The sequence below is a fragment of the Roseibium sp. QJM3NY_11 genome, from assembly GCF_056173175.1.
Genome location: NZ_CM149660.1, coordinates 2,939,712 through 2,997,382, shown reverse-complemented (window position 1 = coordinate 2,997,382; position 57,671 = coordinate 2,939,712). Strand labels below are relative to the sequence as shown.

The window sequence follows — 57,671 nt, the reverse complement described above, 5'->3', positions numbered from 1 at the left end:
CCCGGAAAACGGCAGGCCGACGAGATCGTCGTCAATGTAATGCGGCCACCATTCAAGAAGGAAATTGCAGACAATCGCGAAATACTGCGCGTCGGGAATCCACGGGATCGGCACGCCGTCCGTATCCAGATCCGGCGTGTTGAGCATGGTCCAGTTCTGGCTGCAGGCCGCCTTCATCAGATAGGCGACAATCGGATTGTCCGTCAGAAACTCCAGCAAATCCTGAACCGCGGGATCCAGCTCGCCGTCGAAGGACCGGACCGCCTCGGCCAACTCTTCGTGAAACTTGGTCCAGCTCTCGCTGCCGGGTTCCGGCAGCCAGCCGGTCCGGTAGCTGCTTGGATAGGCACGATGCTCGGATTTGCTGTAAGAAACTTGCAAGATATGTCCCCCTGTAGTGCTTGACATGCGCCGGCGGGCAGATGCCTCCAGCACTCAGTCAACACAACTCAAGAGAGCTTAAAAAAACGCCTCGCGCAACCAAAAGCTCGCTCCGGATTGCCTGCCCGGACTTTGGGCGAACATGTCCGGTATCGTGACCTGATCGCGGATAAAACCAGGTCTTAGAGGCCGGCAGCTCAGACCTTGGAGTGCCTGGTCCTCAGGCCACCTGCACGTCCATCACCCCTGGCACCGCCTTCAGCGCCCCGGCGATCTCGGGCGACAGCCGGAAGCGCCCGGGAAGCTTCACCTCCACCTCCCTGGCGCCACTTTCCAAGAGGACGATCACGGTCACGTCGCCCTCGCCGCGCATGTGAAGATGCTTGGCTAGGCTCTGGATCGGGCGTTCGTCGCGAACGAAGACGCGCATGCTTTTCTGCAGCCGGGCCGCAACCTTGTCGATCGGATCGACCTGTTCGATGATGAGCGAGGGTTCGTCGTCGCGCATGTCGGCGCCGACCAAGACGACCACGGAACGGCCTGTCTGCAGAACGTCACGAAACTGTTCGAGTTTTTCGCGGAACAGCAGCGCCTCATACTGGCCGGTGGCATCCGACAAGCGCGCAATGCCCATGCGCGTGCCGGACTTGGTCTTGCGTTCCTGCATCGATATCACCGTGCCGGCGAGGCGTCCCGCGGAAGCGCCCTTCTTGACCGCCTCGGCGAACTGGGTCCAGGGCTGGGCCCGCATCTTTTCAAGAATGGACGCGTATTCGTCGATCGGGTGCGCGGACAGGTAAAAACCGATCGCGGCATGTTCGCGCTGCAGCTTTTCCTCCGTGGTCCAGCCCTGGACCTCGTCCAGTTGCAGCGGCTCCTCGCTGTCGCTGCCGCCGAACAGTTCGTCCTGGCCGAGCGTGCGGTTCTCTTCGGTGCGCTGCGCCAGGCCCATGATCCGGTCGAGCCCCTCGAACGTCCGCGCCCGGCTCGGCTCCAGTTCGTCGAAGGCGCCGGCCGCCACCAGGTTTTCCAGCGTGCGCTTGTTGAGCGCCTTGGGCGAAATGCGGCGGGCGAAATCACCCAGGCTCCTGAAGGGCGTGTCCCCCCTCACCTCGACGATGTGCTCCACCGCCTGTTCGCCGACGCCCTTGATCGCGCCCATGGCATAGAGGATCTTGCCGTCGGCAACGTCGAAATAGACCTGGGACCGGTTGATCGACGGCGGCACGATCTCGATGCCCATGCGCCGGGCTTCCTGGCGAAAATCCCCCAGCTTGTCGGTGTTGCCGAGATCGAGGGTCATGGACGCCGCCATGAACTCCACCGGGTGGTTCGCCTTCAGCCAGGCCGTGTGATAGGAAACCAGCGCATAGGCGGCCGCGTGAGACTTGTTGAAGCCGTAGTTGGCGAATTTCGCCACAAGGTCGAAGATCGTTCCGGCCTGGGTCTTGTTGACGCCCTGTGCGATCGCACCATCGACGAAGCGGGCCCGCTGGACTTCCATTTCCGCGGCGATCTTCTTGCCCATCGCGCGGCGCAGCAGATCCGCTTCGCCAAGCGAATAGCCGGACAGCACCTGGGCGATCTGCATCACCTGCTCCTGGTAGACGATGATGCCGTTCGTCTCCATCAGGATCGGTTCCAGCAGCGGATGCAGGCAATCGGGTTCCTGTTCGCCGTGCTTGACCGCGTTATAGACCGGAATGTTCTCCATCGGTCCCGGACGGTAGAGCGCCACCAGCGCGATGATGTCCTCGAACCTGTCGGGTTTCATGCCGGCGACGGCCCGGCGCATGCCCTGGCTTTCCAGCTGGAACACGCCGAAGGTCTCGCCACGCGTCAGCATCCGGTAGGTCTTTTCGTCGTCGATGGGCAGGCCGGCGACATCGACCGTGACACCGCGCCGCTCGATCAGCTTGACAGCCGTGTCGATGACGGTGAGCGTCTTCAGGCCGAGAAAGTCGAACTTCACCAGCCCGGCTTCCTCGACCATCTTCATGTTGAACTGCGCCACCGGCATGTCGGACCGGGGATCGCGATAGAGCGGCACAAGCTGTTCCAGAGGCCGGTCGCCGATCACCACGCCGGCGGCATGGGTCGAGGCGTGCCGGTAAAGCCCCTCCAGTTTCTGCGCCATGCCGAGCAGGCGCTCGACGATCTCTTCTTCCTTGGCGGCTTCCCTCAGGCGCGGCTCGTCCGTGATCGCCTGTCCAAGCGTGACCGGATTGGCCGGATTGGCCGGCACCAGCTTGCACAGCCGGTCGACCTGTCCGTAGGGCATCTGCAGCACACGGCCGACATCGCGCAAGACGGCCCGGGCCTGCAGCGACCCGAAGGTGATGATCTGCGCCACCTGCTTGCGGCCGTATTTTTCCTGAACGTAGCGGATCACTTCCTCACGCCGGCTCTGGCAGAAATCGATGTCGAAATCCGGCATGGAGACGCGTTCGGGATTGAGAAAACGCTCGAACAGCAGGGAAAAGCGCATTGGATCGAGATCGGTGATGGTCAATGACCAGGCCACCAGCGAGCCCGCCCCGGAGCCGCGGCCCGGCCCGACTGGAATGTCCTGCTGCTTGGCCCACTTGATGAAGTCCGCAACGATCAGGAAGTAACCGGGAAATTGCATCCTCTCGATGATGCCGGTTTCGTAGTCGAGCCGGTCCCAGTAGTCCTTTTCCTCAAGCCCCGGCGCCAGGCCATGGGCATCGAGACGGGCCCTGAGCCCGTCCCGGGCCTGATTTTTCAGTTCTTCCGCCTCGACGCGGTTGGCCTCGCCCGGGTCCGCATCCGTGCCGGCAAAGCGCGGCAGGATCGGTGCCCGTTTCATCGGACGGAAGCTGCACCGCTTCGCGATTTCAACCGTCGAGGCCAGGGCTTCGGGCAGATCGGCGAACAGCGCGCACATTTCGGCGCGCGACTTGAAAAAATGTTCGGGCGTGAGGCGGCGCCGGTCGTCCTCGATCAGCACCCGTCCCTCGGAAATGCAGATCAGGGCGTCATGGGCCTCGTAGTCCTCCCTCTCGGGAAAGAAAGCCTCGTTGGTCGCCACGATCGGCAGGCCGAATTCATAGGCCAGGCCGAGAAAGTTGTCTTCACTCCTGCGTTCGGCTTCCATGCCGTGACGCTGGATCTCCACGTAACAGCGGCCGGAAAACCCTTCCGCCAGGATCTCGAGCCTGCGCCGCGCCAGATCCTGGCGCCCTGCGAGCAGGGCCGCGCCCACCGGCCCGGACACGCCGCCGGTCAACACGATCAGATCCTCGGATTTCGAAAGCAGATAGGCGGACGAAACATGGGGGCGAAGGCCCGTTTCCGTGTCGAGAAAAGCCCGCGAAGACAGTTCCATCAGGTTGCCGTAGCCGGTTTCCGTCATCGCGATCAGCACGACATCGGCCAAGGCCGGTTCACCCCGGCGGCCACTCTCCAGACCGTCATCGAACAGGACGGAAAGCTGACAGGCGGTGATCGGCTGGATGCCCGCGTCCCAGGCCTTGGCCGAAAACTCCTGCGCGCCGAAGAGATTGTTGGTGTCGGCGATCGCCAGGGCGGGCTGATTGTCCGCCTTGGCCAGACCGAGAAGCTTCTTGATCGGCAGGGCTCCCTCCAGAAGAGAGAGCGCTGAATGCACCCTGAGATGCACAAATCCGGGACCATTCGACTCGTCCGTCCGGCCCGCCCTGATGGCGGCATCTCGAGGTGTGTTCGTGGTAGGGACAGTCATGGGGGCACTCGCGGCAAATTCCAGAATCGCTGCCTAGTGAAGCCCGTCCTGAAATGCGTGTCGAGGTGACGGCGCAGTTGTACCCGATGTTCTTTGGCCGCACGCGGAGTTCTTTGGCAGCACGCGGACAATCACGTCAAAACAAACACGCCGGAACAGGCCGGTGAAAACCGCTTGCCGGTCGCAGATGCCGCCGCGACGGCAGCCCCACAAAAGGAACGCCCCGGCACCACCGGTTCAGCCCGCCAGTTCGAAACCGGTGCACCTCAGGTGCGGACCAGGCCCAGATCTGGCGCAGATCAGCTATCGGCGCAAGCACCCCCAAGGGCGCTCACGAAATCGCAGATCCCGCCCGCCGCACTCAGCGCAGAACGGCAGGATCGTCTTCACTAAACGGAGAACAGGGCCTCGCCCCAGACGGCGAGCGTGGCGCAGAAACAGACCAGAGACCCGAAAGCGGCAAAATCACGAGCGACATAGAACATTACACCCTCCAACCTTGGCTAAAAGCGTGAAGGCATCTTGTTCCATTTTTGTTCTCTTTGCAAGCCCTTTTTGTTCCCCTTGCCAAAGACAGATCAAATTTGGTGAAAACAGCGGGTTTTCACTTTGTTCGCACCCTGACCCGCCGGGGTTCCGCCTGTAGAAGACAGAGCCCCCTGGCTAAAGGTCCTTGACGAGGCCGTCTTCCAGCGTGATCGCCCGGTCCATGCGCGCGGCGAGTTCCATGTTGTGGGTGGCAAACAGCGTGGCCACACCGGACGCCCGCACCAGCGCGGAGAGTGCTTCGAAGACGTGGGACGCCGTCTTGGGATCGAGATTGCCGGTCGGCTCGTCCAGAAGCAGGATCCGCGGCGCATTGGCCACCGCCCGGGCAACGGCGACACGCTGCTGCTCGCCGCCCGAAAGTTCCGACGGCCTGTGGCTGCCACGCTCGCCCATGCGCAGATACTTGAGCAATTCATCCGCCCGTTCCGCCGCCACCTTTTTCGGCAGGCCACGGATCATCTGCGGCATCATCACATTTTCCTGCGCGGTGAACTCCGGCAGCAGATGATGAAACTGATAGACAAAACCGATATCGTTGCGCCGGATCGCGGTGCGTTCGTCGTCCGACAGCTCGGAACAATTGACCGGACCCAGAAACACGTCCCCTTCGTCGGGGCGTTCCAGCAGCCCGGCGATGTGCAACAGCGTGGACTTGCCGGTCCCCGACGGGGCAACAAGCGCCACCATCTGCCCGGCTTCGATCCTGAGGTTGGCCCCCTTGAGGATCTGAAGCTCGCGGTCACCTTCCTCGAAACCGCGCGTGATGCCGGCAAGTTCCAGGGCGGCAGGCGCCAGCCCGGGAGAGCGGCGCGGATCAACGGCCATGTTCATCTCCCGTCTCCCTATTCATATCTGAGCGCTTCGACCGGATCGAGACGGGCCGCCCGCCACGCCGGATAGAGCGTTGCCAGCAGCGACAGGGCAAGGGCCATCACCAGAACGGTCGTGGTTTCGCCGCTGTCGATATCCGCCGGCAGACGGGACAGGAAGTAAAGTTCAGGCGAGAACAGCTCGGTGGTCGTCATCCAGGACACAAAACTGCGGATGCTCTCGATATTGAGACACACGACCAGACCCAGAAGGAAACCGGCCAGCGTGCCGACACAGCCGATGCTGGCGCCGGTGATCAGGAAGATCCGCATGATCGACCCGCGGGTGGCGCCCATGGTGCGCAAGATGGCGATGTCCTTGCCCTTGTCCTTCACCAGCATGATCATGCCGGATATGATGTTGAGGGCCGCGACAAGAACGATCAGCGTCAGGATGATGAACATGACATTGCGTTCCACCTCCAGGGCGGAAAAGAAGGTCACGTTGCGCTGGCGCCAGTCGGTGACGAAGGCCGGACGGTCCACGGCCTCCTCGATCGTCGCCTTCATGATCCCGACATCGTCCGGATCGAGCACGTAGACCTCCACGCCGGTCGCCCGGATGTCCATGTTGAAATAGGCCTGGGCCTCTTCCAGGGGCATGAACAGGAAGGTGGCGTCGTATTCGCTCATCCCGATCTCGAAGATCGCCGAAACCGGGTAGGCCTTGAGCCGCGGCGTGACGCCCATCGGCGTCACGCTGCCGCGCGGCGAGATGATGGTGATATTGTCGCCCAGGGCAATGCCGAGCTGCTGGGCCATGCGCGATCCGACCGCGACCCCCTCGCCTTCATCGAAGCCGTCAAGCGAGCCCGACTGGATATTGGCCGCCACAAGCGGCACGCGGCGCAGATCGCTCTCGTAGACGCCGCGCACCAGCGCTCCGAAATTGCCGGCCGGGCCGGAGACCAGCGCCTGGCCCTCGACGAAGGGCATGGCGCTGATCACGTCGGGAACGCCCTGGAGCCGTTCGGCGATTGCGTCATAGTCCGTCAGCGGCTGGTCGATCGGCTGCACCAGCATGTGACCGTTGATGCCGAGGATCTTGCCGAGAAGTTCTGTCCGGAAGCCGTTCATGACCGCCATCACGATGATCAGCGTCGCCACGCCGAGCATGATGCCGGCAAAGGAAAATCCGGCGATCACGGAGATGAAGGTCTCGCGCCTGCGGGAACGCAGATAGCGCCCCGCGATCATCCACTCGAATGCCGAAAAGGGGCGTGTGGGGGCCGCCGGTGTGTGACCGTCGTCAACGTCCGCCGTGTCTGCCGCTGTCATTGTCCATCCATTTCAGCAAAGCCCGATCGCCCGCAGCTTGCCGCGACCGAATCCCCACTCCAGAGGATTGCCGCACTTGCCTAGTCCGTCAATGCCGCGGTCAGCTTGTTGAAGGTGGCATCCGGAGAAAGCATTTCCTTTTCCCCAGTTGCCCGGTCCTTGACCTCCAGAAGCCCGTCTTTCAACCCGCGCGGACCGACGACCACCTGAAACGGCAGACCGATCAGATCCATGGTGGCGAATTTCGCACCGGCCCTAGTATCGGTTTCGTCATAGAGCACCTCAATTCCGGCCGCTTCAAGTCTGGCGTAAATATCTTCCGACACCGCATCCGTCGCATCGTCGCCAGGCTTCAGATTGATCAGCCCGACATGGAACGGGGCAACCGACTTCGGCCAGATGATTCCGTTGTCGTCATGTTTGGCTTCGATCAGGGCACCAAGAAGGCGCGATACGCCAACCCCGTAGGACCCCATGTGGACCGGAACTTCGGTGCCTTCGGCCGTTGCGACCTTCGCTCCCATCGGCTCGGAATACTTGGTGCCGAAATAGAAGGTCTGTCCGACTTCGATCCCACGGGCGACAATCCGCTTGTCCTCGGGAACGGCCGCTTCGAACGCGGCCTTGTCGACGACATCCTCGGTCGCCGCGTAGTGGGACGTCCAGTCCTCGACGATCGGTGTCAGGTCCGCTTCGTAATCAACGTCCTCGCCCGGTGTCGCCTTGCTCAGATAATCGGAGTGGCAATAGACCTCGCTTTCGCCGGTCTCCGCAAGCACGATGAACTCGTGGCTCAGGTCACCGCCGATCGGGCCCGTTTCGGCCCGCATCGGGATCGCCGTCAGCCCCATGCGCTTGTAGGTGCGCAGATAGGCGACGAACATGCGGTTATACGATTCGACCGCCCGCTCTTTGTCCAGATCGAACGAATAGGCATCCTTCATCAGGAACTCGCGCCCGCGCATGATACCGAAACGCGGCCGCACCTCGTCGCGGAATTTCCACTGGATGTGGTACAGGTTGAGCGGCAGATCCTTGTAGGAACGCACATAGCCGCGGAAGATGTCGGTGATCATCTCCTCGTTGGTCGGCCCGAACAGCATGTCGCGCTCGTGGCGATCGGTGATGCGCAGCATTTCCTTGCCGTAGGCGTCATAGCGCCCGCTTTCGCGCCACAGGTCCGCCGACTGGATCGTCGGCATCAGCAGCTGGACGGCACCCGCACGCGCCTGCTCTTCCTCCACGATCCGCTCGATCTTGCGCAGAACCTTCAGGCCGAGCGGCAACCAGGAATAGATCCCGGCCGACTGCTGGCGAATCATGCCTGCCCGCAGCATCAGCCGGTGGGACACGATTTCCGCCTCCTTCGGCGTTTCTTTCAAAATGGGCAGAAAATATCGGGAAAGACGCATCAATGTTCTCGCAGCTTCTGGCATCGCCTGTTTTGTGCGCAGTCAAAGCGCATGCCGCGACCAAACACAAGTCCTTTGCGATCCGCCGTCCGGTTTTTGCGGATCCGCGTCATCAAGTCGCCCGGAAACGGCGGCTTCGGCGCCTCTGGACGCTTGGTCTTCCGCCTGCTGGAATACTCGGTTCTTAGTAAAAATTGACGCCGTTCAAATGGGCAAGCAAAAATATTGGGCTGTTCAAGACAAATAGGTGACAAGCCTCAAACAATCAGCTAATTTCCATTTCATAAGAAGAAGATGCCTTGGCAGAAATGCCAAGTCGCTCACAGACATCGCGGTCTGAGTCTTGGGAGGAAGGACTCTCAGGCGCACCTTCTGGGTCGCAGCCGCCCAGCCGTACGGTAAAACCTTGCGGTAAGGGTATAGAGTCGAATTTAGACGCGGAACTTGTCAAAGGCAGAGCCACGCTCTGCCTTTTTTCTTTGCCGACTTGCAAAAAACCAGTCCGGGCAGACCACGACATGCCTGCTCCCTGCAGACGGCGAGACCGGCTGCTACAACCGGTCCGTTCGGCATTCACCGGATACGGATCCGGAAATTCAGCTCCCGGGCGTGCCGTAGTTGCCTGAAGGCGGGTTCAGGAAGGGAATGTCATCCAGTCCGAAGCCGCTGTTGCGCAGGGCGACATAGCCGGCGAACACGATCGTCGTGGTGATCGTGGTCATCACGATCACTTTCAGGAACTGCGGTTTTTCCGGTGCGCTTGGCTCCGTCCCGGGCAGCACCTCGCCTGCCTCCTCCTGCGTCCGCCGCATGCCGAACGGCAGCATGGCGAACAGGATGATCCACCAGAGCATGAAATAGATCGCCAGGCCGAAGGTCACCGACATCTTACGCCTCTTCCAGTTCCGTCAGCGTGCCGAGAAAATCCTTCGGATGCAGAAACAGAACCGGTTTGCCGTGGGCGCCGATCCTGGGCTCGCCATCGCCCAGCACCCGGGCGCCTTCGGCCAGCAGCCTGTCACGGGCGGCAATGATGTCGTCGACCTCGTAACACACGTGGTGCACGCCGCCGGCCGGGTTCTTCGCCAGGAAACCGGCGATCGGTGAATTGTCGCCAAGAGGCTCCAGCAACTCGATCTTGGTGTTGGGCAGGGTAATGAACACGGTGCTGACCCCGTGATCCGGCTGCGCCTCCTTCGCGGAGACCTCGGCGCCGAGCGTGTCCCGGTAGACCGCGCTCGCCGCCTCGATGTCCGACACCGCGATGGCGACGTGATTAAGCCGTCCAATCATTCACAAACCCTCCGATAGGTACAATGACGGTCAGTATCCAGGAACCTTCTGGATCGACCGGGGGATGGTCGGTCGATCCCGCCGGATCATCCCCCGATCCAGGTGATTATAGTTGGGTCACAGTCACCTTGCAGAGCGTCTTTTTGCCCCAGACGTCCAGGATCTCGGCCCGGGCGGCCCTGCGGGCTGCCTCGCCTACCAGGTTCCTGTCCTTCCGACGGCCCTTCGGGATGCTTTTCACCGCGCCGGTCACCGCCTTGACGACAACATTCTCCATCGGTTCACCGTCATCGTCGGTGTCGGGAAGACCCAGCAGGATGACCTGGGGATCGGAGAGCAGATCCCCTGCCCGGTTGACCACAAGTGTCACCACGGCAGCGCCCGCGAAGGACAGCTTGCGCCGTTCCTTGACGCCGGTCACCTCCGGATCGTCGAGGATATCGCCGTCCTTCACCAGAATACCGTGCGGCGCCTGATCGATGATCGCGGCACGCCCTGCCGTCAGGCGGATGATGTCGCCGTTCTTGCCGCGCACGACTTCCGCAATCCCCTGTTCCTTCGCGAAAGCCGCATGAGCGGCCAGGTGCAGGGGTTCGCCGTGCACGGGCAGCAGCACCTTCGGCTTGACCAGCTTGTAAAGCTGGGCCAGTTCGCCGCGGCGCGGGTGGCCGGACACATGCACGAGGGCGTCCCGGTCGGTGATGATTTCAACGTCCTTGTCGGCCAGGTTGTTCAGAACCGCGGCGACTTCCTTTTCGTTTCCGGGAATGGTCCGGGACGAGAAGATCACCATGTCGCCCTTCGAGAGCGCGACGTTGCGGTGTTCGCCGGCGGCGATACGTGCCAGGGCAGCCCGGCTTTCGCCCTGCGACCCGGTACACAGAAGGACGGTCTTTTCCCGCGGCAGGTACCCGTAGGCATCCTCGTCGTGAAAGGGCGGCAGCCCTTCCAGATAACCGAGTTCACCGGAGACCTCGATCGCCCGGTGCATCGAACGTCCGACCACCACGACGTCCCGGCCGTTGGCTGCGGCCGCCGAGGCGATCGCCCGGATCCGTGCAACATTGGATGCGAAGGTGGTCACCGCGATCCGGTGTTTGGCTCCGGCCATCACCTTTTTCAGGTCCTCGGCAACATCCGCCTCGCTGGGGCTGACCCCTTCGCGCACCGCGTTCGTGCTGTCGCACACCAGCGCCATCACGCCTTCCCGGCCGAGCTCCGCCAGCCGGTCCGTGTCGATCGGCAGTCCGACGCCCGGAGTGGGATCGATTTTCCAGTCTCCGGTATGAAGGACCATGCCGGCAGGCGTGCGGATCGCCAGGGCGCAGGGTTCGGGGATGGAGTGGGCCATCGCGACGAACTCGACGTCGAACGGACCGATCTTGTGCCGCTCGCCCTGCTTGACAACAGTGACGGGAACCTTCTCCGCCCCGGGCTCGCTTTCGGTCTTCGCCGCCAGCAGCCCCGCCGTGAACGCGGTCGCATAGACCGGCACCTTGAGGAAGGGCCACAGATGCAGGATGCCGCCATAATGGTCTTCATGGGCATGGGTGATCACCATGCCCGCGATGTTGTCGACCTCGTCTTCCAGAAACTTGATGTCCGGCATGTACACGTCGATCCCGGGAAGATCCGGTCCCGCGAAGCTCACGCCGCAATCGACGATCAGCCAGGTCCGGTCTCCGTCCGGGCCGTAGCCGTACAGACCGAGATTCATCCCGATTTCGCCAACACCACCCAGTGGCAGAAACACAATGTCGTTTTCGTTCTTTTTGGCCGAAGCCATGTATTGCTCCTTTGACGGTCAGCGACCGCGCCCGCCCGGCGGTTCAGGAGCCGGGCAGGAACACGTCGCCTGCATAGAGGGTCCGCAAGCGGCCATCGTCCAGTTTCAGGACCAGATGACCACCCGCATCCAGATCGGCAAAAATGCCAGTAATTTCGTCCCGGGCCGTCTTGACGGTGATCTGCTTGCCCAGATGGGCCGCCCTGTCGAGCCAGGCCTTGCGAATAAACTCAAAACCACCGGGCTGCCGGCCCTTTGCCAGCAACTCCGCCATGCTGGCTGTCAGGCATTCGAACATCTGCTCCGATGTAACCTGAAAACCCAGGCTGCGCAGATCCGTTGCCTGATAGAGCGTCAGGTCCGGGTGGGAAACGCAATTCACACCAATTCCGATGACGACCGCCTGCCGGCCATCGGGTAACGTTTCAGCTTCCAGAAGGATGCCTGAGAGCTTTGCGTTCTCGACCAGGAGGTCGTTGGGCCATTTCAACCGTACCAGTTGCAGCGTGCCGGCCGCTTTGTCAACGGCCCGGGCCAATGCAACTGCCACCGTGAGCGGCAATTCGCCGATCCGGTCCGCCGGCAGGGGATCGATCAGCAGCAGGCTTGCGAACATGTTGCCGACCGGCGACGACCAGTCACGCCCCCGGCGCCCCCGGCCTTCGGTCTGGTGATCGGCCCGGATCCAGAGCCGGCCCGCGTCGCCCGAATGCGCCCGTGTCATGCACACGGAACTCGTCGACCCGACGCTGTCGTGCTTCTCATAGCGAAAGTCCGGCGCACCCGGCGCCGGACATTCCGTTCCGGACTGGCTCATGCCACGTGTCAGAACAGCGACTTTGCCGCGGACCCCGCCGCGCTGACCACCTGTCCCGGTGCCAGCCAGAAGAAGATCACGAACACGCTGGACAGGCCGAGCACGACCCTGAGTTCCATGGGCATTTTTTCAAAGCCTTCGACCGGTTCGTCGAAGAACATCACCTTGACGATACGCAGGTAGTAGTAGGCCCCGACCACCGACATCAGCACGCCGATCACCGCAAGCGGATAAAGACCCGCCTCGACAGCCGCGACGAACACGAACCACTTGCCGAAAAAGCCGACCAGCGGCGGAATGCCCGCCAGGGAAAACATCAGCAGTCCCAGCAGGATCGCCATCGGAAGATTGGTCTGCGAAAGCCCCGACAGATCGCCGATCTCCTCGACCATGCCATCCTTGCGCCGCATCGACAGGATGCAGGCGAAGACACCGAGGGTCATGCCGAGATAGGCCATCATGTAGAAGATCACGCCTTCGACACCGGTTTGCGTACCGGCGGCAAGCCCGACCAGCGCATAGCCCATATGGCCGATCGAGGAATAGGCCATCAGGCGCTTCAGGTTGCTCTGCCCGATCGCGGCAAAGGAGCCGAGCGCCATGGACGCGATGGAGATGAACACCACGATCTGCTGCCAGTCGCTGGTGACCGGCTGAAAGGCCTCGATGACGATCCGCACCAGCATGCCCATGGCAGCGACCTTGGGAGCCGCGGCCAGGAAGGCCGTGACCGGTGTCGGCGCGCCTTCATAGACATCCGGTGTCCACATGTGGAACGGCACCGCGGAAATCTTGAAGGCCAGACCGGCCAGGATGAAGGTCAGGCCGATCACGAGCCCGATGGAAGCGCCTTCATGAGTCAGTGCCTCTGCGATCCCGGCAAAGGAGACCTGGCCGGAAAAGCCGTAGACCAGAGACATGCCGTAGAGCAGCATCCCGGAGGACAGCGCGCCGAGCACGAAATATTTCAGTCCCGCCTCCGTCGACCGGACACTGTCCCGGTTGATCGCGGCGACCACATAGAGCGCCAGGCTCTGCAGTTCCAGGCCCAGATAGAGCGCGATCATGTCGTTCGCCGACAGCATCAGCATCATGCCGAGCGTCGCCAGCACGATCAGGATCGGATATTCGAAATGATCGAAGGACTGGCTCTTGGCATAGGCCCACGACATGGCGATGGCGAAGAAGGATCCCGCCAGCACCAGAAGCTTCATCAGATAGGCGAAATCATCCAGAATGAAGGATCCGCCGAAGGTTTCACCGAAGGCCGGTACGAACAGAAGCACCAGGAAGGTGCCGCCGAGCAGGCCCATCGCGCCGCCGAAGACGGCATAGCTGACGCCCTTGCCGCCGAAGGCGCCGACCATCAGCAGCACCATGGCGCCGAGCGCCAGAATGATCTCCGGCAGGACCGGCATGAGATCCGGCAGTTGGGTCACGTTTGACATGGCTCTGTCCCGTCCTCGAAACCTTAATGCGCCGCCGGCGCGGCGGCCGTTGCGTGCTGGGTGACCCCGGCCGCATCAAGCGCGGCTGTATAATGGGTGATGAGATTGTCGACCGCCCCCTGGGTCACGTCCAGGATCGCCATCGGGTAGAAGCCGAAGAAGATCGTCAGCACCACCATGGGGATCAGGATCGCCTTTTCGCGCAGATCAAGATCGAGCATCGACTTGAGGCTTTCCTTTTCCAGTGCGCCGAAGACGACGCGGCGGTAGAGGAAAAGCGCGTAGACGGCGGACAGGATCACACCGGAAGTGGCGAAGACCGCGACCCAGGTGTTGACCTGGAAGGCGCCCATCAGCGTCAGGATCTCACCGACAAAGCCGGACGTTCCCGGAAGGCCGACATTGGCCATCGTGAAAATCAGGAACGCGACCGCATACTTCGGCATCCGGTTGACCAGACCGCCATAGGCGGAGATCTCGCGGGTGTGCATCCGGTCGTAGATCACCCCGACACACAGGAACAGCGCACCCGAGACGATGCCGTGCGACAGCATCTGGAAGATGCCGCCCTGGACGCCCTGCTCCGTCATCGTGAAGATGCCCATGGTGACGTAGCCCATGTGCGCGACCGAGGAATAGGCGATCAGTTTCTTGATGTCCTCCTGCGCCAGCGCCACCAGCGAGGTGTAGATGATCGCCACGACGGAGAGCGTGAAGACCATCGGCGCGAACATGTCGGAGGCGATCGGGAACATCGGCAGGGAAAAGCGCAGGAAGCCGTAGCCGCCGAGCTTCAGCAAAATGCCCGCCAGAATGACCGACCCGGCGGTCGGCGCTTCCACGTGGGCATCCGGAAGCCATGTGTGCACTGGCCACATCGGCATCTTCACCGCGAAGCTGGCGAAGAAGGCCAGCCACAGCCAGGTCTGCATTTCCGCGGGGAAACTGCTGGTGGTGACAAGTTCCTCGATGTTCGCCGTGCCTGCCGACCAGTACATCGTCATCATCGCGATCAGCATCAGAACCGAGCCGAGCAGCGTGTAGAGGAAGAACTTGTAGGACGCGTAGACCCTGCGGGCTCCGCCCCACACACCGATGATCAGGAACATCGGAATGAGGCCGGCCTCGAAGAAAACATAGAAGACGACCAGATCCAGCGCACAGAAGACGCCGATCATCAGCGTTTCCAGGATCAGGAAGGCGATCATGTATTCCTTGACCCGTTTCTGAACGCTCTCCCAGGAGGCGAGGATGCAGAACGGCAGCAGGAAGGTCGTGAGGATAACGAACAGCACGGAAATGCCGTCCACACCCATGCGGTAGCTGATACCGCTGCCGAGCCAGTCGCGGTGCTCCACGAACTGGAAGCCCGGATTGTCGTAGTCGAAATTGCCCCAGATGAACAGCGACAGCAGAAAGGTCACTCCGGTGGTCACCAGGGCGACCATGCGGATGTTTTTCTTGCTGTCCTCGTCATTCCCCGGAACCAGGAGAATGAACAGCACGCCGAGCAGCGGCAAGAACGTCGTGAGTGACAGAATTGGCCAGTCAATCATTAGTGTGCACCCCCGCCGGTGCCCGCACCGGTGAACATCGACCAGGTGATGAGCGCCGCCACCCCGATAAGCATCGCAAACGCATAGTGATAAAGATATCCGGTCTGCAGCCTGACGACCCAGGTCGTGACGTTCTGGACACGCGCGGCAATCCCGTTCGGGCCGTAGCCGTCAATCAGGGTGCCGTCGCCCTTTTTCCAGAGCACGCGGCCGAGCCACATTGCAGGACGGACAAAGATGTAGTCGTAGAGCTCGTCGAAATACCATTTGTTGAGCAGGAACTGGTAGAGGCCTGAATGGCGCTCGGCCAGTTGCTTCGGCATTTCCGGCGAGCGGATGTAGAACTGGTAGGCGACCAGGAACCCGAGCACCATCATCACGAACGGCGACACCTTCACCCAGGCGGGCACGTCGTGCATCGCATGGAGAATATGGTTGGTTTCGCCCGTGAACAGCGCGCCCTGCCAGAACGCGTCATAGCCTTCACCGTAGAACGATCCGTAGAAGACCATGCCCGCCAGGGTCGCGCCAATGGCCAGGACGAACAGCGGCACGGTCATGACCAGCGGCGATTCATGAACATGTTTCATGACGTTGACCGGAGCCCGCGGCTTGCCGTGGAATGTCATGAAGGTCAGACGCCACGAATAGAAAGACGTCAGCGCCGCCGCGATCACCGTCAGCCAGAAGCCGTAAAGCGCCATCGGATTGGCGTGTTCGCCAAGCGAGCCGGCGAAGGCCGCCTCGATGATCGCATCCTTGGAGATGAAGCCTGCGAAGCCCAGATGGGTGAGCGGAATGCCGACGCCGGTCAGCGCGAGCGTCCCGATCATCATGGTCCAGTAGGTGACCGGAATGTGCTTCCTCAGGCCGCCCATCTTGCGCATGTCCTGTTCGTCGGAAACCGCATGGATCACGGAACCGGCGCACAGGAACAAAAGCGCCTTGAAGAAGGCGTGCGTGAACAGGTGGAAAATGCCGATCGAATAGGCCCCGACACCCAGGGCCACGAACATGTAGCCGAGCTGCGAGCAGGTCGAATAGGCGATCACCCGCTTGATGTCGTTCTGGACAAGACCGACCGTGGCGGCGAAGAACGCCGTGGTCGCGCCAAAGAACACGATCACCGTCAGCGCCGTGTGCGACAGCTCCATCAGCGGCGACAGGCGCGCCACCATGAAGACGCCCGCCGTCACCATGGTCGCGGCGTGAATGAGCGCCGACACAGGTGTGGGGCCTTCCATGGCATCGGGAAGCCAGGTGTGCAGCAGGAACTGCGCCGACTTGCCCATCGCGCCCATGAACAGCAACAGGCAGATGACGGTCATCGCCCCGTGCGGGTCCAGATGGTAGCCGAGGAAGGTCAGCACCTCGCCGTGTCCTTCGATGAAGCTCGGCGCGTCGTTGAAGATCGTCGTGAAATCGATGCTCTGGAAAACGAAGAAGATACCGAAGATCCCGAGCGCGAAGCCGAAGTCGCCGACCCGGTTGACGACGAAGGCCTTGATCGCCGCTGCGTTCGCGGACGGTTTCTTGTACCAGAAGCCGATCAGCAGGTAGGAAGCCAGTCCGACGCCCTCCCAGCCGAAAAACATCTGAAGCAGATTGTCGGCAGTCACCAGCGACAGCATCGCGAAGGTGAACAGCGACAGATAGGCGAAAAAGCGCGGCCGGTGCGGATCATGGTGCATGTAGCCGATGGAATAGACATGCACCAGCGCGGACACGGTGCTGACCACGACCAGCATGACGGCGGTCAGCGTGTCGACCCGGATCGACCAGGAAACCTTGAGATCGCCGGCCTCGATCCACCGGAACAGATCGACGATCTGCAGTTCCGATCCGCCGAGCCAGAAGCCGAAGAAGGTGATCCAGGACAGCAGCGCCGTCAGGATAAGCAGCCCACTGGTGATATACTCGGACGCCTTGGCCCCGATCGCGCGGCCGAAAAGGCCGGCAATCAGAAAGCCGATCAGCGGCAGGAACAGGATTGCGGAATACATCGGCCCCTACCCTTTCATCACGTTGACGTCTTCCACGGCGATTGAGCCGCGGTTCCGGTGGAAGACCACCAGGATCGCCAGACCGATCGCCGCTTCGGCGGCGGCCACGGTCAGAACGAGCATGGTGAAGATCTGCCCCATCATGTCGCCGAGGAACGACGAGAAGGCGACGAAATTGATGTTCACCGCGAGCAGCAGCAGCTCGACGGACATCAGGATGACAATCACGTTTTTCCTGTTCAGAAAGATCCCGAAGATCCCGATCGTGAACAGGATCGCCGCGACCGACAAATAGTGCGACAGACCGATTTCCATGGGCGCCTCGCCGTGCTCCCCTCGTTTACCCAAACCGGAGACCGCACGGAGGAGCGTGCCGGTCGCCGGGCTTTCCCAGATCAACCTGCTGTGGCGCCGAGGCGCATGACAGCAGAAGTAGATCAATTCAAAAGTGTTGGAGCGTCCTGCCTGTGTTCGACCGAACGCAGACTGCTCCGCCAACGCAACATGCGTGCGTCAGAGACCCTTGCCTGTTTCCACTTTCCGGATTTCAACCGAGGTTTCGCGATTGCGCGCAACCTGATCCGGAATGCTTTGACGTTTCACATTCGGCTTGTGGCGCAGCGTCAGGACGATTGCCCCGATCATGGCCACCAGCAGAACCAGGCCGGCGACCTGGAAGTAGTAGATGTACTTGGTGTAGAGCACCGACCCGAGAGCCTGAATGTTGTTCATCTCGGTAAGGGCCGGCGTCGGCTCCGAACCATGCCCCAGCAGTTCCGGTGCAATGATCCAGGCTCCCATGCCCATGAGCAGCTCGACCAGCAGGATCAGGCCGACCAGCGAGCCGATCGGCAGATACTGCAGGAAACCCTGGCGCAATTCGACGAAATCCACGTCCAGCATCATGACGACGAACAGGAACAGCACCGCTACGGCGCCGACATAGACGACCACCAGAAGCAGGGCCAGATATTCCGCGCCGAGCAGGATGAACAGGCCCGCGGAATTGACGAAGGCCAGAATCAGGAACAGGACCGATGACACCGGATTGCGGGAAGCGATCACCATGAAGGCGGACGCCAGGGTGACGCCGGCAAACAGGTAGAAAAAGAGGGCGTTCAGGATCATTTCGAGGACCTGCCTGTCGTGTGGCCTTTCGGCCGGAAGTGCGGGGCCCGGCCGGATTGCCGGGCGGAAGTCGCGGTGGTCGGTTAGCTCCTAGCGGTAAGGAGCATCGATTTCAATGTTGCGTGCGATTTCGCGTTCCCAGCGGTCCCCGTTCGCAAGCAGCTTATCCTTGTCGTAGTAGAGTTCTTCGCGGGTTTCCGTGGCGAACTCGAAATTCGGCCCCTCCACGATCGCGTCCACCGGGCAGGCTTCCTGACAGAAGCCGCAATAGATGCACTTGACCATGTCGATGTCGTAGCGCGTGGTCCGCCGGGTGCCGTCGTTGCGGCGCGGACCGGCCTCGATGGTGATGGCCTGCGCCGGACAGATGGCCTCGCACAATTTGCAGGCAATGCAGCGCTCTTCGCCGTTCGGATATCGGCGCAATGCATGTTCACCCCGAAAGCGCGGGCTCACCGGCCCCTTTTCGAACGGATAATTGACCGTTGGCTTCGGCTTGAAGAAGTAGCGCATCGCCAGAATGAAGGCGGACACGAACTCCTGCAGGAACAGCGATTTGACGGCTTGACTAAGTCCCATCGCTTTTTGCCTCTCTTTCCTCAACCGACCAGCTGGCTGGCGGCCCAATATCCAACGATCGGAAAGCCGATCACCGGAACTCCAAAAATCAGTGCGCTCAGGAGCGCCTTGTACCTGACCGCGGCGCCACCGTCGCCTCCGGCCTGTCTGTTTTTCATCTCCGCCGCCTGGACCATCCCCTTCAGGATCTTCCAGTCGAGCCAGCCCACGTAAAGGCCGATGGCGGCGCCGATGACGCCGGCCAGAGAGAAACTCACGCCGACCCCGGTGCCCAGCCCATGATCATCAGGACCGCGGCGACGATCACGACCATGGCCAGCGACAGCGGCAGGAACACTTTCCAGCCCAGGCGCATAAGCTGGTCATAACGGTAGCGCGGCACCATCGCCTTCACCATGGCGAACATGAAGAAGCCGAGGAAACACTTCAAAAGGAACCAGACGATGCCCGGAACCCAGGTGAACGGTGCGAAGTCGAATGGCGGCAGCCACCCGCCCATGAAGAAGATGCTCATCAGAGCGCACATCAGGCAGATGGCAACATATTCGCCCAGCATGAACATCATGTACGGGGTCGACCCGTATTCCACCATGAAGCCTGCGACAAGCTCCGATTCGGCTTCCGCCAGATCGAAGGGCGGCCGGTTGGTCTCCGCAAGGGCGGAAATGAAGAACACCACGAACATCGGGAACAGCGGCAGCCAGTACCAGTTCAGGAAGGACAGCCAAGGCACGCCGAGCAGGTTGGCCAGCCCGGTCTGCTGGGCATAGACGATCCCGGACAGGTTCAGGGTGCCAGCGCACAAGAGGACCGTGACGATCACGAAACCGATGGAAACCTCGTAGGACACCATCTGTGCCGCCGAGCGCAGCGCCGACAGGAACGGATATTTGGAGTTCGACGCCCAGCCACCGATGATGACCCCGTAGACCTCGAGCGAGGACACCGCGAAGACGAACAGGACGCCGACATTGATGTTGGCGATCACCCAGCCATCCGCCACCGGGATCACCGCCCAGGCGGTCAGCGCCAGCAGAACGGAGACCAGCGGCGCCAGCAGAAACAGGATTTTGTTGGACCCTGACGGGATCACCGGTTCCTTCAGAACGAACTTCAGAAGGTCGGCGAAACTCTGCAGCAGCCCCCAGGGGCCGACCACGTTCGGACCCCGGCGGATCTGGACGGCTGCCCAGATCTTGCGGTCGGCATAGAGAATGTAGGCGACAATCACCAGTAGCACGACCATCAGCAGAACGCTCTGGAACGCCATCCAGAGGAACGGCCAGCCGTAGGTCGTCATGAACTCAGCCATATCGGTCCCCTACCCCTTATTCAGCTGCTTCGGCCGCACGCGTCCTGGCGAGCGCCGAACACTCGGCCATCACCTTGGACGCGCGAGCGATAGGATTGGTGAGATAAAAGTCCCGGATCTGATTGGCAAACCCGGAACTGTCCATCTTGGCTTTGGCATTGGCCAACTTGCCGAGATCGGCGGCGTCGGCCGCTTCAACCGCGTCGATCGATGCCATGTGCGGCACGGCTTCGAAGAGGGCCGCGCGCAGCTGGCTGAGCGAATCGAATTCCAGCGTGTGACCGAGCACCGCGGAGAGCGCACGCAGGATCGCCCAGTCCTCGCGGGCCTCTCCCGGAGGAAAGGCAGCCCGGTCGGCCATCTGGACGCGTCCTTCGGTGTTCACGTAGATCGCCGATTTTTCCGTGTAGGCCGCGCCCGGCAGGATCACGTCCGCGCGGTGCGCGCCGCGGTCACCATGGGTGCCCTGGTAGATGACAAATGCGCCTTCGGGAGCCTCGACTTCGTCCACACCCAGAAGGAACAGGACGTTGAGCGCCCCCGGCGCCAGCATGGCCGCCGTGTCCTTGCCGCCGTCACCGGGCACAAAGCCGAGATCCAGCGCACCGACCTGGGCGGCTTCGGTATGCAGGATGTTGAAGCCGTTCCAGCCGTCCTTGACCACGCCGAGTGCCTTTGCGGCCGCCGCGATCGTGGCCAGAACCTCGGCCCCGTCAGGACGGTTGAGCGCGCCCTGCCCGACGATGAACATCGGACGCTCGGCCTTGGCCGGCGCATGGTCGGCAAACTCTTTCAGGCTGTCCGGTCCGGCACCGAGATAGGTGACCGGATACGTCAGGTCCGCATTCTCGCCGATCAGGCCGACGGTGAGATCGCCGCGGCTCCACCGCTTGCGGATGCGGGCGTTCAGCACCGGTGCTTCCAGGCGCGGGTTGGTGCCGATCAGCATGATCGCATCGGCTTCCTCGATCCCCTGGATCGTGGAATTGAAAAGATAGCTGGCGCGGCCGTTTTTCGGATGCAGAGGCGAGCCCGGGAACCGGCTGTCGATATTGGCGACACCGAGCTTGTCCATCAGGCCCTTCAGCGCGAACATGTCCTCGACACCGGCCATCTGGCCGGCAAGCGCGCCGATCCTGTCGGCGGACGCGGCCTTCACCTTGTCTGCGATGACCTGAAACGCCTCGGACCAGGAGACCGGCTGCAGCTTGCCGTCTTTCCGCGCATAAGGCCTGTCCAGCCGCTGGGTCTTCAGACCGTCCCAGATGTAGCGGGACTTGTCGGAGATCCACTCCTCGTTGACCGCTTCATTGAGCCGCGGCATCAAGCGCATGACTTCCTTGCCGCGCGTGTCGACACGGATCGCCGATCCGACCGCATCCATCACGTCGATACTTTCGGTCTTGGTCAGCTCCCACGGGCGGGCATGAAATTCGTACGGCTTGTGCGTCAGCGCACCGACCGGGCACAGGTCGGCGACATTGCCCTGCATTTCGGAGGAAAGTGCCGCTTCCAGATAGGTGGTGATTTCCGCGTCTTCGCCGCGGCCGATCAGGCCCATGTCCGCGACACCGCAGACTTCGGTGGTGAAGCGGACACAGCGCGTGCAGTGGATGCAGCGCGTCATGATCGTCTTGATGAGCGGGCCGATTTCCTTGTTCTCGACGGCGCGCTTGTTCTCGTTGAAGCGGGACCCGTCGACACCGTAGGCCATGGCCTGGTCCTGCAGGTCGCATTCACCGCCCTGATCGCAGATCGGGCAGTCCAGCGGATGGTTGATGAGCAGGAACTCCATCACCCCTTCGCGGGCCTTCTTGACCATCTCGGACCTGGTCTCGACCACCGGCGGTTCGCCGTTCGGTCCCGGACGCAGGTCCTTCACGCCCATGGCACAGGAGGCGGTCGGCTTGGGCGGTCCGCCCTTCACTTCCACCAGGCACATGCGGCAGTTGCCGGCGATCGACAGCCGGTCATGGTAACAGAAGCGCGGAACCTCGGCGCCCGCCTCTTCACAGGCCTGAAGCAGCGTATAGTCCGCCGGGACATCCACTTCGTTGCCGTCGATGATGAGCTTCGTCATCCGTTGCTCTCCAAATCCCGTTCCGCTCACTCGGCCGCCACCATGGTCGAAGACGTCTTCGACCTGGCGACATAGTCATCGATGCGCTGTTCGATGACCGGCCGGAAATTCTTGATCAAACCCTGGATCGGCCAGGCGGCCGCATCCCCGAGCGCACAGATCGTGTGTCCTTCGACCTGCTTGGTCACCTTGAACAGCATGTCGATTTCCTCGTAGGAGGATTCGCCCTTGACCATGCGTTCCATGACCCGCCACATCCAGCCGGTTCCTTCCCGGCACGGCGTGCACTGGCCGCAGCTCTCGTGTTTGTAGAAGTAGCTGAGCCGCGCGATGGCCTTGATGATGTCCGTGGACTTGTCCATCACGATCACCGCCGCCGTGCCAAGGCCGGAGCCCATGCCGCGCAGGGTGTCGAAATCCATCGGCGCGTCCTTGATCTGTTCCGCCGTCAGACACGGAACGGAGGATCCGCCCGGGATCACCGTCAGGAGATTGTCCCAGCCGCCACGGATACCGCCGCAATGCTTGTCGATCATCTCGGAGAACGGAACGCCCAGCTCTTCCTCGAAGGTTGCCGGCTGGTTGACGTGGCCGGAGACGCAGAACAGCTTGGTGCCGGTGTTGTTCGGACGGCCGAGCGCGGAAAACCAGGCGGCTCCCCGGCGCAGGATGGTCGGAGCAACCGCGATCGATTCCACGTTGTTCACCGTGGTCGGACAGCCGTAGAGGCCGACATTGGCCGGGAACGGCGGCTTCAGGCGCGGCTGGCCCTTCTTGCCTTCCAGGCTTTCCAGCAGGGCCGTTTCCTCGCCGCAGATATAGGCGCCGGCGCCCTGGTGAACGTAGATGTCGAAATCGTAGCCGTTCTTGTTGTTCTTGCCGATCAAACCGGCGTCATAGGCCTGGTCGATCGCCGCCTGCAGGCGTTCGCGCTCACGGATGAATTCGCCGCGCACGTAGATGTAGGCGGCGATCGCCCCCATGGCGAAACCGGCGACCAGGCAGCCTTCGACCAGCGTGTGCGGGTCGTGGCGCAGGATCTCACGGTCCTTGCAGGTGCCCGGCTCCGATTCGTCTGCATTGACGACCAGATAGGCCGGACGGCCGTCGGATTCCTTGGGCATGAACGACCATTTCAGACCGGTCGGAAAGCCCGCCCCGCCACGGCCGCGCAATCCCGAATCCTTCATTTCCTGAATGATCCAGTCGCGGCCCTTGTCGATCAGCCCCTTGGTGTCGTCCCACTGTCCGCGCGTCTTCGCCCCATCCAGGCCCCAGTCGTGCAGACCGTAGATATTGGTGAAGATCCGATCCTGATCTTTCAGCATCCCTTCCCCCTAGTCTTCGCTCTTGGAGGAGGCCACTTGTCCGGCTTCCACGCGTTTGGAAAAATCTGTGGTCTCACCCGAAGCGAGAACCTTGGCCTGCTCGATCCAGCCGTCCCGTTCGATCCGGCCCTTGAATTTCAGCCGGCCGTCGACCCAGGCAACCTCTTGCGGGCCCCAGCTCGCGATCTGGTCGAAGTGGTAGAACCCGAGCTCGTTGAGCGTGCCTTCCAGCTTCGGACCGACGCCTTTCAGCTTCTTGAGGTCGTCCGGCTTGCCGCCGCGGGCCTGGCTGAGTGTCTCCGGCGCCTGTTCCGCGACCTCCGGTGCCTTGTCGGCGGTCACCGGTGCCTTGCCCTTCGCCGCAGCCGCGCCACTGGTGTCCGCGGCGCGCGCGACCTCGACCTCGGCCCGTCCGTCCGGATCGGGGCGGGCCTTGTTTTCGCTTCTGGCCTTGGGTGTGGCGGCCTTCTTGCCGGGATCGTCGCCGGCCGCTTTCGCCTTGACCGTCGGCTTGGTGTCCGGATCGGCTTTTTTCGGCGCGGAGGCTGCCGGGTTTTCGACCGGCTGCTTTTCCGCCTTGGCGGCGAACGCGGCCCTCACCTTCGCGACCGCGTCTTCCGCCGGGGTCGGAACGCCGTCATAATCGTTGCCGCCCGCATTGATCGGAGCGCCTGCGAAGGCATGCGAGGCCTTTTCGGCGCCATCCACCACATGCGGAACGGGAAGTTCACCGCGCGACTTGTCGTCGATTTCCGTCAGCGAGGTCTGACCACCTTCGGCCATGCCGAACCGGCGGCCATTCTGCGGACCCGGGGTCACTTCCTTGCCGGCGGCGATGTCGTCGATCAGCGTGTTGAAGCTGTCCGGCGTCAGGTCCTCGTAGGTGTCCTTGAAGATCTGCACCATCGGCGCGTTGACGCAGGCGCCAAGGCACTCGACCTCTTCCCAGGAGAACATGCCGTCCTCGGAAATCTCGTGCATGTGCTTGGCGATGCGCGACTTGCAGATCTTGATCAGATCTTCCGACCCACGCAACTGGCACGGGGTCGTGCCGCAGACCTGGATATGGGCTTTGCTGCCGACCGGCTGCAGCTGGAACATGGTATAGAACGTCGCCACTTCCAGAACGCGGATATGAGGCATCTCCAGCAGGTCCGCGATGAAGCGGATCGCCGGCTCGCTCACCCAGCCGTCGTTCTGTTCCTGCGCACGCCACAAGAGCGGAATGACCGCGGAGGCCTGACGGCCCGCAGGATACCGGTTGATCAGCTTCTTCGCCCAGTCGAGATTCTCGCTGGTGAACGCGAAGCTGTCTGGTTGTTCCGCGGCAAGTCGACGAACTGCCATGGTGCTATCCCCGTTTTGTCACGATGACCGGAGCCGGACGGGCGGCTGCCAGGGTCGAAAAATGGTGGCGGGCCGCCCGCATCAGCGGTCGACCTCACCGAACACGATGTCCATGGACCCCAGCACGGCCGAAACGTCGGCGAGCATGTGGCCCTTGCACAGGAAGTCCATCGCCTGCAGGTGCGCGTAACCGGGCGCCTTGATCTTGCAGCGATACGGCTTGTTGGTGCCATCGGCAACAAGGTAGACGCCGAATTCGCCTTTCGGTGCCTCGACGGCGGCATAAACTTCGCCGGCCGGGACATGATAGCCTTCGGTATAGAGCTTGAAGTGATGGATCAGTGCTTCCATCGACCGTTTCATCTCACCCCGTTTGGGCGGAACGACCTTGCCGTCGGTGGTCGAGACCGGTCCCGTTTCCACGGTCAGCTTTTCTAGGCACTGTTTCATGATTCGGATCGACTGGCGCATTTCATCCATGCGAATCAGATAGCGATCGTAACAATCGCCGTTCTTGCCGATCGGAATGTCGAAGTCGAGTTCGCCGTAGCATTCGTAGGGCTGCGACTTGCGCAGGTCCCAGGCAGCGCCGGAGCCGCGCACCATCACGCCGGAGAAACCCCAGGCCCAGGCATCGTCCAGATCGACCACGCCGATATCGACGTTGCGCTGCTTGAAGATGCGGTTGTCGGTCAGAAGGCCTTCGATGTCGTCCAGCGTCTGCAGGAACGGATCGCAGAAATCCCAGATATCGTCGAGCAGGGCGCGCGGCAGGTCCTGGTGGACCCCGCCCGGCCGCACATAGGCGGCATGCATGCGTGCGCCGCAGGCGCGCTCATAGAACACCATCAGCTCTTCGCGCGGCTCGAAGCCCCACAGCGGCGGCGTCAGCGCGCCGACATCCATGGCCTGTGTGGTCACGTTGAGAAGATGCGACAGCACCCGGCCGATCTCGGAGAACAGCACGCGGATCAGCTGACCGCGCTTCGGCACCTCGATGCCGAGAAGCCGTTCGACGGACATCGCGAAGGCATGTTCCTGATTCATCGGCGCCACGTAGTCGAGACGGTCGAAATAGGGAATGGCCTGCAGATAGGTTTTCTGCTCGATCAGCTTTTCCGTGCCGCGATGAAGCAGCCCGATATGCGGATCCACGCGGGTCACGACTTCGCCGTCGAGCTCCAGCACCAGGCGCAGAACGCCGTGAGCCGCCGGGTGCTGCGGACCGAAGTTGATGTTGAAGTTCCTGACCTGAGCCTCAGCCATGTTGAGGTTCCTGCTGTTGAGTGAATAACGCGATGACTTCCGGACCTGTCAGTCTGCGGGTGTCATTGGCAAAGGCGTAGTTGTACGGCTGTTCATCGACGAAGATCTCCGATGTCATCGTGAACACGGACGGGTCGTCGAAGGCTTGGGCGGACACGCTGGCATGCGATCCGTCCGCCATGCGCCAGATCAGCGACGAACCGCATCTGGTGCAGAAAACCCGCTCTCCGTAATCGGAGGCCTTGTAGATGCCGATGGCGTCCTCGCCTTCCAGCACGATGGTGTCACTGGCGCCGCAGTCCACGGCCATGAATGCACCACCCGTCCAGCGCCGGCACATCGAGCAATGGCACACGCCCATCTCGATTTTCTCGGGCGCCGCGGTAAACCGGACCGCGCCGCAGAGACATCCGCCTGAAAGCCGTTCGCTCATGCCTGCCCCGCCGTCAGTTCGTCGTTGCTTTTTCGTCGCCCGGAAGGACGTAGTCGGTGCCCTCCCACGGCGACATGAAATCGAAAGTCCGCATTTCCTGATTGAGGCGTACCGGCTCATAGACGACGCGTTTCTTCTCGTCGTCATAACGCACTTCGACAAAACCCGTGACCGGAAAGTCCTTGCGCAGAGGATGGCCGTCGAACCCGTAGTCCGTCAGGATTCTGCGCAGGTCCGGATGGCCCGAAAACAGGATACCGTACATGTCGTAGGCTTCCCGCTCGAACCATTCCGCCCCCGGAAAGAGCGGCGTGAGCGAGGCCACCGGCGTGACTTCATCCGTGGCCACCTTGACGCGGATCCGCTCGTTCTGCACCGGCGAGAGAAAATGGTAGACGACGTCGAAACGCTTTTCGCGCTCCGGATAGTCCACGCCGCAGATATCGGTCAGATTGACGAACTTGCAGGAATTGTTGTCGCGCAGGAAGCGGACGACATCGAGGATGTCGGTCGCGTTCACGGTCAGCGTCAGCTCACCGAATTCGACCTTCCAGGACACAAGGGACTCGCTCAGGCCGAGCTCGATATGCTCGGCGAGTTCCTTCAACGTCTCGTCCATCGTGTTCGCCCTCACTCGAAGATCAGCGGATGACCGGTCGCATCCGGTTGATCATCCGGAAACTGATCCGGTCCACTTCATTGGAACACTGCCCGCCCGCCTGGGCGCTGGTTGCTCCGGAAGTCTGTCGTGCGGGCATCGCGCGCCCGCGTCCTTCAGGATTGCGCCGCCTTTCCGGCGGCAGAACCCTATCTTTCAATCGTACCCGTGCGCCGGATCTTCTTTTGAAGCATCAGCACGCCGTAGAGCAGCGCCTCGGCCGTCGGAGGACAGCCCGGGACGTAAATATCGACCGGAACGACCCGGTCGCAGCCGCGCACCACCGAATAGGAATAGTGGTAGTAGCCGCCGCCATTTGCGCAGGACCCCATGGAGATTACGTAGCGCGGCTCGGGCATCTGGTCGTAGACTTTGCGCAGCGCGGGCGCCATCTTGTTGGTCAGCGTTCCGGCGACGATCATGACGTTGGACTGCCGCGGAGACGCGCGCGGGGCGAACCCGAAGCGCTCGGCGTCGTAGCGCGGCATCGACATCTGCATCATCTCGACGGCGCAGCACGCCAGGCCGAATGTCATCCACATCAGCGAGCCCGTACGCGCCCACTGGATCAGGTTGTCCGTGGAGGTGACCAGAAACCCCTTGTCCGCCAGCTCGTTGTTCACATCCATGAAGAATGCGTCGTCTGCGCCGACAGGCTTGCCGGTGTTCGGGTCAATCACGCCTTGCGGCTGCGGAGCGACGAGCGTCCCGGTCGAGGTCAATCCCATTCCAGCGCTCCCTTCTTCCATTCATAGATAAAGCCGATGGTCAAAACGCCCAGAAAAATCATCATCGACCAGAAACCGTACCACCCCAGTTCGCCGAAGACCGTTGCCCAGGGAAACAGGAATGCCACTTCCAGATCGAAGATGATGAACAGGATGGATACCAGATAGAAGCGCACATCGAATTTCATGCGCGCGTCGTCGAAAGCGTTGAAACCGCACTCGTAGGCGGACAGCTTTTCCGGATCCGGATTCTTGTAGGCCAGAATGAAAGGCGAGATCAGCAACGCAAGGCCGATCACCAGCGCTATGCTGATGAACACGACGATCGGGACATATTCCCGCAAGAGTTCTTCCATGTCTTTCGCGTCCTTGCATATGGAGGCGGATCTGGAGACGATCCGGTGCCAGGCGGCGCACCCCGTTGGTTCATTTACACACAGGTCACGCGGGGCCTGCCAGCCAGATGAATCCAACATGCGAGCGCACGCTTAGCTTACGCCTTGGTGCAACGCAAGACCCCCGTGCGGTCAAACTCTTGCCATGTTTGAACCAATTTCAGACCGACCCCCGACAAATCCTAGGTTTCACCCCGTTTGCGGCAAAGCAAAAACTTTGCACAGGCTCAATGGAATTATGCCGCACCCGCGCCGGATTTCCACCCCCCGTACAGAATCGGAATTTACGAAGTGTGAAACCCAAAACAGAAGAAAAATGAAGCCTCTGCATCTGCGGGACCGTGGACCGCCCGCGCGAACTCCCGGACCCGCCAGGTGACCGGCCGAACGGACCGGCAGGCAACGCAAACCGGCGGCGCGTGACGTTTGTTGACGTCGCGCTTTAAAAAGTCCGCAGAAGTTTTTGAGAAACAAGGCAAACCGTGAGTGGCGCGAGTGACGGGACTCGAACCCGCGACCTCCGGCGTGACAGGCCGGCACTCTAACCAACTGAGCTACACCCGCACATTCACGGTAGCATGCGCCCTTCCCCCGACGGTACAATGTACCCTTGAAGGGAAGTGGCGCGAGTGACGGGACTCGAACCCGCGACCTCCGGCGTGACAGGCCGGCACTCTAACCAACTGAGCTACACCCGCTTGCGGAACGAACAAGTGTCCGTTCCGAAGTGGCGCTGATGTACGGCGGCTGGATGGCGAAGTCAAGCACTCTGCGCCCACTATTGTATCGTTTTTACGAAAGCTGCGGAAAACCCGACCTTCGGGTTTTTCCCTAAGCCGCCTGCGATGTGGATAACTATCGCAAACGCGGCCGGACAACCGCTCGCTCCCGCCGGTTGCCAGGCAAGCGCCCGAAACGCTGGACCTAAAAACGCCGGACCCGAAAACGAACCACGTGGATTCGATACCTGCCCCGATGACCGGCAATGTCAGAAGCCGTCCACCCGGCTGACGGCATGTGCCGGCAGAAGCAGGTTCACAGAGTGTGGAATGCGGAGGGAGAATGGTGGGCGATGAGAGACTCGAACTCCCGACATCTTCGGTGTAAACGAAGCGCTCTACCAACTGAGCTAATCGCCCTCATTGAGGTGAGACGCCTTTTAGGGGGTCCCCCGGCGCTTGGCAAGAGCAAAAACCGAAGACCGCTGAATATCACACGGCTGACCCGTCCTGTGGACATTTCGGCCGGCCGCAGGGCCTGCCGGCTTCCGCCGGGCGATACCGGTCAACGAAACCGGTAGGCGAATTGCAGCATGTCCGTGAGACCGCGCTGCGGATTGTCTGCGGCAAGACCGTTCCGGTTGAAGAACTGCACCAGGCGGGCGATACCCTGCTGGTCATCCGGCCCCCTGGGCGGTGGCTGGTCCATGAGCTTTGCGGCGATGATCCAGGACATCGTCCGCCGGAAACGCTTCTGGTTGGCGCTGAACTCGGGGTTGCTGGCCGCACGTTCGAACAGTCCGCCCCAGGCTTGATTGACGGCATCGTTGATGGCTTCGACCCGGATGAACCCCGCCTTGTTCGGACTGCGTGCCTTGTTGAGGAGGTGGTCGATGTTGTAACCGGCGAGATCGGAGGCCGTCGCCTTGATACCGTAGACCTGTTCGGCAAATCCGAGCCAGGCTTTCTGGTAGGAGGAATACCCTGCCCGCACCCAAACGCTGGCATTCTCGTCCGGATTTCCGGGTTTGCGCACGATCGCGACATTCTTCAGGCTGCGGCGTCCGGCCCGTTCGGGCGTGATCGTGTCGTCGTATCCGTCGAGAAACACCAGGCGGCCGAGCCTTTCGGGATGCTCGACCTGGACCTGGACAAGAGGATCGCGGACCCAGGCCTCAAATAGCGCCTTCTGGCGGCGGCTGATCATGGCTTGCAGCGACATGCCCGGTTCCCGTTCCGCGGCGCCAGGAGGGCGCCCTGACGCCCATCATAGCGGCGAAACCGCCGCCATGGCAGCCCCGGACGGGGAATTGACCGCCGAAAAATGAAAGACCCCGCATCCGGCACCGGATGCGGGGTCTTTCGAAGAAAATCGCCTATGAGCGCCTTAAGCGTTCACAGCGTCCTTCAGGCCTTTGCCGGCCTTGAACTTCGGCGTCTTAGAAGCCGGGATCTGGATCGTATCGCCAGTCCGCGGGTTGCGGCCTTCAGTGGCTGCACGCTCGGAAACCGTGAAGTTGCCGAATCCGATGATGCGGACTTCGTCGCCGCTCTTCAGCGTGTGCGTGACAACTTCAAAAGTTGCGTCAACTGCTTCGCCTGCCTGCGCCTTGGTGAGGCCGGTCTTTTCTGCAACAGCTGCGATCAGATCGTTCTTATTCATAGCAGATACCTTTCTAAGAAACGGCAGAGTGCCGACGATTCCTGTCAGCGCCGTTGCGCGAAATTCGGGTGATTTGACTCGAAACGCAAGGCTTTTTTTCGCAGAAAACAGCCATTTCGACCGGTTTTTCAAAAGAAAAGCCCCGGTTTTGCCGGGGCTTTCCTGTTTTTGCGATGCAGCAAGGCTTTTAGTGGGCCAGAACACCCGACGTGTCGTCTTCTTTTCCACTCGCTTTGGTTGCCGCTTCCGCGGCGGTTTCATCCCATTCGATCGGCTCGGGCAAACGGACAAGCGCGTTTTTCAGCACCTCCTCCATGCTCGAGACCGGGATGATCTCAAGCGAGTTCTTGACCGAATCCGGGATCTCCGCCAAGTCCTTGGCGTTGTCTTCCGGGATCATCACCAGCTTGATGCCGCCACGCAGCGCAGCCAGAAGTTTCTCCTTCAGACCGCCGATCGGCAGGATCCGGCCCCGCAGGGTGATCTCGCCGGTCATGGCCACGTCCCGGCGAACCGGAATGCTGGTCAGGGTCGAGATCACCGCCGTTGCCATGGCGATACCGGCGGACGGACCGTCCTTCGGCGTCGCCCCTTCCGGCACGTGAACGTGGATATCCTTCTTGTCGAAGGTCGGCGGTTCAATGCCGTAGTCGATCGCCCGGGAGCGGACATAGGAGGCCGCCGCCGAAATCGATTCCTTCATCACATCCTTCAGGTTGCCGGTCACGGTCATCTTGCCCTTGCCCGGCATCATCACGCCCTCGATGGTGAGCAGTTCACCACCGACTTCCGTCCAGGCAAGACCGGTGACGACACCGACCTGATCCTCGAGTTCCACCTCGCCGTAACGATAGCGCGGCACGCCGAGATATTCCTCGACAACCTCCATCGTGACCCTGACGCTTTTCTTGTCGTTCATCAGGATATCCTTGACCGCCTTACGGGCCAGGGTTGCCATTTCGCGTTCGAGGTTACGCACACCGGCTTCGCGGGTGTAGCGGCGAACCACGAACTGCAACGCGTCATCATCGATGGAGAACTCGCCTTCGCGAAGGCCATGATCCTTTTCCGCCTTCAGGATCAGGTGCCGGCGGCAGATTTCCACCTTCTCCTGCTCCGTGTAGCCGGCGATCCGGATGATCTCCATGCGGTCCATCAGCGGACCCGGAATGTTCAGCGTGTTCGCCGTGGTCACGAACATCACGTCCGAAAGATCGTACTCGACCTCCAGATAGTGATCCATGAACGACGAGTTCTGTTCCGGATCGAGCACTTCCAGAAGCGCCGAGGACGGGTCGCCGCGGAAGTCCATTCCCATCTTGTCGATTTCATCGAGCAGGAAGAGCGGGTTGGACTTCTTCGCCTTCTTCATCGACTGGATGACCTTGCCGGGCATCGAGCCGATGTAGGTGCGCCGGTGACCGCGGATTTCGGCTTCATCGCGCACGCCGCCGAGCGACATGCGGACAAATTCACGGCCGGTCGCCTTGGCGATCGACTTGCCGAGCGAGGTCTTGCCGACACCGGGAGGACCGACGAGGCACAGGATAGGTCCGCGCAGCTTGTTGGCCCGGCTCTGCACCGCGAGATATTCGACGATCCGCTCCTTGACCTTATCCAGACCGTAGTGATCCGTGTCGAGCACCTTTTCGGCAAAGCTGAGGTCGTGTTTGACCTTGGACTTCTTGCTCCACGGAATACCGATCAGCCAGTCCAGGTAGTTGCGCACGACGGTCGCTTCCGCGGACATCGGGCTCATCTGCTTGAGCTTCTTGATTTCCGCGGCGGCGCGCTCGCGCGCTTCCTTGGTCAGCTTGGTCTTCTTGATCTTCTCTTCGAGTTCGGCCACCTCGTCCCGGCCGTCCTCACTGTCGCCCAGTTCCTTCTGAATGGCCTTCATCTGCTCATTCAGATAGTACTCGCGCTGGGTCTTCTCCATCTGGCGCTTGACGCGGGACCGGATGCGTTTTTCCACCTGCAGGACGGAGATTTCGCTCTCCATCATGCCAAGCACACGCTCGAGCCGTTCCGCGACGGAGACGACGCCGAGAATCTCCTGCTTTTCCGGGATCTTGATCGCCAGATGCGAGGCGATGGTGTCGGCCAGCTTGGAATAATCGTCGATCTGGTTGACCGCGCCGAGCACTTCCGGTGAAACCTTCTTGTTCAGCTTCACGTAGTTCTCGAATTCGGAGACGACGGACCGCGCCAGCGCTTCGACCTCGATGTCCTCGCCCTCACGCTCCGGCAGCACGGTCGCGGAGGCCTCGAAATAATCGGTCCGGTCGGAATATTCGCCGATCTCGGCACGCGCACCGCCTTCAACCAGCACCTTGACCGTGTTGTCCGGCAGCTTCAGGAGCTGCAGCACGGTTGCCAGGGTGCCGACATTGTAGATCTGGTCCGGATTCGGGTCGTCATCCGCCGCATTCATCTGGGTCGCCAGAAGAATGTGCTTGTCCGTGGTCATGACTTCTTCGAGCGCCTTGATCGACTTCTCGCGGCCGACAAACAGCGGCACAATCATGTGCGGGAAGACAACAATGTCACGCAGGGGCAAGACTGGATAGACAGCCGTGCCGTCCTGAGACGTGCTGTCGTGATCTGTGGCGCGAGTTTCTGCGTCGCTCATTTTTTTTCCTTTCTCGGCGTGTTTCGGCCCCACTCGATAAAAAGGCAACCAAAACACTTGAATACGGCTCCTGGACTGACATGTCCCGGTGGCCTGACCGCAGCACCCCGATCGGGCGCACTGACGATCCGCGCAAGCCGTCCGTTGACCTATTAGGTGGACACCTGACCTGCCGGTGTCAAGGCAATCGGGTTACGACGCCAGGTCTTGTCTGTTGACGAACAGCGCCTCCGGTGGAAAACGTGTTTCGAACAGCGCGAACACCTCAAAAGCAAAATGCCGCTCCCGGAGAAGCGGCACTTGGTCTTTGTTCAGTTCAGGTCATCCCGCCCTGCGCATCAGGCACTTGTGGCGGACGTCTCTTCCCGATCCTCGTAGATATAGAGCGGCCGGGCTTCGCCTTTCACCACTTCGGGAGAAATTACGACTTCCTTCACGCCCTTCAGGCCGGGGAGTTCGTACATGGTGTCGAGCAGAATCGATTCCAGAATGGAACGCAGTCCGCGCGCGCCGGTCTTGCGCTCGATCGCCCTGCGGGCAATCGCCTTGAGGGCTTCCTCGTGGAAGGACAGTTCCACCTGCTCCATCTCGAACAGCCGCTGGTACTGCTTGACGAGCGCGTTTTTCGGCTCCGTCAGGATGGTCACCAGGGCATCCTCGTCGAGATCTTCCAGCGTCGCGATCACCGGCAACCGGCCGACGAACTCCGGAATGAGACCGAACTTCAGCAGGTCTTCCGGTTCCAGAACGGAAAACAGCTCACCGATCCGCCGGTCTTCCGGGGCGTGAACCTGCGCCTGGAACCCGATGGACGTCTGGGTGCCGCGATCGGAAATGATCTTGTCCAGTCCGGCGAACGCGCCGCCGCAGATGAACAGGATGTTGGTGGTGTCCACCTGCAGGAATTCCTGCTGCGGATGCTTGCGGCCGCCCTGCGGCGGAACGGAAGCCACCGTGCCTTCCATGATCTTCAGGAGCGCCTGCTGCACACCTTCACCGGACACGTCCCGGGTGATCGACGGATTGTCCGCCTTGCGGCTGATCTTGTCGACTTCATCGATGTAGACGATGCCGCGTTGGGCACGTTCGACATTGTAGTCGGCGGACTGCAGCAGCTTCAGGATGATGTTCTCGACATCTTCGCCCACGTAGCCGGCTTCGGTCAGCGTGGTCGCGTCGGCCATCGTGAAGGGAACGTCCAGGATGCGGGCAAGGGTCTGCGCCAGAAGCGTCTTGCCGCAACCGGTCGGTCCGACCAGCAGGATGTTCGACTTTGCCAGTTCCACATCGTTGCTCTTCGATGCGTGATTGAGGCGCTTGTAGTGATTGTGGACCGCGACGGAGAGCACCTTCTTGGCACTGCCCTGCCCGATCACGTAATCGTCCAGAACGTCGCGAATTTCCTGAGGGGTCGGAATTCCGTCCCGCGACTTCACCAGCGAGGACTTGTTCTCCTCACGGATGATATCCATGCACAGCTCGACACATTCATCGCAGATGAAAACAGTCGGGCCGGCGATCAGCTTGCGCACTTCATGCTGGCTCTTGCCGCAGAAGGAACAGTAGAGCGTATTCTTTGAATCGCTGCCGCTGGCCTTGGTCATGTATTCAACCTCGCGTTATGGGGAGTGTTTCCCCTTATCTGTCCGGTCGCGGCCAAACGATGGCGGAACCGGTTCTGAAGCGACTCCAGATATCGCTTCACAATATGATGTCATCATGCTTCGCCATTAAAAATCAATATAGGTTTAAGGCAAAGATGAAAACCCGGCATCTCCTGGGGAATTTCCGGTCTTAATCGTGAATTTTCACATCCATGCTTAAGACCGGGTAATTCCGGTCAGCTCTCGCTGTCACCGCCAAGCGTCAGCCGGTCGGTGATTACCTTGTCGACAATGCCGAATTCCTTCGCCCTGTCGGCAGTCATGAAATTGTCGCGTTCCAGCGCGGTTTCCACCTGGTCCAGGCTCTGGCCGGTATGCTTCACGTAGATGTCATTCAGCCGGCGCTTCATGGCCAGGATTTCCTGTGCATGCAGCATGATGTCGGCTGCCTGGCCACGGAAACCGCCGGACGGCTGGTGCACCATCACGCGTGCATTCGGCAGAATGAAACGCATGTCCTTTTCGCCCGCCGCCAGCAGCAGCGAGCCCATGGACGCCGCCTGGCCGATGCACAGCGTCGACACGGCGGGACGGATGAACTGCATCGTATCATAGATCGCAAGCCCGGATGTCACGAGTCCACCCGGGGAATTGATGTAGATGGCGATTTCCTTGCTCGGGTTCTCCGCTTCCAGGTAAAGAAGCTGGGCGCTGACAAGGGTGGCCATGTGATCTTCGACCGGACCGGTCAGGAAGATGATGCGCTCCTTCAGCAGGCGCGAGAAGATATCGAACGCCCGCTCGCCACGGTTTGTCTGTTCGACAACCATCGGTACGAGCGTGTTCATGTAGATATCGACAGGATCCTTCATGCCTCATCCATATGCTTGAGAGAATGCCCGGATGAATCGCGGGCAGGACACAGACCGAGAAGCGCATCGTTTCAGGGCCTGACTCGAAAAAAGCGACACCCCGTATATATGGGATGTCGCCCTCAACGCAAAGTCATGACAGGTGCGGCGTGAAAGCAAGGTTAAATCCGGCGCCGCATCTGGGGATTACAGGGACAAAGTCGCTTACGCGTCGTCCTCGTCCTCGGCCACGAGCTTCTCCAGCTCTTCCTTGGTCACCGTCTTGTCGGTCACCTTGGCGAGTTCCAGCATGAAGTCGATGACTTTTTCCTCGTAGATCGGCGCGCGCAGGCTCGCCAGGGCCTGCTGGTTGTTCTTGTAGAATTCGAACACCTGCTGTTCCTGGCCCGGGAACTGGCGGACGCGGTCATACAGCGCCCGCTGAATTTCCTCGTCGGTCACCTGGATGTTGTTCTTCTCGCCGATTTCGGAAAGCACGAGACCGAGACGGACACGGCGCTCGGCGATCTTGCGGTATTCCGCCTTCGCCTCTTCTTCCGTGGTGTCTTCGTCCTCGAAGGTCTTTTCGTTGCGCTTCATGTCCTCTTCGACCTGTTTCCAGACGATGTCGAATTCGGACTCGAGCAGCTTGGACGGCAGTTCGAAGGAATAATGCTCGTCGAGCTTGTCCAGAAGCTGGCGCTTGACCCGCTGGCGGGTCATCTGACCGAACTGGCCCTCGATCTGGCCACGAACGATTTCCTTCAGCTTGTCGAGCGACTCAAGGCCGAGGCCCTTGGCGAACTCGTCGTCGATCTTGGCTTCGCCCGGCGCGGCAACTTCCTTGACGGTCACGTCGAAGGCGGCGGACTTGCCGGCAAGATGTTCTGCCGGATAGTCCTCGGGGAAGGCCACTTCGACAACTTTCTCGTCGCCGGCCTTGACGCCGATGAGCTGCTCTTCGAAGCCCGGAATGAACTGGCCGGATCCCAGAACGAGCTGGCCGTTCTCGTCTGCCCCGCCTTCGAACGGCTCGCCGTCGATCTTGCCCAGATAGGACATGGTCACGCGGTCACCATCCTTGGCGGCGCCCTTCTTGGCGTCGAACGGTGTGTTGTTCTTGGCGATCTCGGCAACCTGGTCGCTGACTTCCTCTTCGGCGATCTCGACGACCGGACGCTCGATTTCGATTCCGGAGAAATCGACAATCTCGAACTCGGGCAGAACATCGTAGGTCATCTTGAAGGACAGGTCGGCGTCGCCGGCCAGGATCTTCTCGGCATCATCTTCCGGCAGATCGATCTCCGGGGTCAGAGCCGGGCGCTCGGAGCGCTCCTCGACGGCCTTCTGGGTGGTTTCCTGGATGGTATTCGACAGGATTTCGGCCATGGCCTGACGGCCATACATCTTTTTCAGATGGCCGAGCGGAACCTTGCCCGGACGGAAGCCCTTGATGTTGGCCTTGGATTTCATGTCGGCCATGTAGTCGTCGAGCTTGGTGGCGAGATCGCCAGCCGGAATGTCGATTTTCAGCTCGCGCTTGAGGCCTTCGGAGAGGGTTTCGGTTACCTGCATGGGTTTTGTCGTCCTCGATCCCGAGCGGCAGTCCGCCCCGGAGGTTTCGTTATTTGATTCCGTGTGCCGCATTGCCCGCGCCTCCCTTTTTCCGGAAGCGTCCAAACGGCGATGCCTCGCCCCGAACGGAGTCCGGGACGCACGATGGGAGCGCGATAAAGGCTGGGGTGGAAAGTGTCAAGGGGAGAGCCCCCGATTGTGCCGCGCTCGCGGACAGATCCAACCCCGGAATCGGCCGGATGGAATCGGAATTACCCTTATTAAGAGAAATTTATTATCTTGCGACCAAAAAGAGAACCCCTGATAGAAATTACAGGATCAAGTTGCGAAACAACATCGGCAGCGCAGGCCGGTGTCCACACCAGCCAGTGATGCCCTCAAGGAGCGCCAGCAACATGAGCAATGACCCCACCCCCTCCCTTCCGACGGCCAACTATTTCGCAGTTTCGATCACCAACAATACGGCAAAGTCTGGCGGGGGCCTGGAAAACTCAAAGCTCTTTCTTTCCCTGGTGAGCCAGACCCAGGCCTATAAGTTCATCAAGCACAAGAACTCCAATAACAAAACGGTCTATCTGGCAACAACCGATACCCCGACCAGCGGCACCGTGGCTTCCATCCCGCTGTCGGACCTGATCAACCAGATTGAAGACAGCCTTGGGTTTTACGTGCAGGTCTTCGACGGCTCCCCGATCGAATTCACCGGCGGCCGGCTCTACTTCGCGGCCGAGGCCGACGCGGTGCCATATTCATCCGGCGCGCCCGGCGGCATCAGTCCGGATGCCGGGTTTGACTTCGATTTCATCGAGTTCACTGTCGACAGCACGACCAACCAACTCAATCTTGACACGACGCAGGTCGACCAGTTCGGCATGCCGATCTACCTGCAGGTCGACCCGGCGGTGCCTGATTTCGCAAACGGCACCGGTATCGTGCAGAATCTGACTCGCGAAGGCTACGAAGGTTCGACAAGCGCGGTCGATGGCGGCATCATCGGCGCTTTCAAGAATTATTGCTCAGGCTCGACTTCACCGTTCACGGCCTATCAAGGCGTCGCGCCCGCCGCTGCGCCGGCCGTGCAGCGTCTGCTCGCACCGCAGCATGTCATCGACGCCGCTTCCGGGGACCAGTCGACCGCCGGCCTGCGTGCCGCATTCGACGAGGCGCTCTACAGACTGTTCAATCGCTATTGTTCCAGCACCGGCGGGGGTGGACAAACGCTCTACCTGACCGGCAACGGAAACAATGGCTTCGAGATTTTCGCCGGAACAGTGATCACAGACTTCGAAATGGAAGACAACACGGGCACCAGGACGACCTACACGGTCTTCCAGTTCACCGGTACGGGCTACGAATACCTGCGCAGTGATTCCACCTTGAGCCCGGTCGGCTCCGGCGGCAAGGCGGTCTATCAGATTTACTATCCGTATTTCAGTGACAACGACAGCAACACCTTCAATACGGCCCTGACCTCTGCTTCCAGGGCGCCCTTCTGGTTCGGCGGTTTTCCAAAGGCATCCGCCGAATACAACCTGCCGATCACTTCGGCCGGCCGCATGGTTTTCGGCGCAAGTGGCTGTTTCGCCGACAACAGTTCTCAGAACGCCTACTATCAGACCAAGGCAGAGATGCCGGCAAATTTCGACCCGGTCATGCTTGGAAATCTCGAGAACCAGCTTGCGACAATGCTCAACCGTGGCGTTGCCCCGGACACCGGCAACACAAATCATCCCGAGAACCTGCATCCGCGCACCGGCTCGAACACCAACTACGACCTTATTTTCGTTGACCTGGCGAAGACACGGTCCAAGACGACCATTCCGCTGCAGGGAACTTTGGCCGGCGCGCAGATTTCCTACGATCCGGCAATCTTGCAGCCTGGTCCCGGGCAGGCCACTATCTGGAACAGCCTCTCAGGAACAATCCACTTCTACGACAAGACCAAGGCCGAATACGTTGAAATTCAGACCTTCAAGGCTGACCGGAGCAACGTCACCTCGTCCTTCACCCTGGCGGCCGTTACCTCTGCGGCAAACAAGGTCGACAGCGCAAACTTCGGCTTCGGCGGGGATGGTCAGGTCAATACGATCCAGTTCGACTGGGAAAGTGCGGTTGATCTGAGCGGTTCGAACCCTCCGCAAGTCAGCTTCACCTTCGACAGCGGGCAGAAGACAGAGGAAGCGCATTACGCGACGCTGCGCCTGTTCACCCCGTATGACCAGACAAAAACATACACGTTTGCGACCGGCGACCTGGGACCTAGTAGCAAATTTTCCAGCGGATTGACCGGTGCGGTTTCTGCCCAGAAGCCGACCACCGGCATGACCATAAGCTCAATCGGCCTGAGCAATCCAACCTACGTCTATCAGGCCGAGGCCAGTCAGCCGGATTCAATTGTCATCTACTCTCCGCAAGCGCTTCCGCAGGGCATCAACACGAGTATCCTGACCTTCTCCACCTTCTATCCGGTCGATACCGCCAACGCGCCTGTCGGCGGGTGGAACGCCTACGCCGCCTTCTTCCACATCGGCAACCCCGCCAGCGCGTACCCGCCTCCAACAGTCGACGGCAAGGGCTATGCCTTCGCCTATGACGACAATGGCGGCTACAGTTCCGACATCACCGTCACACTGCCGGATTTGCAACCAGACAAGCCCGCCGTCGCCACGGTATTGGAGCTCACCTTGCTGCCCTGGTGGGCACCGTGGACACACGGCTTTGAATCCGAGCGCGGCTAGCGTTGGCTGGATTTTTTCGGAATTCCGGATTTCTTCGGCACGGCAGAGGACACCTGGACCTGTCGTGCCGATAGCGCAGAATGCATGGCGCAGGTGAGAGGAGCGATCCAGAACCGCGCTCAAGCAGCCCGAAGGGCGGTAGCGCCAATAAAAATGGTGCGGATGGAGGGACTTGAACCCCCACGCCTTGCGGCACCAGAACCTAAATCTGGCGTGTCTACCAATTTCACCACATCCGCATCACCAGGCACGCGCCCGTGATTGAAGCGGGGCCTTAATAGCATCGCTGTTTTTTCCGTCAAAGGAAAAACCAGCCCTCCCTCAGGCCGGTCCGGATCTCTCCACAAGCGCCTGGATCGCGGGTTTCAATGCGGGGGCTAGATCCTCCGCCGTCAGGCCCGGCCCGGCGTGCCGGCCGGCCTCGCCATGCAGCCAGACCGCCTGGCAGGCAGCCTCGAATGCGGGGACGCTCTGGGCCAGAAGGCCGGCCACGATGCCGGCAAGCACGTCGCCCGATCCGGCAGTCGCCAGCCAGGGCGGGGCATTGCGGTTGATCGCGGCGCGCCCGTCCGGAGCTGCAATGACCGTATCGGCGCCCTTGAGAACAACGATTGCCCCGGACCTTTCGGCGGCCGCGCGGGCACGCGCGAGCTTGCCGCCGGAAAGATCGGGAAACAGACGGGCGAATTCGCCCTCATGTGGCGTCAGAACCGTCGATCCCGAACCGTTCGCCACCAGGGCGAACAGCGCCGCAGGATCTTCGGAAAAGCTGGTCAACGCGTCCGCATCCAGCACCACCGCCCGCCCGGCTCCCAGCAGGGTGGCGACGGCAGTACGGGCCGCCTCCCCGACACCGTAACCCGGCCCGATCAGCACCGCGTTGAACCGCCGGTCATCCAGCATCCCCGAAATGGCGTCCACGTCGGCGACCTTTTTCAGCATCACCGCTGTCAGGTGGCTAGCATTGACCATCAGCGCGCCCGGCGGCGAGGCCAGCGTCACCAGCCCGGCGCCGGCCCTCAGCGCGGCGCCGGCGGACAGGCGCGCGGCACCGGTGGCCGAAACAGGCCCGCCGAACACAAGCGCATGTCCCCTGGAATACTTGTGCCCGCACGGGTCGGCTTGCGGCCACGCGTCCAGCCAAAGTTCCGGCACGTTGACGAAGGTTGCCGGGGCAATCTTCACAAGGACCTCGGCCTTGATGCCGATATCGGCCACGACGATCGCGCCGCCAAGCGCCCTGCCCGGATAAAGCAGGTGACCGGGCTTCTCGCGGAAGAAGGTGACGCTCGTCGTCGCCTTGATCGCCTGCCCCGCAGCCGAGCCGTCCGCCCCGTTCACTCCCGACGGCAGGTCGACGGCAACAACAGGCCTGCCGGACGCATTGACGGCGGCAACGATGTCCGCGAGCGGCCCCTCCGGCGGCCTGTCGAGACCGGCACCGAACAGGGCGTCCACGATCAGGTCCGCCCGGTTCACCGCCGCAGCAAGATCCTCCGCAATCCGGTCGTTCACCAGCAGGCGAGCGTGCGGCAGGCCCATGCGCCGGAAGGCCTCCCGCGCATCGCCCTTCAGGTTGTCCGGTGACGTGAGCAGCCGCAGGTCGATGTCGTAACCGGATGCCTTCAGGCATCGCGCGGCGATGAAGCCGTCGCCGCCGTTGTTGCCCGGGCCGCACAGCACCAGAATGCGGGCGCCGGGAGACACCAGCCCGGCAGCGGCCCACGCGACCGCCTGGCCTGCGTTTTCCATCAGGTCAATTCCGGAGATGCCCCCCTCAATGGTCCGCCGGTCCGCCGACGCCATTTCCACCGGGGACAGGAGAGCTGCGGCGTGGCGACGAAAGTTTGGGGTCATATGCGCAAATCTCCCTTTGCAATCATTGGCTTCACCATCTTGGCACGCCTCGCCCGGAACGAAGAACAGTCCGTGTGGCCGGATCTTCCAATTGGCCGGATCTGTCGTCAGGCCCGTTTCAGCGGAACCGAAATGCTGACGGCCACGCCACTGGCGTTGAACTGCCTGTCGAACCTGCCACTCATTTCACCACCGATCAGAGCCTCGATGAGACGGCTTCCGAAGCCGAAAGTCTGCGGCGCGGCGACTTCCCTGCCTGTTTCCTCCCGCCAGTCCAGTTCCAGCCGCGCACCATCCGGACCGACCTCGGTTCTCCAGGTGACCTCGAAGCAGCCGCCATCATTGAAGACTTCCGAATATTTCATCGCATTGGTCGCCAATTCATGAAACACGAGCCCCAGCGCATGCGTCCCGGTTTCATCGAGCTGCACGGCCGGACCCTCCAGCCTGACGTTGCCGGCGCCGTCGCCGAAGACCTGCTGGAGTTCCTGCAGCAGCAACGCCCTGAGATCGGCTTTCGCCCAATGTGAGCGTGTCAGCAGGTCCTGTGCGTTGGCCATTGCTTGCAGACGGGCCCCGAAGGATTCGCTGAACGCCTCCAGATCCTGTGATGCCCCTGCGGTCTGGCGGGCAATGGCCAGGATGCGCGCAATCGAATTCTTGATCCGGTGCTTCATTTCCTGAAGCATCAGATCCTTCTCCTGGATCGTTTTCTCCGACATCTCCTTCAACCGCCGGTTCGCTTCCCTGGCCTTCAGCCTTGAGCGGACGGAGACAGCCAGTGCCGCGGAAAAGAGCAGCGAGACGGCGCCGAGCATGAAAGTGCGCCAGTAGGCGAAACCGTTCTGCCGCGGCGCGGCGTCGATAACGGAGATTTCCCACGCCCGGCCGCCGACATCGATCTGCCTGGTCGCCAGATAGGCCGCGTCCCCGGCCTTGTCGGAAAACGCCTCCGATTCAAACAGCAGCTCCGGCGCGGTGTCCGTGACATCCACGGTGCGCACCAGGACCGGAACGGGCGTCGGCAATGTCAGTGCGGCCGAGTGCAAATCTCCGGCCCGGAACGGCGCGTAGACGAAACCGTCGATGAAATCCTCTCCGTTGAAGGTTTCGCCCGATCGAGCGCCGGCCGCGCTCAGCGGCAAATAAGCCAGAAAACCGGTTTGCTTTTCCTCGGTGATCTCCTGGACCAGCATGACCGGTGCGGACGCACTCACGTTGAGAGTGTCGGCGGACGTGAGCATGGCCGTGCGGCGAACCGCGTCGCTGAACATGTCATAGCCCAGAGCGGCCTTGTTGCGAACGTCGAGGGGTTCCAGCAGAACGATCGGCGTCCGGTGGTCCTGCCCCTCCCGGGGCCAGACCGGACGCTCGAGATCGTAGTTCCGGTGCAGTTCGCGAACCGCCTCGTCTTCGTTGCCGGACTTTATCAGCCGGGCGAACCCGATCCCCTGCATACCCGACAATTTCCCCTTCAGGAACAGGCCGAGGGCAAAGCTCTGAAACTTGCTCCGGGTGATTTCCGCGCCGTCGGCACCGAGAAACGAATGTGTCGCGACAATGAGCGAAAAATTCTGCTCGGTCCGGTCCCGGATACGGTCCACCGCATCGTCGGCAAGGATTTCGAATGCCTGCCGCTGCGAGGTCCGCTCGGACTCCAGAATGACGTAGGTAAGGGCCAGTCCAATCGCAGCGCTTGCCACAAACACGAGAAGTGGGATGTGCTTCTTCATACCCGCAGGTCCTATCAGAATGGCGAACATCGCAGGGGTAGAGAGTTCCCCGTTTGCTGACAACAGAAATCACGTTTCCAGCAAGCAGAACAGGCGTTTATAAACTCCTGAAGACTTTTCATGGCGATCCGGTGACACATTCCCCAAAGGCACCTTGAACAGTCCGGGTCAAGATTGGTCAGGTGCCGGCTCGCCGGAAGGACAGGCTTGAACCGCACACGTCAGTCCAGCGTCTCGAAGGAGCGCTGCCTGACGTTATAGTCGGCGCTCGGAAACACCAGTCTGTATTCCTCTCCGGATGCCGTCGCGGCGAATTCCGCATGACCGCTCAGGGACTGGGGCACAATCTGCTCAAGCAGCAGGCTGGAAAACTCGGCGCGCTTTTCCTCATGGTTCACCTGCCCGGCAAAAGCGGAGTGTTCGCCATCCGCGAGCCAGGTGACCACCAGTTCGTCGCCATCGTCGCCACGGCGGGTCCGGCAGGACAAGTGGATCTTCTGGGCTCCGGACAAGGGATTCCGGCGCCTTGACCGCAACAGCAGCTCATGAAATCCGAGCCCCATGTAAAGGGCCGCATTCGGCGTCAGCATCTCGTTGCCTCCCGAAAACGCGACTTCGGTCTTGCCGCCGGCGTGAGGAAGCGCGCTCTGCGCCTGTGCCAGTTCCCGGACCCGGACACCGAACCAGTCGGCCTCCGTAACGAGATCCTGCGCATTTGACAGAGAGAATATACGCCCCCGGAATTCCGACAGAAAGTCTTCGGTCGACGTGGAATACCTGGCGGATTGCGTCGCGAGCCCCTGTATCACAGCCAGAAGGTTCTTGGACCGGTGACTGACTTCCAGCAGGAGGTCCTTGAGGATCTGCTCCCGCCGGCGCGTCTCCGTGATGTCGACGATGGTCGTCAGGACCTGCAGACTCTTGTCCAGCGCCGGTACGGTTTCGACATGCATCTCGAACACCCGGTTCTCCCCTGCGGTCGCCTCGAGCTTGACCGGCTTTCCGCTCGCCAGGGATCTTTTCTTGACATCGGTCAGCCGCGCGCCGAGCGATGTGCCGAACACGGTCTCGTCCGCCGGTGTTTCGCCGTTGGCGACCCTCCAGATCGAAGGAAGATTTGCGATATAGAGGTAGTTCAGCTGATCATCCTGCAACGTCACGCAGGCGCGCGAGCGCAGCAGGGCGAGAATGAGATATTCGCGAAGCTGATGATCAGACTGGCTGGCGTTGTGCCAAGTTAGCCTGCGCACTTTGATCCCCACACAATCGATACATCCGGATAGGGGAAAATCGATAGGCCTCCCTGCATCCGATGCGAGATATTTTTCTGGCCTTTGGCAAATGCGCAAGAGGCCGGTCCGTCAACCCCGCCGGAGCTTGTTTTGAACATCGGGTTTCCAAGCCGGGCTGTCAACGGACAGTCCCCGGAAAGGTTCCGGGTCTGTCCCCCTGACGAAGCGACCCGGCCAGGCGTCCGGAGCGACCTTTTTCCGGCACGGGCCTTGTGCCTGGCGCGCACTTCCCCCTCAGCCGGACGACCGGATCATTTTCAAATTAGCACATTAATTAGGCGCTTTGCATATTTATTGGTCTTCTGATACGCCTTCACCCGAGCCTCTGCTGACGTCATGGGGCGCGTTTGCCGCTTTTAGTGGCGGAAATCCCGGATCCGCAGATTTTTCAAGGAGGTGCCCTCCGATTGGCACACATCGTGCTTTAGTGGGTGCAACGGTCCCGTCCGGGCCCGGCGGATTGAATTGATCCGCATGTCCGGAAAAGGTCCTGCCGACTACCTGGCCTGTTTAGTGGAGAGAGACACAAGGTGATGAAAAAGATCGAGGCGATCATCAAACCCTTCAAACTGGATGAGGTCAAGGAAGCCCTGCAAGAGGTTGGCCTCCAGGGCATCACGGTGACGGAAGCCAAGGGCTTCGGCCGACAGAAGGGACATACGGAGCTTTACCGGGGCGCCGAATACGTCGTCGACTTTCTACCGAAGGTGAAGGTCGAAATCGTCCTGGGCGACGACATGGTCGAAAAGGCCGTGGAAGCCATCCGCTCCGCCGCCCAGACCGGCCGCATCGGCGACGGCAAGATCTTCGTTTCCAACATTGAGGAAGCGGTTCGAATCCGGACGGGCGAGTCCGGCATCGACGCTATCTGACCCACCATTCCGGCACCCGCCGGTATTCCAGATTCCGGTCCGGCGTCCGAGAGCCAAATCTTGGGACAAGTCTGCCTGACCGGAACCAAACCCAACCGTTCACACGAAAAATCAAAGGGATGGATACTATGACCACTGCCGCTGAGGTCCTGAAGGAGATCCAGGAAAAAGACGTGAAATTCGTCGATCTGCGCTTTACCGACCCGAAAGGCAAGATGCAGCACGTCACCATGGACGTCGCTCTTGTCGACGAAGACATGTTTGCTGAAGGCGTGGCCTTCGATGGCTCGTCAATCGCCGGCTGGAAGGCCATCAACGAGTCCGACATGATGCTGATCCTGGATCCGGAATCCGCTCACATGGACCCGTTCTTCGCCCAGTCCACCATGGCGATCTTCTGCGACATCGTCGATCCGGTCACCGGTGAAGGCTACAACCGCGATCCGCGCATGACCGCGAAAAAGGCAGAAGCCTACGTCAAGTCCGGCGGCTTCGGCGACACGATCTTCGTCGGTCCGGAAGCCGAGTTCTTCATGTTCGACGATGTCCGTTTCAACGCGGACCCGTACAACACCGGCTTCATCCTGGACAGCTCCGAACTGCCGTCCAACATGGGCTCCGAATACGAGACCGGCAACCTCGGCCACCGTCCGCGCACAAAGGGCGGTTACTTCCCGGTCCCGCCGGTCGACAGCGCGCAGGACATCCGTTCCGAAATGCTGTCCGTCATGGGCGAAATGGGCGTTCCGACCGAAAAGCACCACCACGAAGTGGCGGCTGCCCAGCACGAACTCGGCATGAAATTTGACCACCTGACCCGGTGTGCCGACAACATGCAGGTCTACAAGTACGTCGTGCATCAGGTCGCTCATGCCTATGGCAAGACCTCGACCTTCATGCCCAAGCCGGTCTTCGGCGACAACGGCACCGGCATGCACTGCCACCTGTCCATCTGGAACAACGGCGAGCCGAGCTTCGCCGGCAACCAGTATGCCGACCTGTCCGAATCCTGCCTGTACTTCATCGGCGGAATTCTGAAGCATGCCAAGGCCCTGAATGCCTTCACCAACCCGTCGACCAACTCCTACAAGCGTCTGGTCCCGGGCTACGAGGCGCCGGTTCTTCTGGCCTACTCCTCGCGCAACCGCTCCGCGTCCTGCCGTATTCCCTTCACGGCGTCGCCGAAAGCCAAGCGTGTTGAAGTCCGCTTCCCGGATCCGACCGCGAACCCGTATCTGTGCTTCTCCGCGCTGCTGATGGCCGGCCTTGACGGGATCAAGAACAAGATCCATCCGGGCGACGCCATGGACAAGAACCTCTACGACCTTCCGCCGGAAGAGCTCTCCGAGATTCCGACCGTCTGCGGCTCGCTTCGTGAAGCCCTGGAAGCCGTCGATGCGGATCGTGAATTCCTGAAAGCCGGTGGCGTCTTCGACGACGACCAGATCGACGCCTACATCGAACTGAAGATGGAAGAAGTCGACCGTTACGACATGACCCCGCATCCGGTCGAATTCGACATGTACTACTCCGTCTAAGCCTCGCGCTTTTCGGAAAAGAAAGCCCCGGCCTGACGGCCGGGGCTTTTTTATTGACATGGCTGCGGGCGATCTAGCTCGCTCGCAGCCAGTCCGCCAGCGACGGCCGTTTGCTCCGTCCCCGGCCCCGCATGGCCGGCGACGAGATCATCGCGTTCAGAACCGCCTCCTGTGTCGTTTCGGCCGCTGCCTGGAACAGAAGATCGATCCGGCCCTCCCGCAGACAATCGCGCACGATGAAATCGCGCTCTTCAAAATGTGAAATTCGCTGCGCTGTCGAAAACGCCAGGGCAATATCGCCGCTGCCATTGCCGTAATAGGCGCCGAGCCGGGCAAGACCGGCCCCTGCCCGCTTCGCGACCCGCTTCAGTTGCCGGCTTTCCAGCGGAACGTCCGTTGCCAGCACGACGATCACCGAACCGCGTTCTTCCTCCGGATGTTTGTCCTTGGGATGCGGCCTGCGCCCGTCCGGCAGAACAAGATCGCCGGGCTTGCCGAAATTGGCCAACACCAGAGCTCCGAGCGTGAACGGGCCACCGTCCAGTTCAAGGACACGGGATGCCGTGCCGATGCCACCCTTGAAACCGAACGCGCTCATGCCGGTGCCGGCGCCGACGCTGCCCTGTGCGCAAACGCTCGACGCGGCGCTGAGCGCGGCGTCGGCTTCCGCCTCGCAGAGGGCCATTGCCTGGATGTCGCTCAGGTAGCCGTCATTGCATTCCAGCACCACCGGATTGACCGTGCCGGTCGAGCGGCCGATTTCGGGATTTTCGGAAATTGCCCGGCGGATCAGTGCATTGACCCCGGTGCCCACTGCGAACGTATTGGTCAACAGAACAGGTGTTTCCAGTGTACCGAGTTCCTCGACCTGGACGAGCCCTGCACTTTTGCCGAACCCGTTGATCACCTCGACAGCCGCCACAAGCTTCTCGCGGAAGATGTTGCCCTGATGGGGCACGATGGCGGTAAAACCGGTTCTGAGATCGCCCGCGTTCACCGTCAGATGACCGATCGAAAGTCCTTCGATATCCGTGATGGAATTGGACCTGCCGGTTTCAAGGGAACCGCAAACGAGGCCGAACGACCTGGAAGGAGAAAGTTTCAGTTCAGACATGAGGCACCGGGTTTGAAAATCGTTGACCCGACTTGATAGGCTGGAATGACCGCGGCACAAACGAAAAAGCCTCCCGAAGGAGGCCATTCCCGTTCCGATTTGTGGTTGGCTCAGTAGCAGACCCGCCGATGCGCGACGACGACGTGACGGCCGTAGTAGGGATCCCAGCGGGTCACCGGACGCATCGTGCAACGGACCGGTGCACGGTAGCGCGGGCGCGCCTGGCCGGCGATGATGGCTCCGGCTGCGAGGCCGAAAATGGCACCTGCGGCAACCGCGCCGGCACGGCGGTTGCCGGCATGGGCTTCATTCGGCGTTATGGTGACGGCAGTTGTTGCAACGGTGGCGACAGTGACGGCGGCGATGGCAAACTTGCGAAACATGTCTTGTCCTTTCCTGTGGCTCGCAGCGGGCTCCTCGCCGCTGATGAAATGACCCTACGCCAAGGACGCGCTCCCCGATGTGACCACAATCACGTCGGATCACTTTCGCGGAAACATGATAGGAAGAGCAGACACAGACCACGTTTTCAGTTTTATCGGAGAGTTTTGCATGTGGGTGATCATGGCCGTTTCCATTCAGCTTCTGTCCGGCCCCAATGTCTGGGCCGTGACGGACCAGGGGACGTTTCAAGGTGAAGTCGATTGCGAGGCGGCACTGGCCGAAGCCGTCCCGCGCACGCTTTCGGACGGCATGCGGCTGGCCTGGGAACAAAGCGAGCTGAAATTCATCTGCGTCAAGGCGCGCGATGCCGGATCAGGCGCAAACTGAGCGGATACAGCCTGTCCGTCCCGTTTTTCCGGGACGTGCAATTTACAAGTTATGCCGCACGCGCTAGAGCACGTCGGAACGGGCACCGGAGGGTGCACACGGCTAATTTCACGGACAGGCAGGCATGAGCGCGTTCAAGTCGGACTTTCTAAACGTTCTTTCGGAACGCGGTTTCGTTCATCAGATTTCCGACCCCAAGGGTCTGGATGCGCTTTGCGCGAAGGAAACCGTCACCGCCTATATCGGTTTCGACTGCACGGCGCCGAGCCTGCATGCAGGCTCTCTTGTTCCGATCATGATGCTGCACTGGTTCCAGCAGACCGGACACCGGCCGATCACGCTGATGGGCGGCGGCACGACCCGGGTCGGCGACCCGTCCGGCAAGGACGAATCGCGCAAGATGCTGACCGACGCGGCGATCGAGGACAACAAGGCCGGTATCCGCAAGGTTTTCGAGAAACTGCTCACTTTCGGCGACGGCCCGACCGACGCCATCATGCTGGACAATGCGGACTGGCTGCTGAAGCTGAACTATGTCGATTTCCTGCGCGAGATCGGCCGGCATTTCTCGGTCAACCAGATGATCCAACGGGATTCCGTCCGCCTGCGCCTCGAGCGCGAGCAGCATCTGTCGTTCCTGGAATTCAACTACATGTTGCTCCAGGGTTACGACTTTCTGGAGATTTACCGGCGCACCGGCTGCCGTCTTCAGATGGGTGGCTCCGACCAGTGGGGCAACATCCTGTCCGGCACGGACCTCGTGCGCCGCATCGAGGAAACCGAAGCCTTCGCCCTCACCTCGCCGCTGCTGACAACCTCTTCCGGCGCGAAAATGGGCAAGACCGCCTCGGGCGCCGTCTGGCTCAACGAGGAGCAGCTGTCCGCCTATGACTACTGGCAATACTGGCGCAACACGGAAGACGCCGACGTCGAGCGCTTCCTGAAACTCTTCACGATCCTGCCCCTGGATGAAATCGTCCGTCTGGCCGCTCTGGAAGGGTCCGAGGTCAACGAGGCGAAGAAGGTTCTCGCCACGGAAGCGACCGCTCTGATCCATGGCCGCGAAAAGGCCGAAGCTGCGGCGGAAACGGCCCGCAAGGCCTTCGAGGAAGGCGCCTCCGCAGCGGGCCTGCCCACCATCGAAATCCCCAGACAGGATCTCGAGGCCGGCATCGGCGTTCTTTCGGCATTCGTCACCGCCGGCCTGTGTGCTTCCAACGGCGACGTCCGCCGCAACATCAAGGGCGGCGCCGTCAGGATCAATGACAAGAGCGAACAGAACGACAAGCGGCAGCTGACAGCAGACGACATGACCGCAGACGGGATCATCAAGCTCTCGCTCGGCAAGAAGAAACACGTCTTGCTGAAACCCGTGTGACAGTCCGGAAACGCCGCTCTGTCTTGGAACAGTGTTTTTTCAAGCCTCGCCCTGAGCCGGGGCGACTCACTCAGTTCGCCTGAAACTCGAACATCTTTCGGAAGATACCCGGTGCGATCGCCGAGATCGGATTGACGGACAGCACCGGGTCCGAGACCGAACCGGACAGCCGGTAGGTCACCCCGATCAAGCCCTCCCCGGATCCGCCACCAAGCGCAAACCCGAGCAGGGGGATCTTGGCGAAGAAATTGTTGAGGGCATAGATCGGCACAAAGGTGCCCGTCAGGCTCAACGTCTGCTTTGCGAGGTCTACCGTGCCACTCACGGTCCCGCCGAGTGCGTTGCCCTGCAAGGCCCCCCGGCTGATCGTCAATGAATCGCCTTCCCGGGTGAAATTGATGTCGAGCGTATCGAAACTGGCACTGCCGGAAGCCTGGTTGGTGAGGGCCGCGGATCCGTTCTGATCGAGCTTGGAGCGGTTCTGTTGCCGGATCCGTTGAATGGCGGGATCCTCGGTAATCTGCAGCGAACGCACGTTGAACTCACCCACCCAGCTGTCTTCGTCTGCCATGGCGACATCAAGTTCGCCCTGCCCCCCGCGCATGCGTTCGTAAAGGTCGAGAAAGCGCAGTGTCGCGCCGGTATTGGCAAATCTGCCCTTGGCTGACTGGGCCGCGTTCTGTTCGGTGACAACAAACTCGAAATCCGAACGGCCATTCACAAGCCCTTTCAGATCCGCCGACTTCAACCCTTTGGCGCCGGTTTCGACCTTGCCGGAGAATTTTTCAATATGCTGGCTGTTGAAACCCGTGACCCGGTCGATGGTCGCCGAGATCCGGGTTCCACCGGAAAAATCGCCCGCGCCCTGGCTTCCGCCGGGGCTGCGCATGCTGCGGATCAGCCCGCGCCCATCGAACGCCGCCCCAGCAAAAATGATGTCGAAACGGCCGTCGGTGGCGCGCACGATATCGACCTCGATGTCATCCCCCGGGCGCAGCTTGAACGTGCCGAAGGTGGCGTCGACCAGATCGCCTGCCTCGGACAGGTTCATGTGACCGGCCACATGAACCCCTTCGGAGATAAGCTTGAACTCCCGGATCTTGCGCTTGCCATCCGTCTCCAGCAACCTGAAGGTCGCCGTTGCCGGGACCCCCTTGGCCTTCTGCCAGCCCAGTGCCTGCAGGTGCACATCCGTCCGTTCCAGATCGACAACGAATTCCTGTTCGTCGCCGGCCTTGGCAACGCTGAGGGTCATGCCGCCGTCGAGGAAGGCTGTCAGGTCGACGCCCTTGTCCTTCAATTGCGCCGCGGTCACGCTCACCACGACATCCTGCCTGGCCGCGACACCGGATTCGCCAAGCGGCACGACCAGGTCGATATCTGCCTGGAAGCCGTCCAGGATTCCCTTGCCCGTGATGGCCACCTGATCCCGGTCCGCTTCCAGCAGGACATTCGCGTCGCGCACCGTGTGCCCCATGATCGGATCACCATCGGTGAAATCGTTCAGTTCGCCCGTTGCCCGCCAGGCGACCGACTCCAGATCAATCTGGTTTTCCAGCGGGAACGTCGCGTCGATGACGAGATTGCCGGAACCTTCGACCTTGGCGGCCTTCAGGCCGGCCCGCTCCAGCACCTTGAAGGGTGCACTGTTCATCATCGAGCCCAGATCCAGCGCGGCGCCTTCCAGATGAGCGGTAACCTCCGCGATCTTGCCGTCTCGTTGAGGCAGATTGAGGATCCTGAATTCACCTTCCGGAACCGCCACCGCACCACCCGAGACGGCCTCCGCCGTCCCGCGACTGGCGCGAACGGTCAGGACCTCGTTCTCGACGGTCAGCGTTCCGGACAGGCCGCTGATTTGCGGGACGTCTCCGACCGGGGTCACGGCACTGCCGGAAAAGGTCATGTCCAGCCGCATGTCGTCACCCGACCAGCCGGCTTCCGGATCGCGGGGATCGAATGCCGGCGGACGGAGCGCACCCGTGTAGGATATCGTCTCGATAAGGCCGCTCTTGATCCGCTCGTTGACCCAGCGCCGCGCCGGCGGAACAAGCGTGATCGGCCAGAGCTGCTTGGCAACGGCAACCGGTATTTGCGCACCATCGGCGGCGATCGCCAGGTAAGGCCCGTCGGGCGTGATCTGTACGGTCGCCACACCTTGGGCGACAGCTTTTCCCGACTTGGCGAAAAAACGGTCGACGGACAGCAATCCGATGCGCGGATCGAAGCGCGCTCGCACCTCGATATCGTCCATCATGTGCGGCAGTTCGGGGACGTCACTGGATCCGAACTGCGGGTTTTTTGAACTCAGGTTTATGGCCCACTCCGGAGTATCGCCGGCACCGGGTGTCACCGTCCCCGTGAACGAAACTTGCGTATTGCCGCGAATGACATGCGACGGGGTGATCTCGATCTCACGCTGTCCCTGCTGAAACAGGAGAGACAGCGCGGCGTCGTCAAACGCGACGATGGTCTTGCCAAGCTGGAACCAGCCATCGCGGACACGCGCCACCGCGTTTGCGGACAAGAACTGCCCCTCCCCGGTCAACCGGCTTTCGATTTTCGCGGAGGCCGGCAGTCCCAGGCCCTTGCCCTGCACAGCATTCGCGTCTGATCCCAGAAGCTCGGCCAGGGTGATGCCGTTGACCACCACGCCGATATTTTTCTGCCGCGCGCCTTCCGGCGCGCTGCGGGCCAGTTCCATCCGCCAGGTCGAAACGTCCCCCGCAACCTTGGCATAGGCGCGAATGGTCCGGTTGCTCCCCCGGAAGATATCCGCTTCGATCTTGCCGAAGTGCCGCGGGCTGTCCCCGGCCAGTTCCACGGAAGCGTCCCTGATCCGGACGAACCGCAAGCCGCGGCGGGCGAACTGATCGTCGATAACGTCACTGACCTGGTCGACCGCTTCCATGAGCGGTTCCATTTCCGGCACCTTTGCAGGCCCCGCTTTCAGCTCAACTTCGACATGCGGCTGTTCGAGATCCAGCCAGGTAAAATGGACATCGCCTTCAAGCAGCGAATCGCGGTTGATGGGCGCCGTCAGTTCCGGCAGGCTGATGCGCACCGGCGAGGCACCGTCAATCCTGGCCTCAACATCCCGCAGAACGATATTGATCCCGTCCGGCGCGGTGACGTTCCAGACTTGCATATCCCACCGACAGGTCCACGGGACCGCGTGTTCCCTGATAGGCGAGCACGCTCCCCAGCAACGGAACGCGCACAGGTCCGGAGGCGAACAGCGCGATCACTCCGCCAAACAGACAAATCACGACCGCCGCCGCAACGAGGCGCCAGCGTCGCTTCTTGCGCTTTTGCGGCAGGTCCCGAACCGGTTCTGCTGATCCGCCGTTTTCTGGCAAAGACGTCAATCCAATGTTCTGTCCGTGTGCGTATTACAGTCGTTTTGGTTTGCCACGGACCATGGCTCCGGGCTAACTCGGGGCAGCATTGCACGAGTCGCCGACCGGCCTATGATACTGCGAAAGCACCCTGAAAAGCGACTGCATCACATCAGGAACCAGCCGCAAACCGGCATTAACGCACAAACTTTGACGGAAGGAAGGCATCATGGGCGAATTGGCCGTAGGGGAAACCGCACCGGAATTTGATCTTGAAGGCAGCGGCGGCGAACGGATCGCCCTGAGTGCTCTCAGGGGCCACCCCGTGGTGGTCTATTTCTACCCAAAGGACGACACCCCCGGATGCACCAAGGAGGCCATCGCCTTCACGGACCTGATCGCGGAATTCCGGAAAATCGGCGTCACGATCATCGGCGTATCCCCCGACACCGCGGCGAAACACGACAAGTTCATTGCCAAACACGAGCTTGCCGTGCGTCTGGCCGCCGATACCCAGACCGGAACCGCCGCGGCCTATGGCGTCTGGGTTGAAAAATCGATGTACGGCAAGAAGTACATGGGCGTCGAACGCGCGACATTCCTCGTGGACGCGGATGGCAAAATCGCGCAGGTCTGGAGGAAGGTGAAGGTACCCGGCCACGCCGAGGCTGTTCTGGAAGCCGCCCGGGCACTTTGACCGCCGAGAGAAAAATGCCCGGGGAGCTCATGTCGGACACCGCTGAAACAGGGCTGCCCCGGAGCCTGGTCGCCGGCGCCCGCGCCATCGTCGCGTCCGGGGACACCGCGGAAAAGGTCCGGCTGGCCTACACCGTTTCGAAAGCCTGGTTCCAACGGGACCTGGCACTCGGATCGACAGCCCTGGGCCGCCCCATGCCGGACCGGCCCGGACGTCCTCAGAAACCGGACCTGCGTGCCCCCCGCGACATGCCCAGGCGCAACATGAAGGGCAAGGCAGGCCGCGTTGCCCTGATACATTCGCTCGCCCATATCGAGCTGAATGCCGTCGACCTGACCTGGGACCTGATCGGGAGATTCGCCTCCGTGCGCCTGCCCAGGTCCTACTACGACGACTGGGTCCGGGTCGGCCTCGAGGAGGCCAAGCATTTTTCCATGCTGCAGGACAGGCTGGCAAAACTCGGCGCCGCCTATGGCGACCTGCCGGCCCACGACGGACTGTGGCAGGCAGCCCAGGACACCGGACAGGATCTCGCCGCCCGCCTGGCGATCATCCCCCTGGTGCTGGAAGCCCGCGGCCTCGACATCACGCCGCCGATGATCGCCAAGGCGCGCGAGATCGGTGACGAGGACACCGCGAAGTGCCTCGATATCATCTACCGGGACGAGAAGAATCACGTCGCTTTCGGTGCAAAATGGTTTCGCTATCTGTGCGACCGGCAGGGAATCAGACCGGAACCGGCGTTCCACGGCTATGTCCGCCGACACTTTCGCGGAGCTCTCAAGCCGCCTTTCAATGATCGGGCCCGGTCCGAAGCCGGACTAACTCCCGGTTTTTACAAGCCTCTTGCGCCAATAATCGGCTAGAATTGCGCGCCGAGAAGACGAATTGTTAACCTTACCAAACTCTAATCAGACTCAGTTGTATTGCAGGATGCAGGCAGTGACTGAGTGACCATGCTAAAGCGGCCAGAAACCACCCGACCCAATCGGACGTCCGGAGCCCCACCGCACCATGCGGCGTTGGGCAAAGGCGCCAAGACGACCACGTACAACGTGCGACCGTTGCACCTTGTCTGCGGCGCGCTTGCCTGCGTGACCGCGACACTGACCCTGGCCGGGACCATCGGATACTATCTCCTTCGCAGCGACATCATTGCCGAGGCCAGCGCCGAGCGCACCGAGCTCGTGCTGGAATATCAGGACCATATCGACCGCCTGCGGACGGAAATCGAGATCCTGACAAGCCGGCAGATGGTCGATCGGGAAACCGTGGAAATTCAGGTAATGGACGTGTTGCGCCGCCAGCAGGGCCTCAATCAGCGCCACGCCATCGTCGCCGAACTCGTTGCCCGCGCCGAGAATGCCGGCATCTATCTGAGCGACGGCAAGCCGCTGCCGCCGCAAAAGCCATCCATCGATGCACGCGGCCTCACCTCCCTGGACGGCGACGACACCACGGCCATCGGCGGTGAAAGCGAACTGATCGACGAACCGGTCAAGGCCCTCGGCCTGCGCGACAGCAGCAACAGGACTTTCGACCCGTTGACGATCCTCCTGAAGCCGATTTCCGGTGGGGCCGGCATGCCGCAGGACTTAAAAAAAAACCTTGAAAAGCAGGCTGCGCTTGATGCCGTGAAGGCCGATATTTCCGAAATGGATGTCGAAAGCACTGCCGCGGTCGACGCGATCACCGTGTCCACGGAAAGCCGCATAGAAGACATTCTCGGCATCACCCGGAAGATCACCCCCGGTGTAAACGCAGCCTTGCGCAAGCACACGTTCATCGGCGGCCCGTTTCAGCCGATCACCGAAGAGAATTTTCCCGACCGGCTGCAGCGGGCGAATGCCGCATTGACCGCCCTGCGCCGGGTCAGGTTCACAGCCCTTCGCCTGCCCGTCAAACGGCCGGTCCGGAACGGATCCGTCTCCAGCAGCTACGGCCCGCGGGTAGATCCGTTTCTGGGGCGCCTGGCGATGCACACAGGCATCGACTTCAAGGCCCCCTATGGGGCGCGCGTGTTTGCCACGGCCCCTGGTACAATCCTGAGCGCCGGGCGCCACGGCGGATACGGCAAGATGGTCGAGATCCGCCACGCCAACGGTTTCGTCACCCGCTACGCCCATCTGAGCCGCCTGCAGGTTTCCGAGGGCGACCACGTTCTCGCCGGTGACCCGATCGGCAATGTCGGATCGACGGGCCGCTCGACCGGTCCGCATCTTCACTATGAGATCAGACGGCACGACAAGCCGAACAATCCGGCCGCATTCCTGTCCGCCGGCGACCGCCTGGCTGAATTGTCCCTCTAGGGGCGGATGCGCCGGGCAGAAACCGCTTCAACATGACACCGGGGCCTTTTGGCCCCGGTGTCATGTCTTGTCAGGTTCCCGGGAAAGCCTCAGTCGATATCTTCGACCTCGACCGGGTCACCGCCGAAGACCCGCTGGGCCAGGGCCGCTTCCATGAACTTGTCGAGATCACCGTCCAGAACGTCGCCGGGAGACGTGCTGTCGACCCCGGTGCGAAGATCCTTCACGAGCTGATAGGGCTGCAGCACATAGGACCGGATCTGGTGGCCCCAGCCGATATCTGTCTTGGACGCGGCTTCGGCGCTCGCCGCCTCTTCCCGCTTTTTCAGTTCCGCCTCGTAGAGACGGGCCTTCAGCATGGACCAGGCAGTGGCGCGGTTCTTGTGCTGGGACCGCTCGGACTGACATTGCACCACGATGCCGGTCGGCTGGTGGGTGATACGCACCGCCGAGTCGGTCGTGTTGACGTGCTGGCCACCGGCGCCCGAGGCCCGGTACGTGTCGATCCGGCAGTCGCTCTCGTTGATGTCGATATCGATGGAGTCGTCGATCACCGGATAGACCCAGGCACTGGAAAAGCTCGTGTGACGGCGCGCGTTGCTGTCATAGGGTGAAATCCG

The 57,671-nt window shown here is 61.3% G+C and carries 46 protein-coding genes and 4 tRNA genes (2 of these 50 cut by a window edge); 8 read left to right on the top strand and 42 right to left on the bottom strand.

Annotated features, from left to right (window positions below; genetic code table 11):
- From AC0VX3_RS13875 to tig, 34 genes are all read right to left on the bottom strand, one after another.
- A protein-coding gene (locus tag AC0VX3_RS13875) for a phophatidylserine decarboxylase associated domain-containing protein (RefSeq protein WP_475521024.1) crosses the window boundary here: on the bottom strand, positions 1-381 show its 5' portion. The gene continues 984 nt to the left of window position 1, outside the view; 381 of the gene's 1,365 nt are visible here — the first part of the coding sequence; the start codon lies at positions 379-381; its stop codon lies off the left edge, out of view.
- A gap of 220 nt (positions 382-601) precedes the next feature.
- The gene (gene dnaE, locus AC0VX3_RS13870) at positions 602-4,105 is read right to left on the bottom strand and encodes a DNA polymerase III subunit alpha (protein WP_475521023.1); all 3,504 of its coding nucleotides are present in this window, start codon (positions 4,103-4,105) and stop codon (positions 602-604) included.
- Positions 4,106-4,768: 663 nt separating this feature from the next.
- Positions 4,769-5,485: an ABC transporter ATP-binding protein gene (locus AC0VX3_RS13865; RefSeq protein ID WP_475521022.1), complete on the bottom strand. Its 717-nt coding sequence runs from the start codon at positions 5,483-5,485 to the stop codon at positions 4,769-4,771.
- An 11-nt stretch (positions 5,486-5,496) separates the two neighbouring features.
- Positions 5,497-6,801 carry a lipoprotein-releasing ABC transporter permease subunit gene (locus tag AC0VX3_RS13860; protein ID WP_475521021.1) on the bottom strand — a complete coding sequence of 435 codons (1,305 nt, stop codon included), beginning with the start codon at positions 6,799-6,801 and terminating at the stop codon, positions 5,497-5,499.
- Between the two features lie 80 nt (positions 6,802-6,881).
- Positions 6,882-8,213 carry a proline--tRNA ligase gene (gene proS / locus AC0VX3_RS13855; RefSeq protein WP_475521020.1) on the bottom strand — a complete coding sequence of 444 codons (1,332 nt, stop codon included), beginning with the start codon at positions 8,211-8,213 and terminating at the stop codon, positions 6,882-6,884.
- A 596-nt stretch (positions 8,214-8,809) separates the two neighbouring features.
- Positions 8,810-9,100, bottom strand: a complete 291-nt coding sequence (locus AC0VX3_RS13850) for a DUF1467 family protein (RefSeq protein WP_475521019.1) — start codon at positions 9,098-9,100, stop codon at positions 8,810-8,812.
- Position 9,101: 1 nt separating this feature from the next.
- Positions 9,102-9,506, bottom strand: a complete 405-nt coding sequence (mce, locus tag AC0VX3_RS13845; protein ID WP_342895016.1) for a methylmalonyl-CoA epimerase — start codon at positions 9,504-9,506, stop codon at positions 9,102-9,104.
- 106 nt (positions 9,507-9,612) lie between these two features.
- Complete coding sequence (locus AC0VX3_RS13840) at positions 9,613-11,292, bottom strand: ribonuclease J (RefSeq protein ID WP_342895015.1); 1,680 nt, start codon at positions 11,290-11,292, stop codon at positions 9,613-9,615.
- A gap of 43 nt (positions 11,293-11,335) precedes the next feature.
- Positions 11,336-12,109 (bottom strand): biotin--[acetyl-CoA-carboxylase] ligase, encoded by a 774-nt coding sequence (locus tag AC0VX3_RS13835; RefSeq protein ID WP_475521018.1) that lies wholly within the window; start codon positions 12,107-12,109, stop codon positions 11,336-11,338.
- Positions 12,110-12,117: 8 nt separating this feature from the next.
- Positions 12,118-13,557 (bottom strand): NADH-quinone oxidoreductase subunit NuoN, encoded by a 1,440-nt coding sequence (gene nuoN / locus AC0VX3_RS13830; protein ID WP_475521017.1) that lies wholly within the window; start codon positions 13,555-13,557, stop codon positions 12,118-12,120.
- Positions 13,558-13,580: 23 nt separating this feature from the next.
- Positions 13,581-15,113, bottom strand: a complete 1,533-nt coding sequence (locus AC0VX3_RS13825) for an NADH-quinone oxidoreductase subunit M (protein ID WP_475521016.1) — start codon at positions 15,111-15,113, stop codon at positions 13,581-13,583.
- Positions 15,113-17,116 carry an NADH-quinone oxidoreductase subunit L gene (gene nuoL / locus AC0VX3_RS13820; protein ID WP_475521015.1) on the bottom strand — a complete coding sequence of 668 codons (2,004 nt, stop codon included), beginning with the start codon at positions 17,114-17,116 and terminating at the stop codon, positions 15,113-15,115. Before nuoL ends, AC0VX3_RS13825 begins: the two co-directional genes overlap by 1 nt.
- Positions 17,117-17,122: 6 nt before the next feature.
- Positions 17,123-17,431: an NADH-quinone oxidoreductase subunit NuoK gene (gene nuoK / locus AC0VX3_RS13815; RefSeq protein WP_141186421.1), complete on the bottom strand. Its 309-nt coding sequence runs from the start codon at positions 17,429-17,431 to the stop codon at positions 17,123-17,125.
- A gap of 198 nt (positions 17,432-17,629) precedes the next feature.
- Positions 17,630-18,244 carry an NADH-quinone oxidoreductase subunit J gene (locus AC0VX3_RS13810; RefSeq protein WP_342895010.1) on the bottom strand — a complete coding sequence of 205 codons (615 nt, stop codon included), beginning with the start codon at positions 18,242-18,244 and terminating at the stop codon, positions 17,630-17,632.
- 90 nt (positions 18,245-18,334) lie between these two features.
- A complete protein-coding gene (gene nuoI / locus AC0VX3_RS13805) occupies positions 18,335-18,823 on the bottom strand; it encodes an NADH-quinone oxidoreductase subunit NuoI (RefSeq protein ID WP_342895009.1) in 489 nt (162 codons plus the stop codon).
- Positions 18,824-18,843: 20 nt separating this feature from the next.
- On the bottom strand, positions 18,844-19,080 hold the full coding sequence (locus AC0VX3_RS13800; protein ID WP_475521014.1) for a hypothetical protein: 237 nt from the start codon (positions 19,078-19,080) through the stop codon (positions 18,844-18,846).
- Positions 19,077-20,135 carry an NADH-quinone oxidoreductase subunit NuoH gene (gene nuoH, locus AC0VX3_RS13795; protein WP_342895007.1) on the bottom strand — a complete coding sequence of 353 codons (1,059 nt, stop codon included), beginning with the start codon at positions 20,133-20,135 and terminating at the stop codon, positions 19,077-19,079. Before nuoH ends, AC0VX3_RS13800 begins: the two co-directional genes overlap by 4 nt.
- A 16-nt stretch (positions 20,136-20,151) precedes the next feature.
- Complete coding sequence (nuoG, locus tag AC0VX3_RS13790) at positions 20,152-22,215, bottom strand: NADH-quinone oxidoreductase subunit NuoG (protein ID WP_475521013.1); 2,064 nt, start codon at positions 22,213-22,215, stop codon at positions 20,152-20,154.
- Positions 22,216-22,241: 26 nt separating this feature from the next.
- Complete coding sequence (gene nuoF / locus AC0VX3_RS13785) at positions 22,242-23,543, bottom strand: NADH-quinone oxidoreductase subunit NuoF (RefSeq protein WP_475521012.1); 1,302 nt, start codon at positions 23,541-23,543, stop codon at positions 22,242-22,244.
- Positions 23,544-23,552: 9 nt separating this feature from the next.
- The gene (locus AC0VX3_RS13780) at positions 23,553-24,890 is read right to left on the bottom strand and encodes an NADH-quinone oxidoreductase subunit E (protein WP_475521011.1); all 1,338 of its coding nucleotides are present in this window, start codon (positions 24,888-24,890) and stop codon (positions 23,553-23,555) included.
- 81 nt (positions 24,891-24,971) lie between these two features.
- A complete protein-coding gene (locus AC0VX3_RS13775) occupies positions 24,972-26,156 on the bottom strand; it encodes an NADH-quinone oxidoreductase subunit D (RefSeq protein ID WP_475521010.1) in 1,185 nt (394 codons plus the stop codon).
- Entirely contained in the window at positions 26,149-26,589 is a 441-nt protein-coding gene (locus AC0VX3_RS13770; RefSeq protein WP_475521009.1) for a GFA family protein, read from the bottom strand. The genes AC0VX3_RS13775 and AC0VX3_RS13770 overlap by 8 nt, the downstream gene beginning before the upstream one ends.
- A 13-nt stretch (positions 26,590-26,602) precedes the next feature.
- Positions 26,603-27,208 (bottom strand): NADH-quinone oxidoreductase subunit C, encoded by a 606-nt coding sequence (locus tag AC0VX3_RS13765; RefSeq protein WP_342895001.1) that lies wholly within the window; start codon positions 27,206-27,208, stop codon positions 26,603-26,605.
- Between the two features lie 188 nt (positions 27,209-27,396).
- Positions 27,397-27,975, bottom strand: coding sequence for a NuoB/complex I 20 kDa subunit family protein (locus AC0VX3_RS13760; RefSeq protein WP_475521008.1), 579 nt, complete (start codon positions 27,973-27,975; stop codon positions 27,397-27,399).
- Positions 27,966-28,331: an NADH-quinone oxidoreductase subunit A gene (locus AC0VX3_RS13755; protein ID WP_475521007.1), complete on the bottom strand. Its 366-nt coding sequence runs from the start codon at positions 28,329-28,331 to the stop codon at positions 27,966-27,968. Before AC0VX3_RS13755 ends, AC0VX3_RS13760 begins: the two co-directional genes overlap by 10 nt.
- A gap of 526 nt (positions 28,332-28,857) precedes the next feature.
- A tRNA-Asp gene (locus tag AC0VX3_RS13750) sits at positions 28,858-28,934 on the bottom strand.
- Between the two features lie 57 nt (positions 28,935-28,991).
- Positions 28,992-29,068: transfer RNA gene (locus AC0VX3_RS13745), tRNA-Asp, on the bottom strand.
- Between the two features lie 365 nt (positions 29,069-29,433).
- A tRNA-Val gene (locus AC0VX3_RS13740) sits at positions 29,434-29,509 on the bottom strand.
- 145 nt (positions 29,510-29,654) lie between these two features.
- Positions 29,655-30,311: a hypothetical protein gene (locus AC0VX3_RS13735; RefSeq protein ID WP_348146857.1), complete on the bottom strand. Its 657-nt coding sequence runs from the start codon at positions 30,309-30,311 to the stop codon at positions 29,655-29,657.
- Positions 30,312-30,476: 165 nt separating this feature from the next.
- Positions 30,477-30,752, bottom strand: a complete 276-nt coding sequence (locus tag AC0VX3_RS13730) for an HU family DNA-binding protein (protein ID WP_342895859.1) — start codon at positions 30,750-30,752, stop codon at positions 30,477-30,479.
- 187 nt (positions 30,753-30,939) lie between these two features.
- Positions 30,940-33,384 carry an endopeptidase La gene (gene lon, locus AC0VX3_RS13725; protein WP_475521006.1) on the bottom strand — a complete coding sequence of 815 codons (2,445 nt, stop codon included), beginning with the start codon at positions 33,382-33,384 and terminating at the stop codon, positions 30,940-30,942.
- A gap of 338 nt (positions 33,385-33,722) precedes the next feature.
- On the bottom strand, positions 33,723-34,988 hold the full coding sequence (gene clpX, locus AC0VX3_RS13720; protein ID WP_342895850.1) for an ATP-dependent Clp protease ATP-binding subunit ClpX: 1,266 nt from the start codon (positions 34,986-34,988) through the stop codon (positions 33,723-33,725).
- 236 nt (positions 34,989-35,224) lie between these two features.
- Positions 35,225-35,860, bottom strand: a complete 636-nt coding sequence (locus tag AC0VX3_RS13715) for an ATP-dependent Clp protease proteolytic subunit (RefSeq protein ID WP_348146850.1) — start codon at positions 35,858-35,860, stop codon at positions 35,225-35,227.
- A gap of 204 nt (positions 35,861-36,064) precedes the next feature.
- Complete coding sequence (gene tig / locus AC0VX3_RS13710; protein WP_475521005.1) at positions 36,065-37,414, bottom strand: trigger factor; 1,350 nt, start codon at positions 37,412-37,414, stop codon at positions 36,065-36,067.
- A 239-nt stretch (positions 37,415-37,653) separates the two neighbouring features.
- On the opposite strand from tig, the gene AC0VX3_RS13705 reads away from it, so the two are divergent.
- Positions 37,654-40,152: a glycoside hydrolase 64/thaumatin family protein gene (locus AC0VX3_RS13705; protein WP_475521004.1), complete on the top strand. Its 2,499-nt coding sequence runs from the start codon at positions 37,654-37,656 to the stop codon at positions 40,150-40,152.
- 154 nt (positions 40,153-40,306) lie between these two features.
- On the opposite strand, the gene AC0VX3_RS13700 is transcribed toward AC0VX3_RS13705, so the two are convergent.
- From AC0VX3_RS13700 to AC0VX3_RS13685, 4 genes are all read right to left on the bottom strand, one after another.
- Positions 40,307-40,391: transfer RNA gene (locus AC0VX3_RS13700), tRNA-Leu, on the bottom strand.
- A gap of 82 nt (positions 40,392-40,473) precedes the next feature.
- Positions 40,474-42,009 (bottom strand): NAD(P)H-hydrate dehydratase, encoded by a 1,536-nt coding sequence (locus AC0VX3_RS13695; protein WP_475521003.1) that lies wholly within the window; start codon positions 42,007-42,009, stop codon positions 40,474-40,476.
- Between the two features lie 107 nt (positions 42,010-42,116).
- Positions 42,117-43,742, bottom strand: coding sequence for a CHASE domain-containing protein (locus AC0VX3_RS13690; RefSeq protein WP_475521002.1), 1,626 nt, complete (start codon positions 43,740-43,742; stop codon positions 42,117-42,119).
- 221 nt (positions 43,743-43,963) lie between these two features.
- Positions 43,964-44,992: an HWE histidine kinase domain-containing protein gene (locus tag AC0VX3_RS13685; protein WP_475521001.1), complete on the bottom strand. Its 1,029-nt coding sequence runs from the start codon at positions 44,990-44,992 to the stop codon at positions 43,964-43,966.
- 575 nt (positions 44,993-45,567) lie between these two features.
- On the opposite strand from AC0VX3_RS13685, the gene AC0VX3_RS13680 reads away from it, so the two are divergent.
- Positions 45,568-45,906, top strand: coding sequence for a P-II family nitrogen regulator (locus AC0VX3_RS13680; protein WP_094074571.1), 339 nt, complete (start codon positions 45,568-45,570; stop codon positions 45,904-45,906).
- Between the two features lie 128 nt (positions 45,907-46,034).
- On the top strand, positions 46,035-47,444 hold the full coding sequence (glnA, locus tag AC0VX3_RS13675; RefSeq protein ID WP_342895843.1) for a type I glutamate--ammonia ligase: 1,410 nt from the start codon (positions 46,035-46,037) through the stop codon (positions 47,442-47,444).
- 73 nt (positions 47,445-47,517) lie between these two features.
- Here glnA and AC0VX3_RS13670 read toward each other — a convergent pair whose 3' ends face one another.
- Positions 47,518-48,558 (bottom strand): DmpA family aminopeptidase, encoded by a 1,041-nt coding sequence (locus AC0VX3_RS13670; protein WP_475521000.1) that lies wholly within the window; start codon positions 48,556-48,558, stop codon positions 47,518-47,520.
- Positions 48,559-48,668: 110 nt separating this feature from the next.
- A complete protein-coding gene (locus AC0VX3_RS13665) occupies positions 48,669-48,941 on the bottom strand; it encodes a tyrosyl-tRNA synthetase (RefSeq protein ID WP_475520999.1) in 273 nt (90 codons plus the stop codon).
- Positions 48,942-49,110: 169 nt separating this feature from the next.
- Here AC0VX3_RS13665 and AC0VX3_RS13660 point away from each other — a divergent pair, with 169 nt between their 5' ends.
- Together AC0VX3_RS13660 and tyrS are read left to right on the top strand one after the other, a co-directional pair.
- Complete coding sequence (locus tag AC0VX3_RS13660; protein ID WP_475520998.1) at positions 49,111-49,329, top strand: hypothetical protein; 219 nt, start codon at positions 49,111-49,113, stop codon at positions 49,327-49,329.
- 124 nt (positions 49,330-49,453) lie between these two features.
- A complete protein-coding gene (gene tyrS, locus AC0VX3_RS13655; protein ID WP_475520997.1) occupies positions 49,454-50,707 on the top strand; it encodes a tyrosine--tRNA ligase in 1,254 nt (417 codons plus the stop codon).
- A gap of 70 nt (positions 50,708-50,777) precedes the next feature.
- Here the strand turns inward: tyrS and AC0VX3_RS13650 are convergent, their stop codons facing one another.
- Complete coding sequence (locus AC0VX3_RS13650) at positions 50,778-53,855, bottom strand: AsmA-like C-terminal domain-containing protein (protein ID WP_475520996.1); 3,078 nt, start codon at positions 53,853-53,855, stop codon at positions 50,778-50,780.
- Between the two features lie 419 nt (positions 53,856-54,274).
- On the opposite strand from AC0VX3_RS13650, the gene bcp reads away from it, so the two are divergent.
- The 3 genes from bcp to AC0VX3_RS13635 all read left to right on the top strand — a co-directional run bounded on the left by bcp (position 54,275) and on the right by AC0VX3_RS13635 (position 57,051).
- The gene (gene bcp, locus AC0VX3_RS13645; protein WP_475520995.1) at positions 54,275-54,742 is read left to right on the top strand and encodes a thioredoxin-dependent thiol peroxidase; all 468 of its coding nucleotides are present in this window, start codon (positions 54,275-54,277) and stop codon (positions 54,740-54,742) included.
- 29 nt (positions 54,743-54,771) lie between these two features.
- Positions 54,772-55,608, top strand: coding sequence for a ferritin-like domain-containing protein (locus AC0VX3_RS13640; RefSeq protein WP_475520994.1), 837 nt, complete (start codon positions 54,772-54,774; stop codon positions 55,606-55,608).
- 189 nt (positions 55,609-55,797) lie between these two features.
- Entirely contained in the window at positions 55,798-57,051 is a 1,254-nt protein-coding gene (locus AC0VX3_RS13635; protein ID WP_475520993.1) for a M23 family metallopeptidase, read from the top strand.
- Between the two features lie 89 nt (positions 57,052-57,140).
- On the opposite strand, the gene prfB is transcribed toward AC0VX3_RS13635, so the two are convergent.
- Positions 57,141-57,671, bottom strand: a protein-coding gene (gene prfB, locus AC0VX3_RS13630; RefSeq protein WP_475520992.1) for a peptide chain release factor 2 (it continues 601 nt past the right edge of the window). Within the gene, positions 57,141-57,671 belong to an annotated coding region that runs on past the window's edge; the region does not span the whole gene.

Coding starts and splice junctions, on each gene's coding strand:
- nuoL (WP_475521015.1), bottom strand. CDS start 17,116: ATGTATTCCGCAATCCTGTTCCTGCCGCTGATCGGCTTTCTGATTGCC.
- nuoF (WP_475521012.1), bottom strand. CDS start 23,543: ATGCTGAAAGATCAGGATCGGATCTTCACCAATATCTACGGTCTGCAC.
- nuoN (WP_475521017.1), bottom strand. CDS start 13,557: ATGTCAAACGTGACCCAACTGCCGGATCTCATGCCGGTCCTGCCGGAG.
- AC0VX3_RS13765 (WP_342895001.1), bottom strand. CDS start 27,208: ATGGACGAGACGTTGAAGGAACTCGCCGAGCATATCGAGCTCGGCCTG.
- AC0VX3_RS13775 (WP_475521010.1), bottom strand. CDS start 26,156: ATGGCTGAGGCTCAGGTCAGGAACTTCAACATCAACTTCGGTCCGCAG.
- tig (WP_475521005.1), bottom strand. CDS start 37,414: ATGCAGGTAACCGAAACCCTCTCCGAAGGCCTCAAGCGCGAGCTGAAA.
- AC0VX3_RS13665 (WP_475520999.1), bottom strand. CDS start 48,941: ATGTTTCGCAAGTTTGCCATCGCCGCCGTCACTGTCGCCACCGTTGCA.
- AC0VX3_RS13705 (WP_475521004.1), top strand. CDS start 37,654: ATGGAATCGGAATTACCCTTATTAAGAGAAATTTATTATCTTGCGACC.
- AC0VX3_RS13690 (WP_475521002.1), bottom strand. CDS start 43,742: ATGAAGAAGCACATCCCACTTCTCGTGTTTGTGGCAAGCGCTGCGATT.
- tyrS (WP_475520997.1), top strand. CDS start 49,454: ATGAGCGCGTTCAAGTCGGACTTTCTAAACGTTCTTTCGGAACGCGGT.
- glnA (WP_342895843.1), top strand. CDS start 46,035: ATGACCACTGCCGCTGAGGTCCTGAAGGAGATCCAGGAAAAAGACGTG.
- AC0VX3_RS13730 (WP_342895859.1), bottom strand. CDS start 30,752: ATGAATAAGAACGATCTGATCGCAGCTGTTGCAGAAAAGACCGGCCTC.
- proS (WP_475521020.1), bottom strand. CDS start 8,213: ATGCGTCTTTCCCGATATTTTCTGCCCATTTTGAAAGAAACGCCGAAG.
- AC0VX3_RS13770 (WP_475521009.1), bottom strand. CDS start 26,589: ATGAGCGAACGGCTTTCAGGCGGATGTCTCTGCGGCGCGGTCCGGTTT.
- nuoK (WP_141186421.1), bottom strand. CDS start 17,431: ATGGAAATCGGTCTGTCGCACTATTTGTCGGTCGCGGCGATCCTGTTC.
- AC0VX3_RS13650 (WP_475520996.1), bottom strand. CDS start 53,855: ATGCAAGTCTGGAACGTCACCGCGCCGGACGGGATCAATATCGTTCTG.
- AC0VX3_RS13680 (WP_094074571.1), top strand. CDS start 45,568: ATGAAAAAGATCGAGGCGATCATCAAACCCTTCAAACTGGATGAGGTC.
- mce (WP_342895016.1), bottom strand. CDS start 9,506: ATGATTGGACGGCTTAATCACGTCGCCATCGCGGTGTCGGACATCGAG.
- AC0VX3_RS13760 (WP_475521008.1), bottom strand. CDS start 27,975: ATGGGATTGACCTCGACCGGGACGCTCGTCGCTCCGCAGCCGCAAGGC.
- AC0VX3_RS13735 (WP_348146857.1), bottom strand. CDS start 30,311: ATGTCGCTGCAAGCCATGATCAGCCGCCGCCAGAAGGCGCTATTTGAG.
- nuoH (WP_342895007.1), bottom strand. CDS start 20,135: ATGGCTGAGTTCATGACGACCTACGGCTGGCCGTTCCTCTGGATGGCG.
- dnaE (WP_475521023.1), bottom strand. CDS start 4,105: ATGACTGTCCCTACCACGAACACACCTCGAGATGCCGCCATCAGGGCG.
- AC0VX3_RS13810 (WP_342895010.1), bottom strand. CDS start 18,244: ATGATCCTGAACGCCCTCTTTTTCTACCTGTTTGCCGGCGTCACCCTG.
- AC0VX3_RS13695 (WP_475521003.1), bottom strand. CDS start 42,009: ATGACCCCAAACTTTCGTCGCCACGCCGCAGCTCTCCTGTCCCCGGTG.
- AC0VX3_RS13840 (WP_342895015.1), bottom strand. CDS start 11,292: ATGGCTTCGGCCAAAAAGAACGAAAACGACATTGTGTTTCTGCCACTG.
- AC0VX3_RS13780 (WP_475521011.1), bottom strand. CDS start 24,890: ATGGCAGTTCGTCGACTTGCCGCGGAACAACCAGACAGCTTCGCGTTC.
- AC0VX3_RS13835 (WP_475521018.1), bottom strand. CDS start 12,109: ATGAGCCAGTCCGGAACGGAATGTCCGGCGCCGGGTGCGCCGGACTTT.
- nuoG (WP_475521013.1), bottom strand. CDS start 22,215: ATGACGAAGCTCATCATCGACGGCAACGAAGTGGATGTCCCGGCGGAC.
- AC0VX3_RS13865 (WP_475521022.1), bottom strand. CDS start 5,485: ATGAACATGGCCGTTGATCCGCGCCGCTCTCCCGGGCTGGCGCCTGCC.
- nuoI (WP_342895009.1), bottom strand. CDS start 18,823: ATGGGACTTAGTCAAGCCGTCAAATCGCTGTTCCTGCAGGAGTTCGTG.
- clpX (WP_342895850.1), bottom strand. CDS start 34,988: ATGACCAAGGCCAGCGGCAGCGATTCAAAGAATACGCTCTACTGTTCC.
- AC0VX3_RS13715 (WP_348146850.1), bottom strand. CDS start 35,860: ATGAAGGATCCTGTCGATATCTACATGAACACGCTCGTACCGATGGTT.
- AC0VX3_RS13640 (WP_475520994.1), top strand. CDS start 54,772: ATGTCGGACACCGCTGAAACAGGGCTGCCCCGGAGCCTGGTCGCCGGC.
- AC0VX3_RS13850 (WP_475521019.1), bottom strand. CDS start 9,100: ATGTCGGTGACCTTCGGCCTGGCGATCTATTTCATGCTCTGGTGGATC.
- AC0VX3_RS13860 (WP_475521021.1), bottom strand. CDS start 6,801: ATGACAGCGGCAGACACGGCGGACGTTGACGACGGTCACACACCGGCG.
- AC0VX3_RS13755 (WP_475521007.1), bottom strand. CDS start 28,331: ATGGAAGAACTCTTGCGGGAATATGTCCCGATCGTCGTGTTCATCAGC.
- bcp (WP_475520995.1), top strand. CDS start 54,275: ATGGGCGAATTGGCCGTAGGGGAAACCGCACCGGAATTTGATCTTGAA.
- lon (WP_475521006.1), bottom strand. CDS start 33,384: ATGAGCGACGCAGAAACTCGCGCCACAGATCACGACAGCACGTCTCAG.
- AC0VX3_RS13670 (WP_475521000.1), bottom strand. CDS start 48,558: ATGTCTGAACTGAAACTTTCTCCTTCCAGGTCGTTCGGCCTCGTTTGC.
- AC0VX3_RS13660 (WP_475520998.1), top strand. CDS start 49,111: ATGTGGGTGATCATGGCCGTTTCCATTCAGCTTCTGTCCGGCCCCAAT.
- AC0VX3_RS13825 (WP_475521016.1), bottom strand. CDS start 15,113: ATGATTGACTGGCCAATTCTGTCACTCACGACGTTCTTGCCGCTGCTC.